Origin of the sequence: Streptomyces sp. NBC_00576 (assembly GCF_036345175.1) — a bacterium.
Taxonomy (GTDB): domain Bacteria; phylum Actinomycetota; class Actinomycetes; order Streptomycetales; family Streptomycetaceae; genus Streptomyces.
The window spans coordinates 343,766-401,436 of record NZ_CP107780.1 but is presented as its reverse complement, the minus strand read 5'-3'; the positions used below and the strand labels follow the sequence as shown (position 1 = coordinate 401,436).

Below are 57,671 nucleotides of genomic sequence, written 5' to 3'. Positions count from 1 at the left end.
TCGACCGACCGGCAGAAACCACCCAGGTCGGCGGACACATAAGGGGTACGAGTCGGGGCACTCGTGTCCTCCCGACCGACCAAGCCCGACCAGCCAAGGGAGCCGACTCGTGATCATTGCCGCGGTTGTTGGATTGTGTGTGGTCCTGGCCGTGCTGGCCTTCTTCGTCCCGCGTCTGTCCCGCCACCCCGAACGCGGCGCGCAGCGCTCGCTCGGCGTCGGCTCGCGGGCCGGCGGCAAGGCGCCGGGCGTACTGGGCAGGTGGTTCAGCAAGCCGTTCCAAACGAGTTCCCGCGCCGTGGGCCGTAGCGGCTCGGCCGGGCGTCGCGCCCGTGGCCGCATGCCCTTCTGACCATGGCGCGGTCATGCCGGCAGGCGTGCCTGTCCGGGGCTGGTGAAGGCTCCACGGCCGCGACGGATCCTGTCCTGGACGGTGGAGGCGCGTACACCGATGCTGCGGTGCGGTGCAGCCGTCCGGGGGTCTGCGAACCGATCGCGTGCTCGTGGGGCGATGCGCGACCGGTAGCTGTCCGGACGGCCGGGGCGGGGCCACGGTGTGCTGAGAGCCCGCCCCGGCCGGTGCGATCTTCCCTCTGGGGCCTCGCAGCCCGCTGCCTTCCCCTAGGGGGCTGGACTGTCCGGTCGGTCCGGTCGGTCCGGTCGGAGGGCCTCGGGCCTGTGCCCGGGCGCGACCAACTGCTCTCGGGTATCTCGTGGGGCAGGACAGCGCCAGCAGGGCCTGGGTGCGGCGGTGACGCAGTGCTCAGTTCCGGAGCAGCGCGCACACGAAGTTCTCCTCGACCTCGCGCAGTTTTTCCAGCAGCCGTGGCTTCGACGCCTCGTTCACCTGCGTGGTGAGCGAGAACGTCAGTGACCGCTCTCCGTCCGGTGTCGCGGCGATCAGCTGGGTGTAGCCGGGCGTGTTTCCGGTGTGGCCGAGCACCACTCCGCATCTCGTGGTGTAGCGGAAGATCGCTGCTCCTGCCTTGTTTCTGCCCGGGCCCGCCGGTTCAGAGGCCCCCTCGACCCAGCGGCGCTGCTCGCGCAGTGTCGCCCGCGAGATCAGCGCGCCACCCGCGTAACCACGGATGAACCTGGTCATGTCGCTCGGAGTGGAGACGATTCCGCCCGAGGCCCACACCCCCGAAGCGCCGATCAGCTCGCTGACGTCCTGTGGCGCGGGCGGCGGCTGGACGGGGACGTCGTAGCCGTGCATGTACGGCTCAGGCAGCTCGAAGCCCTGCGGGAGGCTCGTGGCGCGCAGGCCGAGCGGACGGTAGACCAACCGCCGCAGCAGCTCCTCGTAGCGCTTCCCGGTCGCGGCCTCGGCCATCAGGGCCACGGCGATGTTGTCCGAGTTCGAGTACTGGTACCGCGAACCGGGGCGGAACAGCAGTGGCTCGCCGGCCACGAAGTCGAGTAGTCGCCGGGAGTCGAACCGATGGTGCGGATCGGCCGTGATGATCTTGAGGAACTCCGGGCTGCGGCTGAAGTCCGGCAGTCCGCTGGTGTGGGTCAGGAGCTCCCGCAGTGTCACCGCGTGCCAGGCCCGGGGGAGCGCGGGCAGTCGTCGGCCGATGGTGTCGTCGAGCCCGAGCGTGCCCCGGTCGACGAGCCGCAGTGCGACGGCGCCGCTGAACGCCTTCGCCGTACTGGCGATACGCATGTGGTCGGTCTGTTCGACCGGCCGCCGGGTGTCGAGGTCGGCGACTCCGGCCCGGAGGATCTGGCGTGACTTCCCTCGTTGGAGCACGGCGATGACGCCGGGCGGGCCGCCCGGCGCGCGGACCAGCTGTTCGAGCTGGCTCTGTAGGGCGCGGTCCACGGCGGAGCCGGGCGGAGCGGCCTCGGCGGGTGCGGATACCAGGGCCGTGACACAGGCGCAGGCCAGTGCGGCGCTGACCGGCAGACGCAGATGGGGGCGACGGGGTATCGGCATGGGATCTCCTCGGGCGGGCTGGGAGGCCTGGGCCCGTCCAGCATCGGCCGTGCGGCGCGCGGCTGCCTGTGCCGCTGCTGCATACGGCCGTACGGGTCGTTCGCCTCAGGTGGGGCGGTCGGTCCCACACGGGCAGCGTCCGGGGACGTGAACGGTTCTCGAGCTGCGCTGCCCCGATGCACCTCCTCGCGCAGCCATGAGCCCCCAACAGGGCGACACATCCCACTGGTTGAGGACGAAGCGGTGAAATCGGTGCGGTTACCATGTGCTGCCGATGATCGGAAATCGTCGGCGATCCGATGGAAAGTCATGTTCCGAGACGCACTTCTTCTTCGCCCTGGAGGTCGAGTGGTTCACGCTCAGCACGGCAGAGATTCATGGAGACACCGGATACGCAGGTCCCTCACCGTGACCGCGGTCGTGATCGGACTGGTCGGTACCGGTCTGACCGCGAACTCCGCGTCAGCCGCCGCCAGTGATACGGCGGTGAACAACAGCATCCGTCGGTTCAGTGCCGAGAACGGAACCGGAAAGTCCTCGACCACCACCATCACCCCCAGGATCGTGGGCGGCTCGGAGACCACCATCGGCAAGGCTCCGTACATGGTCCAGCTCTTCTACCTGGACGGCTCGGACCAGTTGTGGTTCTGCAACGGTGCGCTGATCGCGCCCAACAAGGTGCTGACGGCTGCTCAATGCGTCTACGGCCGTAACTTCACCAACCGGGACAGGGCCGTGATCCTGGGCGGCACTACCTACCGGGGCGATCTCGACGGCAGCACCGAGATCGGGGTCAAGCGCCAGTGGGTTCACCCTTCCTACAGACCGTCGGGCGTCACGCACGACATCGCTGTGCTCACACTCAACGGCACGCTGCCGTACGCCACCATCAAACCCGCCTCCGCGAGCGACAGCGCGCTGTACGCGGCGGGGACCAACGCCACGGTCCAGGGCTGGGGCGTGACCGGCACCGCCACCGGCGGGTCGGGTGAGTCGGACGTACTGAAGACCGCGACCCTGCCCATCAAGGCGGACTCCACCTGTGACACCGCGCTGAAGACCGCGCTCGGCGGTCAGGACGCCTTCGTGGAGTCGGCGATGACCTGCGCCGGCGAGCCCGCCACCGACGACGACGTCACCACCACGACACCCTGTATGAGTGACGCAGGCGCCCCGCTGGTGGTGAGTGGCCGCATCGTGGGCGTCTTCGCCTGGGGTGTGACCAACAGCGAGAAATGGTGTGGGGTGCGGGGCACCTATCCGGTGTTCACCCAGACCAGCGCCTACGCGGGTGCGACACAGGCGCAGACATTCGACACGGACGCCTCCGGTGACGGCCGGGCCGACCTGTTCGCCAGGAGGTCGAGCGGTGGCGCCGCGTTCACGTACAACGGCTCGACGCTGACGACCCGCAGTTCGGCCGGGACCGGCTGGGGTGGTTACAACAAGGTGCTGCAGAGCGACCTGAACCGTGACGGTGTCCTCGACTACGTGGTGCGGGCCACGTCGGGGACGGTGTCCTGGCGGCACAAGGTCTCGGGCCAGTGGGTCAACACCCGTATCACCACCGGTTGGCAGAGCGTCCGGCAGATCCTGGCGCCCGGTGACGTCAGCGGTGACGCCCTGCCCGATCTGGTGATGGCGGACTCGGGCGGCACACTGTGGCGTTATCCCGGCAACGGCAAGGGTGGCTTCGGCAGCCGGACCAGGCTCGGCACGGGCTGGAACGCCTATGCCCAGCTCGTCGCCCACGGCGACTTCACCGGCGACGGGCGCCCCGACCTCGTGGGCCGTACCTCGGCCGGCGCTCTGTACATCCACCCGAGCAGCACGACGGGTACGTACACCCTCGGTAGCCGCAAACTGGTGAGCACGACGGTGTTCAAGCCGGCCACGGCCCTGGCGGCCGTTGGTGACGTCAACGGCGATGGTCGCGCCGACCTCGTCACGCGGACCGGTTCGGGCACCCTGTGGCTCTACAAGGGCAACGGCAACGGCACCTTCGCGGCAGCGGCCAAGGGCGCCACCGGCCTCAACTCCTCCAACCTCTTCGGCTGACCTCCGATCCCACCGACCAGGCACACGCAGGCGCGCCCGCCACGGACTCCGTCCCGGCGGGCGCGCCCATTCCTGGCCCTCGAGCGTTCCGGGACAGAGGCGCGGGCAATGCCCTTACCGGACGTGGCTCATCCACAGCCCACCACCGGGGCAGCATGCCGGAGAAGCTGACCCCGGCGCGGAGAAGACGGTGCGGTGCCGCCCAGCGAGCCGTCGGGGTCGACCGAGAACGCGTGGTCCAGCTCGCCGTCGGCGTACTCCGGCGCGGTGCCCGCTCGGCCCGGGCCGGCGCGGCGGCGGACACCGAGAAGCGGTGCTCCAGGCGTCGTGGGTCCCAGGTCGCCAACAGTCTCCGGCCGGCCCGGGCACCGATCGACATCGACACCGTCGGCCTGCTCCTCACCACAGTTGGCGACTGGCGCGCCCAGTGATGGTGCGCCGGTGATCAGTTCGCCTTGGGCTGCTCGTCGGACGGGGCTGTTGCGGGCGTGGTCGGTTCCGAAGCGTCGGTGGTGGTGTAGTAGACGGAGTTGCCCTGCTTGGTGCGTTGGACGCGGCTCTTGGCGACGAGTCCTTCGACTGTGGTGCGTACGACGGTGGTCTTGATGGTGCGTTCGGGGTGGGCCTGGCCGAGTGCGGTGGCGATTTCGGCGGCGGAGCGGGGTTCGTGCTGATCGACGAGGTGCTGGCGGATCAGCTCGACGAGGGTGGGCTGGGTCGCCTTTGTTGCCTTCGCCTTGGTTGCGTCCTCGGGGTTCTTGGAAGCCGACTTCGTGACCGCGTCGCCGCCTTGCGCAGCGGCGGCCTTCTTCGCCCGCACCCGCTTGCCCGCGCCGGACTGCGTGGCGGCCTTCTGCCGGGGCGCTGAGGGCGCTGAGGGCGCTGAGGGCGCTGCGGTCTCAGCGGGGGCAGGCTGGGTGGCGATGTCCGTGGCGCCGAGCGCCTTTTGCATGTTCGTCAGCACGGCGTGGTCGTGTTGCAGGGCACGCAGTTGTTCCTGCAGCGAGTCGATTTCCGCGCCGATGCGCTCCTGCTCCTTGGCGTTGCGCTCAAGGTCGCCTGCCACCTGGGTTGCGTACTGCGATGTCAGGTTGGTGGTAGCGGTGTCAGTGTCAGGCATGATGCTGGCCTTTCTTCGGGGCGGGTCGCGGACTGGGACTTGACCCGCAGAGCGGTCGCCAGGGCTGGGCAGTGATTCCGCCGGGCCGTGATGGACTCATGGGCGGGTCACACCTGTTGCAGGCTGCCCCCGCGTAGAGATAGTACGGGTGGGCAGCGTTGGTTGTTCCGCTCGGAGATGTCCTGCGCCCCGCGGCACTGTCAGCCATGTACTGAAGTCACCGCGGTCGATACTCTCCGGACTGTGGGGCCAGATGCCAGAACGCCTCGTGAGTTTCGCGGTTGTGTTCTACCGTCGGCGTCCCCAGTGGCCTGCGGAGTCAGGGTCGGCGCCAGTGCGTGATCGCACCCGATGCGCCGCCCGGGGTGAGGGCCTGTTCGGGGTCTGCCTGCTGGAGTTCGGCGAGCAACTCGCTCTGGCCAGTGATCAGTTCGGTGAGGATCCGACGGGCCGCGCGCAGCAGCTCGGCCACATCGCCGCCGGCCAGGGCGTAGCTGACGGTAGAGCCCTCCCGGATGGACACCACGATCCCCGAGCGGCGCAGTACGGCCAGTTGCTGGGAGAGGTTCGACGGTTCGATCTCGATCTCGCTGAGCAGGTCGCGCACGGGGACGGGGCCGTTCTGCAGCAGCTCCAGGACTCGGATGCGTACCGGGTGTCCGAGCATCCGGAAGAACTCGGCCTTGGCCTGGTAGAGGGGGACCTGCATGGTGAATCGCTCGCTCCCTGCCGCGTTCGACGGGCTGCCTCCGGGCCCGGTGGCCCCGTACGTGCCACCGCGGCGGTCTTGCGGATCGATCCTCGTGCATCCGGCCCCGCACGCCCATGGGATTGATCTGATCCGGATGTGCCCAGTTGAAGAAATCTTCAAGTCATGGGCGTGCGGGGCGAAGGAGGGCGCAGCCTTCTACACGTCCAGTTGGGTCTCGATACTCTTGAGCTGGTGGCGGGCCATTGCGAGGTTCGATTTCTTCCTGTCGAGCACGAGGTAGAGGAACAAACCGTTGCCGCCACGGCCCTTGAGCGGCCGGAGGATGTGGTACTGGCTGCCGAGTGTGATCAGCATGTCCTCGATCTCGCCCTTGAGCCCGAGGTGTTCCATGGTGCGGGTCTTGGCTCGGATCACGTCCGTGTTGCCCGCCGCCGCAATGGTCAGGTCGAGGTCCTTGCCGCCCCCCAGAGTGCCCAGCGCCATACCGCTGGTGTAGTCGACCAGAGCAGTTCCCAACGAGCCCTCGACCGAAGTCATGATCTCCTTGAGGCAGATCTCCACATTGCTCATACCGGCATCTCCTCCGTGTAACTGCGAGTCCCGGGCGTCGCCCTCCTCGCCGATGCCCCGGACCCTACGTAGCGCCTGCGGCAGGCGACCCTGTTGTTCCCGTACTGGCCGAGGAAGCCTCAAAAAGTCGTATGACGCGATATTCGCGACCGCTCATGCTCGGCGAATGACTACCGGCGGCAGCGCGGCGGGAGCGGAGCCGGTGCGCCCGACGTTCGCCAGGGCTCCTGTGCCCCACCCCCCGTCGCGGAGGCCACCAGCCGTGGCCGGCGGTCAGGTCTCGTCTTATCGCGTCATCTCTTGAGATCGGCGCCACTTCGCAACGGCCGTGCGGTGCAAGGGTGCTCAGTCCGCGGCGGTGGGCCGCACGTACGGCGTCGCAGCCCCCTCCGGGAGACTCGTCACGGATGGTGCCGGCGGTGCATGCAACCGACCTGCGCGCCCTGGCGGGCCCGGGCCGACGAAGGATGCCCGAGTGCCTTGTGTCGCGGGGAACGGCGTCGGGCTGCCGGGAACCGTCACGTGTTGCGCGGTTCACCCATTGGCGGAAGGCGTGAGGCGAATCGGTTCCACGCAAGCGCTTCGACGTGATGGTACGGGTGGTGGAGTGTGGGGGCAATGGCGTGCCGCGCGGCGAAGGCGGTGCCGACGAGCGGGCCGAGGCTCCGCCGCTTCGGCCGGTGCCTTCAGGACCGGTCCTCCGTCGTGCGGGTGTCGGTGGCTGCGTCCCTGTTCACAGATGTGACAGGCAGACACCTGGCGCACCCGGGCCCGGCTGTCGGACATACCCGCGCGGCCCACAGCGCCCGCACGGCGGGAGGTCACGCCACCATCCGCATGCCTCCACCCCGCAACTGTTCGAGCGTGCCGGTCGGCCCCGAACCGCAGGAATCAGCCGTCGAACCGATTCCGCGACAAGGTTCGGAGCAGAAGCCTCCGCACCCTTGACAGCCCGTCAAGCCGAGAGCACCGTCTCCCCCCGAAACCTCTCTGCAATCTCGCTGCGAATACGGCACCTCCAGGCACTTCCGGATTGTCAGCGCCACCAACACGACCCGATCGGGTTGCGCCAGGATTCCCCGCCCGCCCGAATCGCCCGATCCCCCTCGCCCCGACCCACCGGCCCCCATGCGCCACCACTGGAGGATGACGATGTCCCGAGTGAGAGTGCTCTGCGGCCTCGGGGTCGCCCCCTTGGCCCTGCTCGCCCTACTGGCCCAGAGCCTGGCCACGGCCGGGGCCGCGGGCGCCGTACCCGCCAAGGGGCAGGCGTCGGCCGTCGCCCTGTACGTGGCGCCCGGTGCGGCTCCCGGCGGGAACGGCACCGCCGAACAGCCGTTCGCGGCGATCGACCAGGCGCAGCTGCCCACGCACCGGCTCTCGGCCGATTCGGACGTCATCGTCTACCTGGCCGGTAGCACCTACCGGCTGTCCAAGCCGCTGACCTTCGGCTCCGGCGACGGCGGCCAGAACGGCCAGCGGCTCGACCAATGGCCCTGCAAGAACACCCCCGGCGGCAACCAGGACTTCACCCCCCGCTGACCGGTTCGCAGGCTCGTTCACCCCACCCACTGTCCCGCACCAGTGAGGAATGCTGATGAAGAAGAACTGGGCACCTTTAGCCGTGGCGCTGACGGCCGCGCTCGGCGTGGGCACCGCACTGCCCGCGGCGGCCGCCACCAGAACCGAGCCGCCATCCTCCGTGCGGGCCGCCGCCGCGCCCGCCGCCGTGCGGCTGATGCCGTTGGGTGACTCGATCACCTGGGGTGTCGGCAGCCCGTCCGGGAACGGCTACCGGGGTTTCCTGTGGAACCAGTTGACGGCCGAGGGGCACGCCCCGGACTTCGTCGGCTCGGGTCGGGGCGGCACCATGTCCGACCCGGACAACGAAGGTCACTCCGGCTGGCGGATCGACCAGATAACCGGTATCGCCGACTCCGTGCTGGCCCGATACCGCCCGAACGTGGTCACCCTGGAGATCGGTACCAACGACCTCAACGGCAACTACCAGATCCCGACCGCCCCCGACCGGATCCGCGCGCTCATCGACCGGATCACCCGCGACGCCCCCGACGCGACCGTCCTCGTCGGCACCGTGATCATCTCCACCAGCGGAACCGCGGAGGCCAACCGGCCCGCGTTCAACGCCAAACTCCCCGGAATCGTCCAGGCCCAGCAGGCAGCCGGCAAGCACGTACGCCTGGTGGACATGAGCGCTCTGACCGCGACGGACCTGGCCGACTCCCTGCACCCCAACGACAACGGCTACCGCAAGATGGCGGACGCCTTCAACGCCGGGGTCCAGGCCGCGGACGCGGCAGGCTGGATCAAGCCGCCGTCTTCCGCGGGTGGTGAGGTGCGCTCCGGAATCGCGGGGAAGTGCCTGGACGTCAACGGCGGCAACAGCGCCAACGGGACCGCGGCGGACATCCGGTCCTGCAACGGCTCCGACGCTCAGCTCTGGTCCGCGCGTTCCGACGGCACCCTGCGGGCGCTCGGGAAGTGCCTCGGCGCCACCGGCCGGGGTACCGCCAACGGCACGAAGACCGAGATCTGGGACTGCGACGGCGGCACCCACCAGCAATGGCAGGCGTACAACGGCGGTTACCGTAACCCGGTCTCCGGCCGTTGCCTCGACGACCCCGGCTCGTCCACCACCGACGGTACGCAACTGGTCCTGTGGGACTGCAACGGTGGCACCAACCAGCGGTGGACCACTCTGCCGGTCTCCTGAGCCTTCCCCTCACACATCGAACCAGCGCCGGCGGATCGGCACTGGACCCTCAGGTGAGGTGATCGGCGCCAAGAGTGCGCCGCTCCCCCTGGATCGCTTCGAAAGACCTCGCGCGAACACCCGCGCCCGGCACGGCGGCCGCCGCCGGACGCGGGTTTCGGCATGCCCTCATACCGTGCTGACCAGGGAAAAGATCGAATAGATCGAGTTCTGACGCGGTGCGACATGTGTATTGACAGTGTGTTCGGCGCGTGGGATCACTAGGGGACATGGGATGTCTGAGCGTTCTCTGTGGGTGCGCTCGGACACGCTGACGGGAGCGGTCGACGGTAGGAGAAGCCGCCTCCCTGCTGAATTCCTTCCGACAGGCACGGCTCTCTCTGTCCCCATCCCCCCACGTATGCGAGGAACAGAAATGCAGCCTTCATCCACTCCGACCCGGAGCCTCGCTCGTAGACCACGCTTATCGGCGGTGGCCGCCACCGTCGTGTGCGTGATGGCACTGCTGGCACTGTTGCTGGACACCGCGCCGACGTGGTCGGCATCGGCACCCGTGGCACCCCTGGTCAGCTCGGCGTCGGGGCGGTGTCTGGACGTCAAGGGCAACGTCGACACGCCGGGCACGACATTGGACGTCTGGGACTGCAACGGCCAGGTCAATCAGGCGTTCGAGTTCACGTCGGCGGGTGAGCTGAGGACGATGAGCGGCACCCGGTGCGTGGACGCCTACGACGACCGGACGGCTCCGGGAGCTTCGGCAGTCATCCGGTCGTGCGACGGGCGGGCGACCCAGGCGTGGCGGCAGAACCCCGACGGGTCCGTCACCGGTGTCCGGTCCGGCCTGTGCCTGGACATCACAGGGGCGGGCACGGCCAATGGCACCGCGGTCATCCTGTGGACCTGCAACGGCCAGAGCAACCAGAAGTGGGGCACCCCGACTACTCCGCCTCCGCCCGGCGGGTCGGGCCCCTGTGACATCTACTCCGCGGGCGGCACGCCGTGCGTGGCCGCGCACAGCACGGTGCGTGCGCTCTACGGTTCGTACAACGGCAGCCTGTACCAGGTCAGGCGCACCTCGGACAACGCGACCAGGGACATCGGGCTGCTGACGCCCGGCGGCTTCGCCGACGCGGCGGCGCAGGACTCGTTCTGCGCGGGCACCTCATGCGTGATCACGGTCGTCCGCGACCAGTCCGGGCACGGCAACGACCTGTGGTACCAGGGGTCGGCCCAGGTCCCGGGATCGACTCAGAGCAGCCCCGCGAAGGCGACCTCCGAGGCGCTGACCGCGGGGGGCACCAAGGCGTACTCGCTGTACATCAATCCCGGGAACAGCTACTGGCGGGACGGCCATCTGACGGGTGTGCCGACCGGTTCCGCACCCGAAGGGGCGTACATGGTCACCAGCGGCACCCACGTCAACAACGGCTGCTGCTTCGACTACGGCAACAGCGAGACCACAAGGAAGGCCGACGCCGCCGGGGCGATGGACGCGATCAACTTCGGTACCCAATGCTGGTTCGGCGGCTGCGCCGGCAGCGGTCCCTGGGTGCAGGCCGATCTCGAGTGGGGCCTGTACTCCGGCGGGAGCCAGTCCTGGAACACCAACCAGCGGGCATTTCCCAGCAAGTTCGTCACCGCGATGCTGAAGAACAACGGGACAGCGAGGTTCGCCCTCAAGGGTGGCAACGCGCAGTCCGGGGGCCTGACCACCCTGTGGGACGGCGGACTTCCCGGCGGATACAGCCCCATGAAGAAACAAGGCGCCATCATCCTTGGGAGCGGTGGGGACTGCTGCAAGCCCGGCGGCGGCGCCAACCTGAGCGCCGGCACCTTCTACGAAGGAGCGATGGTCGCGGGCTACCCCTCCGATGCGACCGACAACGCGGTGCAGGCCGACATCACTGCCGCGGGCTACCGCTGAGCCGAGTCCCCTTCCGCGCCTCGACCGAGCACCGCCCGGTCAGTCCGAGCCTGCCTGCGGCGGCCAGCCGGGCGCCTGCGCACCGACCACTGGCACCCTCCGGCGCGGCGCGTGGCGGCAGAGCCACAGCGGAGGTCTCCATGCTGAAACCAGCTGGTGATCGCCGACAAAGAGCGCGGCTGATCCGGTGACCGGCTGACGATCACCGACTCCCGCATCACCTCCGTCAATTCCCCTGAGAGGCACCCCCATGTCTTCCTCCTCCCTGCCGCTCAGCCGGCGCCGGCTGCTGTCGGCAGCCGGTGCGGCCACGGCCTTCGGCCTGCTGCGGTTCGCCCCCGAGGCCGCCGCGACCGACGGCCCCGGAAGCTACACCGCGAGCTGGTCCTCCGTGGACCAACACCCCCCGGCCCCGGCCTGGTTCCAGGATGCCAAGTTCGGCATCTACTACCATTGGGGCGTATTCAGCGTTCCCGCGTTCGGGAACGAGTGGTATCCGCGCAACATGTACATCGGCGGCTCGGCCGAGAACCGGCACCACATCGCCACCTACGGCAATCCCTCGGCATGGCCGTACCACAACTTCATCGACGGTGCCCGCGACAAGGCCGGCAACTACGTGCAGTTCGCCCCCAAACTGGTCTCGCAGGGCGGCAGGTGGGATCCGGACGCCTGGGCGCAGCTGTTCAAGGCCGCGGGCGCCAGGTTCGCCGGCCCCGTCGCCGAGCACCACGACGGCTTCTCCATGTGGAACAGCCGCTCCAACCCGTGGAACTCGGTCCAGCACGGCCCCGGACTCGACCTCCTGGGGCTGCACGCGCAGGCCATCCGCGGGCAGGGGCTGAAGTTCATGGCCTCGCTGCACCACGCCTACCACTTCACCGGCTTCTACGACAATGTGCCGCCCCAGTCGGACCCGGCGCTGCGCGTCCTCTACGGCCAGCAGGGCTCGGCCGCGGAGAACAAGCTCTGGTACGACAAGCTCGTCGAGGTCATCGACGGCTACCAGCCGGACCTGGTCTGGCAGGACTTCAACCTCGGCCAGGTGCAGGAGTCCTACCGGCTCCAGTTCCTCGCGCACTACTACAACCAGGCGGTCGCGTGGAACAAGGACGTGGTCGCGACCTACAAGGACGGCCTCAACAACAAGGGCGAGGTCTTCGACTTCGAGCGCGGCGGCCCGGCGGGGCTGCTCACCCCCTACTGGCTGACCGACGACAGCATCTCCTCCTCCAGCTGGTGCTACACGGTCGGCATCGGCTACTACTCGACGCAGGCAATGCTCCACTCGCTGATCGACCGGGTCAGCAAAGGCGGCAGCATGCTGCTGAACATCGCTCCGACGGCCGACGGCACCATCCCCTCCGGGCAGCAGACCATCCTGCTCGCCATGGGTGACTGGCTCGGCCGTTTCGGAGAGGCGGTCTACTCCACCCGCTCCTGGGCCAGTTACGGCGAGGGCCCCACCAAGATGGGCGGAGGCTCGTTCAGCGGACCGGTGGCCGGCAAACCCCAGGACATCCGGTTCACCCGCAGCCGGGACAACAAGGTCCTCTACGCCACCGCGCTGGGCTGGCAGGGCAGCACCATGAACATCGCGACGCTGAACTCGAACCAGATCAACCTCAGCAGCTTGGCAGGCGCGCAACTGCTGAACAACACGGCCGGCACCTACATCAACCTGCCCGCACCGACCCAGGACGCCTCCGGCCTGCACTTCACCATGCCCTCGTCCAACCCGCCGTTCAGCGCCCTCGCGTACACGGTCAAGCTCACCTTCTCCGGGGAGATCCCCGTCCTGGGTGCGCCGGGCGGCTCCACAACCTGGGTGAAGATCACCAACGTGACCAGCGGGCTGGCGCTCGACAGCGGGGGCGACGTCGGCGCCGGCTCCAACCTCAAGCAGTGGAACTACGACGGGAGTACGAACCTGCAGTGGCAGCTGATCGACCTCGGCAACGGCTACCACCGCATCATGAACCGCACCAACGGCATGGCCGCCGACAGTTATGGCAACTCCGCCAACGGCGCTCCCGTCCGCCAGCAGGCGTGGAACGGCGGCAACAACCAGCAGTGGTCGCTCAACAGTCTCGGCGGCAACCGCTACCAGATCGTCAACCGGAGCACCGGCACCGCCCTTGACGGCAGCGGCAGCACCACGGCCGGCTCGACGACGGTGATGTGGACACCGAACTCCAGCACCAACAACGAATGGACCATCGCCGGGGTATGAACGGCCACAGCGGCAGTGCGGCCCGCACTCTTCACCACAACGCCCCTGCTGCGGCGCACAGGTGAACTCACGTCAGGGTCGTTGACCGCCTCCGTCGCGATCCCACGCTCCAGCGAGCGCGATCGGTAAACCGGTTCGATCTCTCGAACGAATTCCCGAAGGTCGACGTCCCCACCGCCACCGAGGCTTCGATCCCGGGCTCTTGTCATGCGTTGTGGCGTACCGCCGCACACAGCATCCGTACCCGGGCGACCGATGCTCCCTGCCCAACTATCGACAACGGAAGAAGGCATGTATGAAACGCAAACCATTCTTAATGTCCATCGTGGCTGCGGTACTTCTCGTCCTCACAACTGCGGGCACCTCGTTCAGCAGCAGCCTTGACGCGCCCACGTCGGCCGCGGCCAACGGGGCCGTCCGGGCGACCGCCGGGTGCGGCAAGCCCCCGGCGCTCACGAGTGGTACACACACGATTCAGAGCGGCGGCCAGACCCGCAGTTACATCCTTCGGGTTCCTGCCGGCTACGACAACAACCACCCCTACCGGCTCTTCTTCGGTTTCCACTGGCGTGGCGGCACGGCCAACGACGTCGACTCGGGCGGATCGGACGGGTACAACTGGTCCTACTACGGTCTGCGGCGCCTGGCGGACAACGCGAACAACAGCACGATCTTCGTCGCCCCCCAGGGCAACGGCAACGGGTGGGCCAACCCGGGCGGCCAGGACGTGGCCTTCGTCGACGCCATGGTCAGCCAGATCGAAGCAGGTCTGTGCGTCGACACCACCCAGTTGTTCGCCGCCGGCTTCAGCTACGGCGGCGGGATGTCGTACGCCCTCGCCTGCTCCCGGGCGACGGTCTTCCGCGCGGTCGCGGCCTACTCCGGCGCGAACCTCAGCGGGTGCAACGGCGGCACTCAGCCCATCGCATACATGGGTCTGCACGGGCTGAGGGACAACGTGCTGCCCATGTCGTCAGGACGGGAACTGCGTGACACCTTCGTCCGGAACAACGGCTGCACCCGGCAGAACCCGCCCGAGCCGGCCAACGGAAGCCTGACGCACATCGTCACCACCTACTCCGGATGCAGGTCCGGATACCCCGTCACCTGGGCCGCGTTCGACGGAGGCCACGACCCCGGTCCCATAGACGGTTCCACCGGTTCCGGCTGGCGCACCTGGACGTCGGCAGCGGTGTGGCAGTTCTTCACCCAGTTCGGCTCGAATCCGCCGCCGATGACACCGCCCTCCAGCGACCAAGCGGTCGTAGGCCAGCAGTCGGGGCGCTGCCTCGACATCAACAACTCCACCACGGCCAACGGCACACAGGTCCAACTGTGGGACTGCAACGGCGGCTCCAACCAGCGGTGGACCTATACCGCCGGAAAGCAGCTGGTTGTCTACGGCAACAAGTGCCTGGGTGTCGGGCAGACAGCGGGCAACGGCACCCCGGTGGCGATCTGGGACTGCAACGGGCAGGCAGACCAGCAGTGGAACATGAATCCCGACGGCACGATCACAGCCGTGCAGTCGGGGCTCTGCCTGGACGCCGTCGGCCAGGGGACCGCCAACGGGACGAAAGTCCAGCTGTGGAGTAGCGCGGGCGGCGCCAATCAGCGCTGGCGCCTGCAGAGCTGACAGGCCGGGGCCAGGCACGCCACCGCGCGGGCCTGGCCCCGCAGACCTCGATACACGCCGAGCCGGGCCCGCGCAGGCACCCTGCCGCGCTCCTGACGCGTGCGCAGTGGCATCCGGGATGGGTGTGGCTCTCCTCCGGTCCCGCCCGCTGGTCTGCGTGTTCGGTACAGCCACTGTGACGCGGTGCGCCTGGCGGGCCAAGGCCCGGACCAGCGTGCACCCCCTCGACGCGGAACTCTCGCTGCCCGCCGGCCTGCACTCCTGCGGTCTGTGTTCTCTTGCCGTCCTCGATGTCGTCCGCAACTCCTACGACCATGCCGGAGAGGCGATTGACCGCCGCCACCGCGCTCGTCCTCCAGGTCGACGGCAAGGGCGTCGTCATGCGGCCCGAGGCCCTGCGGCGCGACGTCCTGCGGCCCGCGACGCTCACGCCGGCAAGCGGTACCCGGTGGCGTCGTAGTGCTTCGGACCGTACCCACGATGAAAGTCCACAAAAGAGAGGGACCCCAGCCGACGCACGGCTGGGGTCCCTTGAGGCGGTGAGTATCGGTCAGCAGATGGAGTTGTCCACCCTGCGAACCGCTCGTCTACGCGCCGGCAGACCGCACCAGATCGCGATCATCCTGGATCAGGCAGGTCAGCGCTGCAGAGTGAGGACACCTGGCCGCCACGGCAGTTGGTCGTAGGGGCCGCTCGCGGTGGGGGACTTGCCCTGGTAGAGGAACTGCAGGTTGCAGGGGTCGATGGTCATGGTCTGGTCGGGGTTGTTGCGGACCAGGTCACCGTGGCTGATGTCGTTGGTCCAGGTGGCACCGCTATTTGCCTTGCCTGCGAAGGGGTTGCTTTCACTGCCGGCCTGCGGGGTCCATGAACCGCTCAGACTGGTGGCTGTGAACGAGCGGAAGTAGCGCCCATTCGCGCCCATCGCCTCAACGATCATGAGGTACTGGTTCTGGTCCTGGACCTTGTAGACCTGCACCGCCTCGAACAGGTTGGCCTGCGTGTCGCTCATGATCGTCGTGTACGACGAGCCGAAACTGCCCGGGAAGTTCCCGATCGGCATGCTGGCCCGGTAGATCTTGCCGTTGTCACCGGCGAAGAACAGGTACATGTTCTGGCCGTCAGCGATCAGGGTCTGGTCGATCGGGCCGGTGCCGGAGCCGGAGATGCTGCCGGTGAACAGTGGCTGCGGCGCGGACCAGCCGTTGGGGTTGGTGGGGTCGCTGGAGGTGCGGTAGATGAAGGGCCACGAACCCCACTGGTACGCCAGCACCCAGATGTTCTTGGGCGCGAAGTAGAACAGCGTGGGCGCCACCGCGGCCTGGCTCATCCCGGCCTGGCCGGCCGACGCCATGTCCGACCAGTTCGTGAAGGGACTGAACCTCATCGAGCCGTAGGACGATCCCGCCACGTTCGACGCGTAGACCAGGTGCTTGCCGTTGTACACCACGCTGGTGAAGTCCTTCAGCGAGACCCACCCGTTCGCCGGCTGCGCCAACGCACCCGTCGACGTCCACCGGTACGTCGACGGAAGAGCACACGTACCACCCGGCGGCGTCCCGGACAGGCCGGTCCACTTCTGGTTGCTGCCGCCGTTGCACGTCCAGATCTCCACCACCGTGCCGTTGGCCGTACCGGCACCCGTAACGTCGAGGCACAGCCCGGACTCGACGCCGACGATCGTGCCGTCGGAGTTCACCCGCCACTGCTGGTTCGCGCCGCCGCTACAGGTCCAGATCTGCACCCGGGTACCGGCCGTGGTGGCATGGCCCGGAACATCCAGGCACTTGTTGCCGTACACGGTCAGCTGGTTGCTGTCCGTCGAGGTCCACTGCTGGTTGGTCCCGCCCGAGCAGTCCGAGATCTGCAGGTACGTGCCGTCGGTCTGGCCGGCGTTCGTCACATCGAGACACCGGCCGGAACCAACACCGCGCAAGGCGCCGCTGGAGGCCGCCTGAGCCGGGTTGGCGACGAGCGTCGCCGCCAACGCGACCAGGGCCACAATCACTGCGGCGAGCACCACGGACAGATGCCCGCGGCTGAAACTTCGTCTGCGCATGGGGACCTCGTAATCCTTGAGCAAGCGGTTCCGGTTGGCCCCGTCCGAGGCTGTCCGGACTGTCGATGTGGTGCGGTTCGTAGCGGTTCGTGGACACCGGGCTGACACCGGTGGCGCTCGGACTCTTCGGCCTACTGCGAAACTCACCGGCCTGAATCGGACGTTGATCGGGTACGCCGCGGCAGCCGCGGGGGCCGTGCCGGGGGCGGGAGCGGCCGCCGGGTGTGACGGCGAGAGATATCTTGATGCGTCCATGACATATGCATCGTGCTGTATGCCCCTTGCGGCTCGGCCGTTGCGGTGGGCGTGACCCTGCGGTGCCTTGCTGTCCGAGTGGAGCGGCTCTGGCGTGTTCGTTATGTCGAACGGGGAGCGAAGTGTCGAGCAATTGGATGATAGGGAACCGGTGAACGGCGTCAATGCCTCTCGCAAGATTCGCGAGCAATGCCGAAACATTCGCCAGAGCTCACCCGAAGACATGCCCCTCCCGCGCCCGCGTGTGCTTGGAAGATGCCGTTGTCGTGGATGCCGATCAGGGCGACGTCGGCGACCACGTGCAGGGCCTGCCGGCCGCGAGATCGGTCAAGCGGATCCGACGGCCAGTGTCCGGAACTGGCAGGGCGCGTCCGTGCGGCTGGTGACGTTGAGCTTGCGATGGACGCGGGTCAGGGGATGCGCCCGTCGCTGCGCCGCACTGAGCGGATCTTGCGGAAGAACGGTCGTACAGGCCGGTGCCTCCTCGCTGCTGCGGTGCGGCAGGGATCGCTGCAGCCGCCGCGCGCCGCACAGATCGCCCAGTTGCAGGGCCTGGTACAGCGCTCGCCGAGGCTGCTCGGCCTCGCCGGTCACCCTTTGCGCGGCACTCAGCGCGGCGAGCGCCCGCGGGCGAGTTCCAACCTGTCTCCGGCGAGCCGCAGGATGCTGACTGCCATACCGGGAGTCCCGCTACGCCCCGCCGGCGTTGCTGCGACACCTGGTCGAGACCGGCATGCTGGGCCGCAGGACAGGCCAGGGCTTCCATCACTGCAACCGGTGACGGTCACGGCAACTGGCGGCCGTTGTCCTTGAACTCGCCGACGGGGGCACGGCGGCCCGATCTGGCTGACCGGCCCCGCCTTCTTCGTGATTTCGCCGGCTCCGGTTGTCAGCGGTGCGGCTGCTCAAGCAGGGCACCGCGTTGCGCGCTTCAAGATCGGCCGGTATGTGTTGTTCGAGGAAACGGACGCGAGGCGGGGTGGTGGCCGACGCACCGGGCGAGGCGGTCGACGAGTACGAAACCCGGTGCCGTCGCCGCGATGAGTCTGCCGGCGCACACAGGTCTACCTCCCGACCGAGACAACCAACCCATCGGGAGTAAGTCATGGGCCTCATCCACATCGAGATGTTCGCGACCCTCGACCTCGTCGGGCAGGCGCCCGGCGGCCCCGACGAGGACCCGGTGGGGTTCCCGTTCGGCGGCTGGCAGGCGCCCCTGCTGGACGAGGTCACCGGGGCGCAGGTCGGTGCCGCGTACGAGGGCACGGACGCCCTCCTGCTCGGCCGGCGGACGTATGACATCTTCGCCGCCTACTGGCCGCACCAGAAGGGCGGCGAGGACAACGAGATCGCCACGCTCTTCAACAGCGTCCCGAAGTACGTGGCGTCCCGCGGCAAGCCCGACCTCTCCTGGGCCGGGTCCACACAACTCGGCCCGGATCTGGCCGGCGCGGTGCGCGAGATCCGTGACCGGCACGAGCACGTGAAAGTGGTCGGGAGCCTGAATCTGGTGCAGACCCTCCTGCGCGAGAAGCTTTTCGACCGTCTCGACCTCTGGGTGCACCCGATCGTGCTCGGCGTCGGGAAGAAGGTGTTCGACGCCGGCGCGGTGCCCACGAACGTCACACTCCTCGAAGCGCCGACAGCCGGTCCGAAGGGCACCGTGTACCTCCGCTACGGGCTCGCCGACGGCACCCCCGCGACGGGGGACATGAGCGCACAGGACCGCGGTGTCGGGAGCGACGACTGAAGCCCAAGGGGCGAACCTGCGGGACGCCCTGCCACAGGTGAGAGGTGACTTGCGTTCGCCAGGGTTTCCCTGGGACCAGTCTCCTTGGAGAACATGCGCGCCCAATTATTGGTCCTTTCCGATCGCTCCGATCGCTCCGATCGCTCCGGCCGCGACGGCTTCGGGGTGGTCATCGACGTACGCGTACGGCCGACTCGAAGCGGCGGAAGTAGGTTGTGCCGGTGACCGAAATCCTGCCGCCCGGTGGCGTGGTGCTCGACGCGGACGAACTGGACGCCTGTTGGGCGGACGCTTGGCGGCCGGAACAGGTCGCGGAGCGGTTGGGTGGGGTCGATGCGCCCTGGTGCATCGCGGCCGGATGGGCGCTGGATTTGTTCCGTGGGAGGCAGACGCGACCGCACGGCGATTTGGAGATCGCGGTGCCCGCTGCGGGATTCCCGGAGATTCGGGATCGCTTTCCCGAGTGCGTGTTTGACGCGGTGGGTTCCGGGCGCGTCTGGGCGGAGGCTGGAGCTGAGGCGCTGGCGGCCACGCACCAGACCTGGTTGCGGGATCCGGCAAGCGGTCAGTTCCTGTTCGACGTCTTCCGCGAGCCGCACGTGGGCGGGATGTGGATCTGCCGACGGGACGAGGGACTGCGGCTGCCGTACGAGGCGATTGTCGAGCGGACGGCGGACGGGATCCCCTACCTGGTGCCGGAGCTGGTGCTGCTGTTCAAAGCGAAGACGCCACGGCCCAAGGACCAGGCGGACTTCGACGGTGTGTTGCCGCTACTGGGCCGGGCGCGGAGGGACGCCCTCAGCGGGTGGCTGGAACGCGTGCACCCCAGGCATCCGTGGCTGGCGAAGCTGGCGGGGTAGCGGCGTCGGCCGCGCCCTGGGACGAGCCGGGCGGCCACGACTGTCGAGCCGATGCCGTCACCAACCTCAGTGCGGCGCCCCAATATGATGCGCGTCACTCTCCGGGTGCCTCGGATCGGGTATGCGCGATCATGATCGAATGGACGCTCGTTTCCTTGGCATCTCTGATCTGGTCGAAGCCCCGTCCGTGGCGGTCGTGGTCGACGTCATGCGTGCTTTCACCGTGGCTGCCTGGGCCTTTGCCCAGGGGGCGGACAAGATCGTTCTTGCTGAGTCGCTGGACGAAGCCCTGGCGCTCAAGGCCCGCCACCCGGATTGGATGGCGCTCAAGGACGGCCCGCCCGCGCCCGGGTTCGACATGGTCAACTCGCCCGGCATGCTGCGGTCTGTCGACCTTCACGGACGGACCGTTGTGCAGAAAACCACGGCAGGGACGGTCGGCGCCCTCGCGGTCAAGGAGGCGTCGCTGGTGCTGTGCGCCAGCTTTGCGGTGGCGGAGGCAACGGCACAGGTCTTGCGGACGCGCGAGAGCAGTGTCACGTTCGTGGTCACCGGCGAAGACGGGCAGGCCGATGAAGACCTGGCATGTGCTCAATACATAGCTCGGAGAGCCACCGAGGCTGGGACGGACGCTGCTGAGTTCCTCCGCCGCGCCGGCGAATCGCGCGCCGCCGCCGAGTTGGCGGAGGGCGTGCGCCAAGGAGTCCATCCTGATGATGTCGCGCTCTGTCTTGAGGTCGACCGGTTCCCCTTTGCCATGGTGGCGACCTTGGAAGGCTCGCTCATGGTCCTGCGTCCACGCGCGATGCCTACGCTGACTGAAGAGGACCCGCTCTGATCGCTGGAGAGTTCTGCTTTCAGCATGCGAAAGCGAGCGCGCTGTCGGACTTGCGGTATCAACTGCTGTCCCGATGGCGGTGGTTGGGGCGGCGCTCAGTGGTGCATGCCAGACCGACGGCGCGGCTGCGGTTCGGATCGGATTGCACCCACCATGCGGACGCGAGACTCGGGCGTATGCGCTCAAGGCGCCTGGGCGCAGAAGAGTTTCGCTCTGCGAGTTCACGGATTTCCATACTTGGCGACTACGGGCACGCCGGACTGCCCGGCTGCCGGCAGAGGGCGATCGCATCCAGCAGCTGTGCCTTCCCTCTCCACCGGCGCCCGGGAACAGTCACCACCCCGCCCCGCGTTGCCACCAGCATGACGACCAATACGCCGCGGCCCGAAGTGCTGCGATACACCGCCTTCTCCAGCGTGCCCGAGGGTGGAAACCCCGCCGGCGTCGTTCTGGACGCCAGTGGCCTGGACGACAGCGACATGCTGGCCATAGCCGCCGACCTCGGATACTCGGAGTCCGCGTTCCTGACCGCACCCCCGGAGGGTCTCGGCGGCCAGGAGGGGCAGGCGTACAGCATCCGCTACTTCAGTCCCAAGGCTGAAGTGCCGTTCTGCGGGCACGCCACTGTCGCGACCGCCATTGCGCTCGCCGAGCGAACGGGCCCCGGCGAGCTGGTGTTCGCGACGCGAGCCGGCACCGTACCGGTGGTGGTGGTCGAGGAGGGTGGGGCGCTCCGGGCCACGCTCACCAGCGTCGAGCCGCAGATCGAGGAGATCGCCGACGCCGACCTCGCGGAGGCGCTCGCCGCGCTCGGCTGGCCGGCCGTCGATCTCGACCCGGCCTTCCCGCCCCGTATCGCCTTCGCGGGCGCCCGCCATCTCGTCCTGGCGGCGGCGACTCGCGCCCGCCTGGCAGATCTCGCGTACGACTTCGCGCGCCTCGAAGCCCTGATGCACCGCTTGGATCTGACCACTGTCCAACTGGTGTGGCGGGAGTCGGCCACCACCTTCCATGCCCGTGACCCGTTCCCCGTCGGCGGCGTCGTCGAGGACCCGGCGACCGGCGCCGCGGCTGCCGCGTTCGGTGCGTACGCCCGTGAGTTCGGCCTGGTCGGCGAGGACGCCGTCCTCACTCTGCACCAGGGCGAGGACCTGGGCCGCCCCGGCGAACTCACAGTGACGCTGCGCGCGGGCGACCCGCGTGTGAGGGTCAGCGGCGCGGGAACGCGCATCAACCAGAGCGCCGGACATGCCGGCAGCGAAGGCACGATTCGCTGATCGTTGCACCGGCCACCGTGGATCACAGAGGAGTGCTGACCAAAGCCGAACTAGGCGACACTGCGGCCTACTTGACTCCGCACCTTCGGATCGCCACGCTCCGCGTGCGCCAGGGGGCGACGCGGGCATGACGCCGAAGCGGGGTGGGCAGTGGCGTGATGCCAGAAGGCGCAACCGTGGCGGACGGCTGTGGTTCAGGCCCCTGCTGCCACCGTTCCTGTCGAGGAATCGTCGGGCGGAACGGATGTCCCCGGCCTACCGAGGTATCACACGGTGATGATCTGCCACTGTTGCTGGGCTCCCCGGTTGTACGTCTCCTGCTTGATGCCGGCGCCGTTGGTGGTGGAGGCGCCGTCGACGTTGAGTGACAGTCCGCTGAGCCGGTTGGTGAGGTAGTAGTAGCCGTCACCGGTGGGCGTCACAGCCCAGTGCTGTTGGAAGACACTGTCGTCCGACCAGATGCCCACCAGGCCGCCGTCCACACGCGAGAGGCCGGCCACTTCCATGAGTTTGCCGCTGCTGACGCTCTTGATCTTGTAATAGCCGTCGCCGGTGGAGGCGAAGGTCCACTTCTGGTTGGGACTGTTCAGCCAGGGCCACTGGATGATGCTCGTGCCGTTGGCGGTCCGGTTCTCGTACACGTCGGCCACCTGGCCGCTGTTGCGGTTGACCAGGCGACAGACGGTTCCGTCACCCGGCAGGACGCGCGACACCAGGGCAGGCCTGGCGGTCCTGCCGCCTATCCTGACGGCGCCCACGTTGACGTATCCGCCGGTGCCGGCGGTGGCCTGGATCCGTACGAAGCCCACGTTCCTGGCGCTCCACTCGGCAACCTTGGTGACGCGGTCGCCGGCCCAGGAACCAGTGGCGGCCTGGGTGAAGGTCGTGCCGTCAGTGCTGGTGGAGATGGTGTACGAAGTGATGTCGCCGTCGGTGGAGTTGCTGCGGTTCCACTGCTTGGGCAGGTACTCCAGGGTGGAGACGTTGCTCCAGACCCCACCCAGGTCCATCGTGATCGAGTGGGGCAGGGACGGGGACAGTCCCCACGTCGACCAGCAGGTCTCGACGTCCTTGTCGCTCAACCCGTCGATCGCGTTCATCGGGCCCTCGCCGGTATGGAATCCGGTCGCGTAGGCGCTGACGGGTGTCACGGGGTGCTCGGCGCGTGGCATCTGCGTCGGCAGTGGTGCCCTGGAGGTGTTGGGGCTCCATGCCGCCCCGACTTCGGCGAGCCGGTTGACGACGTTGGTGTCCAGCCTGCCGTTGCGGTTGGGCGGGCAGTTGAGGATGAACGAGGTGTATTTCGGTTCCAGGTCAGCCAGGTGGGACAGGATCGACGCCTTGCTCATCAGGCCTTCGGTCGGCGTGGACGGATGCCAGAACCATCCGTTGCTGATCGTCTGCCCCTGCAGGGAGGCGTAGGTGTTTCCGGTCGGCGAGGTGATGCCCAACGGCTCCTCGAAGTAGATCGCGTCGCCGAGGAACGGTACCGACAGCCCACCGTGGTCGATCATGACGATGTCCGGCTGGAGCGATTTCACGTGCTCGCGGATCCGCTGGTAGGAGATGGCCTGTTGACCCATCTGCCACGCGTAGCCGTCGGTGATGAACATGTCGATGGTGCCGTAGTTGGTCAGCAGTTCGGTGATCTGGTTCAGCATGTAGGTGAGGTCACCGGGCTGGATCGTCTGGTCGGCGGCGACGCCGTGCCGGCTGTCGTACGCCTGCACGCTGTAGGTGCGGTCCCAGATCGAGTAGTACAGGCCCACCTTCAGGCCCTTGGCCCGGAACGCGTCGACGTACTGGGCGACGATGTCCTGCTTGTAGGAGCTGTTGGCGACGTTGTAGTTGTTGTACGCCGTCGGCCAGAGGCAGAAGCCGTCGTGGTGCTTGGTCGTCAGCACGCCGTAGCTCATCTTCGCCGCCGCGGCGGCGGCCGCCCACTGGGCACAGTCCACGGCCGTGGGGGCGAAGAGGGCGGGGTCGTGGTTCGGGGCGGCCCACTCCTCGTTGGTGTACGTGCCCATGTTGAAGTGGTTGAACATGCCGAACCGCATGTTCACCAGGTTGTTCAGGTTGGTCTGGGAGTCTGCGGCCGCCGCCTCGGACAGCAGGCCCGGGAAGGCGGGGACGACGGGCAGCACAGTCGCCGCGGCAGCGGCGCCGGCGGCCCCGAGCAGCGTACGGCGGGACAGGTTTCCTGGCGACATGCTCTCACTCTCGTTTCGTGGCTTCAGCGCCGTAGAACCGTTCCGAAGGAGCCGAATCCTTTCCGACTGCAGGGAAAGGGACAGCGCATGCCCACCGAAGTGCGCGAGCACGTCCTTGGTACGGAGGAGACACAGGTGCCGTGACACTCACGGGTCTCGGGCGCCAGGTGTTACGCATGAAGCTCGGGCATGTAACACCGGAATGTCAACGGGGTGGAGGGATGAAAAGCCGATCAGCGAGGTCTATTTGACTGCTTTGAGCCGTATATCGCCCATTCATTATTAGGTAGACATGGCATGTTTGCTCTCGCCTCCTGGTTCAACAGAGGCTCCAGGGCAACGGTTCGGCCCTGACGAGGCCGGTGTCATACGCCGTGATCACGACCTGGATGCGGTCGCGGGCCCCGACTTGGCGAGGACCCGGCCGACGTGCTTCCTCACCGTGGACCCGCTGAGGACGAGCCGTTCGGTGATCTCGGTGTTCGTCCAGCCTGGCCGATGGTAGGCGTCCAGGAGACGCCGGGTCAGGCCCGGGCCACGACGGCATCGCCGGTCACGATGAGGACGCGGGTACGGCCGCCGGGTTCGCGCCGGTGCGGATGTGCCGTCGGACAGCAGCGTGCCCGAGTCGTAGCGGTGGCCGAGTCCACACCGAGTCGGCTGCAGTCGTCGGCGTCGCTCGCGATCGCCTCAGCGACCTCTGCCCTTTTGGCATGACGGCGTCCCAGCCCCGTTCCTCGGACCGGTCGGCGCGAAGGCCGAGGAGCGGGCGGTCAGTCGTCGATCGCTCGTATCGGGTCGTCGGTCAGACTGGTGGCCAGCCACTGCTCCACAGCCGTGATGTGGACGGTCGCCGCGGAGGCGGCGAGCAGGGCGTCGCGTGACTGAAGCGCGCTGAGGATCTGCTCGTGGTCCTGGTGGGCGTTGCTGAGAGCTTGACTGGTCTGGCTGCCACGGACGATGCGGACCCGCTGGGTGCGGGTGGAGAGCACTTGCAGCAGCATCGACAGCACGGGGTTGCCGACGGCCTCGACGATCCTGAGGTGGAAGGCGGTGTCGTGGGCGACGAACTCCTCCACGGTGGTGACGGTCCGGGACCGGTCGAGGATGTTGCGCAGTTCCTGGAGGCTCTTCTCGTCCAGTAGCGCGGCGGCCAGCCCTGTCGCCTGGGGTTCGAGCAGTCGTCGTACCTGGAGCAACTGCAGAGCAGTGTGGCCCTGGGAGACGTCGGCGGCGAAGGTGAGGCTTTCCAGCAGGAGATGAGGCTCCAGGCTGGAGACGTATGTGCCGTCGCCCTGCCGGGTGATGAGGATTCGCATGGCGGTCAGCGCCCGGACGGCCTCGCGCAGCGAGTTCCGGGACAAGCCGAGCTGTCCGGCGAGGATCTCCTCCTTGGGCAGCCGGGAGCCGGGCGCGAGCTCGCCGGCGACGATCATCGCCTTGATCTTGTCGATCGCCTCGTCCGTCAGTGCCACGAGGGTGCCTCTCTGAGTGGGGGGACGTGCAGGCCGCCGGCAGCTCCGCCGGGCCTGGCTCGGGGCCGACGGAGCCGCCTGCGGTACGTGGTTACTCCTGCTTCTCGCCGGAGGCGAACCGGGAGATGATCAAGGCGACGATGATGATGGCCCCGTTGAGGAACTGGTTCCACAGCGGCGGTACGCCCGCCAGCGTCATGACGTTCACGACCAGTTGGAGCGTGAGTACGCCGGTGAGGGCACCGAACACGGAGCCCTTGCCGCCGTTGAGGCTGACCCCGCCGATCACGGTCGCGGCGAAGACCTGGAAGATCCAGCCGCTGCCCTGGGTGGCGGAGATGGAGCCGTAGTGGCCGCTGTAGAGGATGCCGGCGAACGCGGCGAGGACGCTGCCGAGGATGAGGACGATCCACACGATGCGGTCGACGCGGATGCCCGCGGTGCGGGCCGCGTCCGCGTTGCCGCCGATCGCGTACAGCGCCCGGCCGTGACGGAGCCAGGCCAGCGCGCTGCCTCCGATGGCGAAGAGCAGCGCGCACACCCAGATGGCGGCGGGTATGCCCAGCCAGGACGTCTTGCCCAGGTAGGTGAAGGAGGAGGGCAGCTCGACGATGGACTGGCCCTCGGAGAGGGCGACCTGCAGGCCGCGGAGCATGGTCAGGGCGCCGAGGGTGACGATGAATCCGTTGAGGCGCAGCTTGAGGATGAGGAAGCCGTTGACGGCACCGATCAACGCGCCGACCAGCAGACAGAGGGGGACCGCCGTCCACTCGGGAAAGAGGCCGAGCCCGTTGAACCGGCCGCCGCTGCTCGGCAGGACGAGCCACACGGCGATGACGGGAGCCACACCGATGGTGGACTCGAGCGACAGGTCCATCCGTCCGGCGATCAGGATGAAGGTCGTGGCGAGTACCAGCAGACTCAGTTCGGTGGACTGCTGGGCCACACCGATGAGGTTGTCGGCGGTCAGGAAGGCCGGCGAGACGATGAACCCGATCAGGCCGAGGACGAGAATCGCCGGGACCAGGGACAGTTCACGGAAACGCCCGAAGTCGACCCGGCGGCGCGCGGCGGCCGGCTCGGCCGTGCTCACTGCGGGCTCGGTGAGATCTGTGGTGGCGGACATGACTACCTTCCGTGCTCGTCTGCGCCGGTTGAGGCGGGTACGGCGGTTGCGGGGGACGCGGTTGTGGAGGCCGAGTCGCCGGTGACGCCCTCGATGGCGGCGACGACGATCTCGTCTTTCCAGCCACGGTCGAACTCGGCGACGACGCGTCCGTGGAACATGACGACGACCCGGTCACAGATCTTCAGGTCGTCCAGTTCGTCGGAGACGATCAGCGCGGCCTTGCCGCCGTCCGCGATCTGCCGGATACGGCCCAGGAGGAACTCCTTGGACTTGACGTCCACCCCGTTGGTGGGGCGGATGGCCACCAGGACATGCGGATCGGTGGCCAGGGCACGGGCGACGACCACTTTCTGCTGGTTGCCGCCCGAGAGGGCGGAGACCGGGGTGGCGGGTCCCGGGGTCTTGATGTCGAGGTCCCGGATCATGCGCCCGGCGAACGCCCTGGTGCGGGCGGGCAGCACCGTGCCGAAGGGACCGAGCTGGTCGGTGACGGTGAGCGTCGCGTTCTCCGCCACGCTGCGGTTGTTCACCAGCCCCTGGAGGTGGCGGTCCTCGGGGACCAGGCCGACTCCGACGGCGAGCGCGGACGGCACACTGCCGGTGCGCACGCTCTTGCCGCCGACGGTGATCCGGCCGTCCTTGGCGCGGTGCAGACCGGCGATCGTCTCACCCACCTGCACGTTGCCGCTGGCGGTGGCGCCGGCGAGCCCGACGACCTCGCCGGAACGGACCGAGAGGGAGATGTCCTCGCAGACGCCGGGCAGTGTCAGACCGTCGACGGCCAGCAGCTCCTCCGAAGGGGACGGCGAGGCCGAAGAACGCTCGACGGCGATCGTGGAGGCCGACTCGCCGGTCATGGCCTCCACCAGCGCCTGGTGGCCGAGTTCGGCGACGGGCGCGGTCAGGATGTGGGCCGCGTCGCGGTAGACGGTGACGGTGGTGCAGAGGTCGTACACCTCTTGGAGATGGTGCGAGATGAAGAGGAAGGCGACGCCCTGCCGTTGGAGGTCGCGGAGCTTGTCGAAGAGGCGGTTGATGCCGCGGGCGTCGAGCTTCGCGGTCGGCTCGTCGAGGATGATGAAGCGTGCGCCGAACGACAGGGCCCGTGCGATCTCGACGAACTGCCGCTGCTCGACGGTGAGGTTCCTGGCCCGCGCGCTCGCGTCGACGGCCACGCCGTACTCGCCGAGCAGTTCCTCGGCACGTCGGCGCAGTTGCTTCCACCGGATGGGCTGCGCCGCCCCGGCGCTCTGCCGGTTCAGGAAGAGGTTCTCGGCGACGGTCAGGTCACCGATGATGGTGGAGCGCTGGTAGACGCAGGCCACGCGGGAGCGCCAGGCGTCGATGTCGCCGACGGCGGGCGCCGGCTCGCCGGCGAAACGCAGGTTTCCGGTGTCGGGTTGCTGGAGGCCGGTGAGGATGGACACGAGCGTCGACTTGCCGGCGCCGTTGCGTCCGACCAGGGCATGCGCCTCGCCAGGGGCGACGGTGATACGGGCGTCGCGCAGCGCGACGGTCGCGCCGAATCGTTTGCTGATGCCGGTCGCCTCGGCCACAGGGGCCGCAGGGCCGGGTCCGGTCGCCGGGGCGGTCGCGGTGTCCGCCATGGTGGATACCGTCCTTCGTGTACGGAGGCTGGAGCCGAGGGGCGCGGGCGGGATGCCCGCGCCGGCGGGCGGGCGTCGGGGGACGCGGGGGCTGTGCGTCTCCCGACGCGACGGGCGGGAAGTGCGGTCATCAGCCGACGTTGTTGCCCCACAGCGTCTTGTCGTCGACGTTGTCCTTGGTGACCAGCGGGGCGGGCAGCTGGTCTTCGAGACCGTTGGCCAGCTTGATGATGGTGGAGTCGTGGTCGGTCTTTCCCGGCTCGAAGGTCTTGCCCTCGGCTGCGGCCTTGGCGTAGTACAGCGCGTACTTGGCGTACAGGTCGGCCGGCTGGGAGACGGTGGCGTCGATCTGGCCCTTGCGGATGGCGTCGAACTCCTGCGGGATGCCGTCGTTGGAGATGATCGAGATGTGCCCCTTCTGCCCGGCGGGCTTGAGCAGGCCCTTCTGCTCGAGGAGGGCCAGGGTCGGCTGCAGGAAGACACCTCCGGCCTGCATGTAGATGCCGTTCAGGTCGGGGTGCTGGGCGAGCAGGCTCTGCAGCTTGGCGGAGGCCACGTCGCCCTTCCAGTCGGTGGGCAGCTCGAACACCTGGATCTTCGGGAACTTCTCCTTCATACAGGCGGCGAAGGCCTCGGAGCGGTCCCGCCCGTTGATGGAGTCCAGGGCGCCCTGGAACTCGGCGACCTTGCCCTTGCCGCCCAGCTGCTCGCCGAGGAACTCGCAGGCCTTGGTGCCGTAAGCCTTGTTGTCGGCGCGCACCACCATGTACACGTCGCCCTTGTCGGGCCGGGTGTCGACGCTGACCACGGGGATCTTCTTCGACGCGAGGGTGTCGAGGGTGGAGGCGACGGCCCCGGTGTCCTGCGGGGCCATGACCACGGCCTTGGCCCCGGTGTTCTGGAACACCTGCACGTTGGCGACCAGCTTGGTGACGTCGTTCTGCGAGTTGCTGATCGGCAGCGCCTTGATGCCGTCGGACTTGATGTCCTTGTCGATGTACTGCGCGTAGGAGTTCCAGAAGTCGGAGTCGGAGCGCGGCAGGTCGATCCCGATGGCCGGCTTGTCACCGCCCGAGGCTGCCGAGTCGGTGCTTTCGCGGTTGCACGCGGTGGCGAGGGCCAGTACCGCGAGGACGGCGGTGGCGGCTGCGGCGGTGGATCGGGTGCGAGCGAGCTTCATGGCCTTGTTCTCTCCTTAGCCAGGGGCACGGGGCCGCAGGGCGGTGGTGGGAGGGCGTACCTGCCTGCGGGGGAGGTGGCGAGGTCGCCGGACGGGCGGTTGCCGATCCGGCGCGGAACGCGTGGATCGAGCCCTGAGGGACGGAAGTGAGGGTCAGCCGGGGACCGAGATTGCGGAGGCGGAGCGACCGCATGGATGCGAGCCGAACGGGCGCTGGATGGTGCATCCATTCCTCCGATGTATCCCGGACGTCCAGGACGTTACGACGACGTTGCTGACATTGACAAGGGTTAGCGGCGAGAGATTTGCGGGACAGCATGCCGAAGGGCGTCGATACGTCGTCCCGAGCTCGGTTCTGTGCGCTGACATGGCATGTGACCTGCGGATTTTCCGTCTTCGTGCACGACGGGCGATGTGTTGCGGCAGCTCACAATTCGACAACGGGGTCGCCTGGGGCGGTGGGAGCGGGGCAGTGACGGGCCCCCGGAGGGGCCGAATTTCCCCTCGGGCAGGCCGGTGGCATGCCTGCCGGCCTCGCTCTCACTGGAGGAGGAGGCCCTGTGACTCTCTCCGGATTCATCGGATGGTGGCTCGCGTGTCGGCCTTGTGGCTATGTATAACCAGGGCGAATCCGGCCTTCTGGGCGCTCGGCCGGCAACATCGAAAAAATACATCCGAGGAATCCATTGTCAGGCGCGATCTCCGGATCTAGGGTCACTGTGCCGCCATACACCCGATGACTGGCCATGTGGATGAGCGAAACCCGTCTGCAGGTCCGGCCCGGCGCACCGCAGGCGGCCCAGCCCTACGGCCGGCCACCACTCAGACGAAACCCGCATGGCAAAGGGAGCCCCAGTGAAACTGCTACGAGTCGGAGACCCCGGACAGGAGCGGCCCGCCGTCCGTACCGACGACGGCCGGCTGCTGGACCTGTCCTCCGTGACCCCGGACATCGACGGCGTCTTCCTCGCCTCCGGAGGAGTGGACCGGGCCCGCGCGGCCGTGACGGCGGGAGAGCTGACCGAGCTCGACCAGGACGGCCTGCGGATCGGCGCACCCGTGACGCGCCCCGGCAAGGTCATCTGTGTCGGGTTGAACTACCGTGACCACGCCGCCGAGACAGGCGCCGCGATCCCGCCCCGCCCCGTGGTCTTCATGAAGGATCCCGGCACAGTCGTCGGCCCGTACGACGAGGTGCTGATCCCGCGAGGCTCCGTGAAGACCGACTGGGAGGTCGAGCTGGCGGTCGTCATCGGACGCCGGGCCCGCTACCTCGAAGGACCCCAGGCCGCGCGGGCCGTGATCGCGGGCTATGCGATCAGCCACGACGTCTCGGAGCGCGAGTTCCAGCTGGAGTACTCCTCGCAGTGGGACCTGGGCAAGTCCTGCGAGACCTTCAACCCGCTCGGTCCGTGGCTCGTCACCGCGGACGAGGCCGGCGACCCGCAGAACCTCGGCCTGCATCTGAGCGTCAACGGCGTGAAGCGGCAGGACGGCCATACCAGCAACATGATCTTCTCGGTCGATCACATCGTGTCGTACCTGAGCCAGTACATGGTTCTGGAACCGGGAGACGTGATCAACACCGGTACGCCCGCGGGTGTGGCTCTGGGTCTTCCCGGCAACCCCTTCCTGCGCTCCGGCGACACCGTCGAGCTTTCCGTCGACGGCCTCGGCAGCCAGCGCCAGACCTTCGCCCAAGCGTGAAAGGCAGCACCGTCTTGACTACCACCTCCGCCCGGATCACCGCCGTCGACACCTACGACGTCCGCTTCCCCACCTCGCGGGAACTGGACGGCTCCGACGCGATGAACCCGGACCCCGACTACTCCGCCGCCTATGTCGTGCTGCGCACCGACGCCGGTGACGGCCACGAGGGCCACGGCTTCACCTTCACCATCGGCCGCGGCAACGATGTCCAGGTCGCCGCCATCGGCGCCCTGCGGCCCCATCTCGTGGGCCGCTCGGTGGAAGAGCTGTGCACCGACCCGGGCTCGGTCAGCCGCGACCTGATCGGGGACAGCCAGCTGCGCTGGCTCGGCCCCGAGAAGGGCGTGATGCACATGGCGATCGGCGCCGTGGTCAACGCCGTGTGGGACCTCGCCGCCAAGCGCGCCGGGCAGCCGCTGTGGCAGCTGCTCGCCCACGCCTCGCCGGAGTGGCTGGTGTCCCAGGTCGACTTCCGGTACATCGCCGACGCCCTCACCCCCGAGGAGGCCCTGGGGCTGCTGCGCGAGGGCCGGACGGGGCTCGCGGAACGTGAGGCGGCTCTGCTGGAGCGCGGCTACCCGGGTTACACCACCTCTCCGGGCTGGCTCGGCTACTCCGACGACAAGCTCACCCGGCTGGCCAAGCAGGCCGTCGCCGACGGCTTCACCCAGATCAAGCTCAAGGTCGGCGCCGACCTGCACGACGACATCCGCCGGCTGCGCACCGCCCGCGAGGCGGTCGGGGCCGGCATCCGCATCGCCATCGACGCCAACCAGCGCTGGAACGTGGACGAGGCGATCGAATGGACCAACGCGCTCGCCGAGTTCGCCCCGTACTGGATCGAGGAGCCCACCAGCCCCGACGACATCCTCGGACACGCCTCCGTGCGTCGGGCGGTCGCCCCGGTGAAGGTCGCCACCGGCGAGCACGTGCAGAACCGCATCGTCTTCAAGCAGCTCCTCCAGGCCGACGCCATCGATGTGCTCCAGATCGACGCGGCCCGGGTCGGCGGGGTCAACGAGAACCTCGCGATCCTGCTCCTCGCCGCGAAGTTCGGGGTGCCGGTGTGCCCGCACGCCGGTGGCGTGGGCCTGTGCGAACTGGTGCAGCACCTGTCGATGTTCGACTACCTGGCGCTGTCCGGCACGACCGAGAACCGCGTCATCGAGTTCGTCGACCACCTCCACGAGCACTTCATCGCCCCCGTGGTGATGCGTGACGGCCACTACACCGCGCCGCTCGCGCCAGGTTTCTCCGCCACCATGCGGGAGGAGTCCATCGCCGAATACCGTTACCCGGACGGCATGTTCTGGGTCGCCGACCGCGCCGATCAGGAGGACGTGGCATGACCGGTCTGTCAGGGCTCAGGGCCGTCGTCACCGGAGGAGCTTCCGGTATCGGGCTCGCCACGGCCCGCGCACTGGCGGCGCAGGGCGCGGCCGTGGCCGTCCTCGACCTTGATCCCGCCGGTGCGACCGAACCGCTGCTCGGCCTCAAGGCCGACGTCACGGACGACGCCTCGGTGCGCGCCGCCGTGGAACAGGCCGCCGAGCGGCTCGGGGGCCTGGACATCCTCGTGAACAACGCCGGCATCGGCGCGGTGGGCACCGTCGAGGACAACCCGGACGAGCAGTGGCACCGGGTCCTGGACGTCAACGTCCTCGGCATGGTGCGCACGACCCGTGCCGCCCTGCCCCATCTGCGGCGCTCGTCCCACGCGGCGGTCGTCAACACCTGCTCGATAGGCGCTACCGCGGGCCTGCCGCAGCGTGCCCTGTACTGCGCCAGCAAGGGCGCGGTCCTCTCACTGACCCTCGCCATGGCCGCCGACCACGTCCGCGAGGGCATCCGCGTCAACTGCGTCAACCCCGGCACCGCCGACACCCCCTGGGTCGGCCGGCTCCTCGACGCCGCTGACGACCCCGAGGCCGAGCGCGCCGCCCTCAACGCCCGCCAGCCCCTGGGGCGCCTGGTCACCGCCGACGAGGTGGCGGCCGCCATCGTCTACCTGGCGAGTCCCGCCGCGGCGTCCGTCACCGGCACCGCGCTCGCGGTGGACGGCGGGATGCAGGGGCTGCGGCTTCGCCCGGTGGAGCGGTCGTGAGAACCACCGTGCTGGGCGGCAGTGCGGTACCGGTCTCGGAACTGGCGCTGGGCTGTGCCGCCCTCGGGAACCTTTTCGACCCGGTCGCCGACGAGGTCGCCCACGCCACGGTGGAGGCGGCCTGGGACGCCGGCGTCCGCACCTTCGACACCGCGCCCCACTACGGTCTCGGCCTGTCGGAACGGCGGCTCGGCGCCGCGCTGCGCCATCGCCCGCGGGACACCTACACCCTCTCCACCAAGGTGGGCCGGCTTCTCGTGCCGGACCCGGAGGGCGGCGCAGGCGACGACCTCGCCAACGGCTTCGCCGTCCCGGCCACCCACCGCAGGGTCTGGGACTTCAGCGCCGACGGAGTACTGCGCTCCCTGGAGGCCAGCCTGGAACGCCTCGGCCTCGACCGCGTCGACGTGGCCCTGCTGCACGACCCCGACGACCACGCCGACCAGGCGTTGCGCGAGGCGTACCCGGCGCTGGAGCGGCTGCGCGCCGAAGGCGTGATCGGAGCGATCGGCGTCGGGATGAACCAGTCCGCCCTGCCCGCCCGGTTCCTGCGCGAGACGGACATCGACGTGGTGCTGCTGGCCGGCCGCTACACCCTCCTGGAGCAGGACTCGCTCGCCGAACTGCTCCCGGAGGCGGCCGCCCGCGGCCGGAGCGTGATCATCGGCGGGGTGTTCAACTCCGGGCTGCTGACGGCCCCCCGGCCCGGCGCCACGTACGACTACGCACCCGTTCCGCAGCCGGTCCTCGACCGGGCGCTGCGGCTCCTCGCGGTCTGCGAACGCCACGACGTGCCGCTGCGGGCCGCCGCGCTGCGCTTCCCGTTCGGCCATTCGGCGGTCGCGAGCGTCCTGACCGGCGCGCGCTCCCCCCAGGAGGTGCGGGACACGGTGGAGCAGCTGCGGCGCCCGATTCCGGACGCCCTGTGGGACGAGCTGCGCGCCGAGGGCCTGCTGGACCCGGACACGCCTGTTCCGTAGTCACCCTGATCGGGGAAACCATGCCGATCGGGGAAGCCATGCCGTCGAAGGAGCCGTCATGAAGGTTGCCCTGCACACCAGGGTCCGCGCGGACCGCATCGAGGAGTACGAGGCCGCACACCGGGAGGTGCCCGAGGAACTCACCGCCGCGATCCGCGCCGCGGGGGTGAGTGAGTGGACGATCTGGCGCAGCGGCACGGACCTGTTCCATGTGCTGGAGGTCGAGGACTACCAGGCGATGATCGCCGAACTCGACAAGCTGCCCGTCAACATCGCCTGGCAGGCCCGGATGGCCGACCTGCTCGATGTCGTCCACGACTACTCCGCGCAGGGCGCGGACGCCTCGCTGCCGGTGGTGTGGGAACTGTGACCGGTGCGGAGGCCGGGCCTGGCATCGTCGACGCCCACCACCATGTGTGGGACCTGTCCGTCCGCGACCAGGACTGGATCAGCGGGGACGAACTCGCGCCGCTACGACGCGACTTCACCCTCGCCGACCTGGCACCGGAGGCCCGTGCGGCCGGTGTGACCGCCACGGTGCTGGTGCAGACGATCACCGTGCCGGAGGAGACCCCGGAGTTCCTGGCCCTGGCCGCCGACAGCGACCTGGTCGCCGGGGTCGTCGGCTGGACCGACCTGACCGCCCCCGATATCTCCGACACCCTCGCGAAGCTGCGCGCGGGCCATGGAGGAGAGCACCTGGTGGGCATCCGTCACCAGGTTCAGGGCGAGCCGGACCCGCGCTGGCTCGTACGCCCCGACGTACTGCGCGGCCTCTCCGCGCTCGCCGACGCGGGACTCGTCCACGACCTCGTGGTGAAGCCCCACCAACTTGCGGCGGCGGTCGAGGCCGCGGAGCGCCTGCCGGGCCTCACCTTCGTCCTCGACCACCTGGGCAAGCCGCCCATCGCGTCCGGCGAACTCGGCCCCTGGGCACAGCAGATCCGGCGCCTCGCCGCCCTCCCCAACACCGTCTGCAAACTCTCCGGCATGGTCACCGAAGCCGACTGGGACTCGTGGACCGTCGCGGCCCTCGCGCCGTACGCAGACACCGTGCTCGACGCCTTCGGCCCAAGGCGGCTGATGTTCGGCTCCGACTGGCCGGTCTGCCGGCTCGCCGCCACGTACGCCGAAGTGATCGACGTCGCACGCGAGTTGACGTCCGGGCTAGGCCCGGACGAGCGCCACGACATCTTCACCGGCACGGCCGTGCGGACCTACGACCTGCCCGTCACCGCACGACCGGACCCGCCCCAGGCAAGCCCAAGCGCATAGCCCTCTTCCGGGTCAGGGGCGGCGGGTCCTGCCCCTGCTTCCGGACCGGCACATCTGTGTGGTCCGGGCGGACGGCACCGTGCCCTTTTTCAGTTGTGGGCACCTTCGATATACATCCCATGTCATGTTTCCTCGAACTTGAGCGACCGGGTCTTGAACAGGGATTTCACGAATTCCCTGTCGTAGCTCTGGACGCGGAGTGCGGCTGTGTCTGTTAATACATCCGATGTCCCTGGGGGCTGGTTGAGCTCCGGCGGACACGAGCCGCCGTACTCCGCCGTCGTGCGGTGTCGCGGACCAGCAGTTGCCGACACCCTGTGTCCTTCACCGTTCAGGAGCCGCACGATGTCCTCCGCTCCCCTCAGCCGGCGCGCCGTCCTCAAGGCCGCAACCCTCGCCGGCGGTACCGTGGCGTTCGGTCTGCCGCAGGCCCTGTGGCCCGCCACGGCCGAGGCCTACGACGTCTCCTCGAAGCTGGACTGGTGGTACCAGGCCCGGTTCGGGATGTTCATCCACTTCGGGTCCTACTCCTACTACAGCAAAGGAGAGTGGGAGTTCAGCCAGAACCACTGGTCCAAGGCCGACTGGCAGAACAACGTGACCAAGCAGTTCAACCCGTCCAGCTTCAATGCCGCCCAGATCGCCGAACTGGCCAAGAACGCCGGCATGAAGTACCTCGTGATCACCTCCAAGCACCACGAGGGCTACGCGATGTGGGACTCCGACGTCGCGGGCTTCACCGACACCACCGGCACCAAGCAGTACAACCTGCACGACTACAACGGCTTCCAGCCCGACCTGCTGGCCCAGTTGAAGACCGAGTGCACGAACCGGGGCGTCAAGTTCGGGCTCTACTACTCGATCATGGACTGGAACCACCCCTCGCAGACCTGTGATCCCGCCAACTGGACCTCCACCATCTCCGCGGCGGCCCGCACCGGCTACATCAACGACATGAAGGGCCAACTGCAGGAACTGCTGGACCGCTACGACCCGGCCATCCTGTGGTTCGACGGCGACTGGTGCGACTGGTGGACCAAGGCCGACGGCGAGGACCTGTACGGCTGGCTGATGCAGCGCAAGCCCGGCCTCGTCGTCAACGAACGTGTCAAGCGGGACCAGGGTCTCGGTGACTTCGTCACCCCGGAGCAGACGGTTCCCGCCGAGCCGATGGACCGGCCGTGGGAGACCTGCGCCACCATGAACGGCAACTGGGGCTACACCGACTGGGCGGAGAACCTCTACCGTCCCGTCAAGGACATCATCCGGGAGATGGTCACCGTCACCTCCCGGGACGGCAACTACCTGCTCAACATCGGCCCCAAGGGCGATGGTGCCGTGACCGCCGGATCCGTCACCATTTTGAACGGCCTGGCATCGTGGATGGCCACCCACAGCGACAGCATCCACGGCACCAGCGGCAGCCCCTTCGCCACCGAGCCGTCCTGGGGCAAGATCACCAAGAAGAACGGCAAGCTCTTCGCCCATGTCTTCAACTGGCCCACGGGCGGCACCCTGCAGATTCCGGCGGTGTACAACACGATCAACCGCGTCTATCTGATGAACAACCCCGGCACCAACCTCAACTACTCGGTCAGCGGCGGGACGATCAACGTCAGTGTGCTGGGCACAGCGCCCAACGGGAACGACTCCGTGGTCTGTGTGGAGGTGAACGGCATGCCGGCCGTCCTGGCAGGCGGCGTCTACCGGCTGGTCTGCGCCCAGAGCGGCAAGGCTCTCGACAACGGCAACACCGGCACCGACGGCGCCGCGGTCATCCAGTGGACCGCCAACGGTGGCACGCCGCAGCAGTGGACGGTTACCGACCAGGGCCACGGCTACTACAAGCTGGTCTGCGTCCGCAGCGGCAAGGCCCTCGACGACAACAACAGCACCTCCGACAGCACGGTGATGGTGCAGCGGACCGACAACGGCAGTCATCAGCAGCAGTGGGCCGTCAGCGCGCTGGGCGGCGGCGCGTTCCGGCTCGTCAACCGACACAGCGGAAAGGCGTTGGACAACGCCAACAACGGCGCGGACTGGACCCAGATGATCCAGTGGACCCCCAACGGCGGCGCCCCGCAGCAGTGGAACATGACCAAGGTCGGCTGAGCGGCCCCGGGGTGGCGCGCCCTGGGCCCGCCACCCCGGCACAGGGCACCGCGCGAGAGTCGTTCTGCCCGTCCCAGCATTACCCGCATCGAACCCGCGCTGCCCGGCCGGAAGATCGGCGGCAACCTTTTCGCTACCTGTGGCCACTGAGTAGTGCAACGCCGAACACGCTCTCCCGAACGGATGAAAATGCAAGAGACACGCCAGGCAGCGCGGCAGCGCAGGAGCAGACGCCGGCTGATGGTGGGCAGCGCCGCGGGGTTTGCCGTCACAGGTCTTCTCGTCGGCCTGGTCATGACGATGCAATCTGACGGCACGGAGAATGCCGGGTCGGCCCCGGCCACGGCCGTCGCCAACGCGCAGGAGACCGTGCCGCCGACGTCGCCGACGCCCTCCGCAGCCTCCCCGTCCGCGGCCTCGGCCTCCCCGTCCGCCGCGTCCGCGTCCCCGTCGCCCAGCGCTGCGACCCCGTCGGCCGGCGCCAAGACCCCGAAGGCTGCCGCGATCCCGTCGGTGGCGCCGTCATCGGCCTCTCCGCGGACGGCTCCGGCCACGTCGTCCCTGGCCGGACGGATTCGACCCAACGGCACGTATCAGGGAGTCGCCACGGTCTACCAGGCCGGAGTAGGGGACGGTGCCTGCTCGTACGGCCCGAGCGACGACATGATGATCGCGGCCATGAACACCACCGACTACGAGACGTCCGCTGCCTGCGGGGCGTACGTGCTCGTCCGCACGGCGAACGGCGCTTCCGTCACGGTCAAGATCACCAACGAATGCCCACTGCCCTGTGCCCCAGGACAACTCGACCTGAGCGAACAGGCCTTCGCCAAACTGGTCCCCGTCTCGACCGGTCGGATCGCGATCACCTGGAGCCTGTTGAGCTCCGACAAGGTGGGCACGATCTCGATCCGCTACAAGAACGGGTCCAGCCCCTACTGGTGCGGCATTCAGGCGATGGGCCATCGCAACCCGCTCGCTCGGCTGGAGGTCCGCAGCGGCAGCGGCTGGCGTCAGCTGGCCCGCACCGACTACAACTACTTCCTCTCTCCCGACGGCAGCGGGTGCGGCGGCGCGATAAGGATCACCGACATCTACGGAGAACGGCTGACCATCAACGGTGTGGCCCTGCGCCCGGACGTCGTGCAGTCGACAGGGGTCCAGTTCGCACGGCACTGACCCCGCCGCCCACAGCGGGCTCCTCCGAACGGAACGCCCGGCGCACCCCACTGTGGGCTCACGGCTCTGTGGGGAATGCGCCGACACGCGGCGGCGGGCACGGACGCCGGTTGGAGCCCTCCGGGGGCCGCCGGTCGCCGTGCAGGAGTCAGGCGGGCCCCGGAAGGTGAATTGTGGGTCAGACGGTGGTGCAGGCAGTGCCGTTCAGGTTGAAGGCGGTGGGCTTGGCGAAGGCGCCGCTGGAGGCGCCCTGGAACCCGAAGGTCGCCTGGCCGTCGGCCGCCATGTCTACGTTGTGGGACACGTTGCTCGCTGCGACCGCGTTCTGAGGAACCGGACAGGTTCGCGCCGCTGGCCGGACACTGGTTCGCCGCCTGGTTCGAGCAGTTGACGCGGAACGCCTACCCGCCGCTGTCGTGACCTGCTGAGGGGATGCGTGACCGCCGGGGTCGGTCCCGCTCGGCAGGGCCGAGGGACGGATCCCGGAGGATCCCGCGCGACCGCGGTCGAGTACACGCCGACGGACGGTCCGAGTGGGGCTGTCGACGCGCCCACGACATTGCCGCGCTCGCCGCTGCGGCGGGCTCTGAGCTGGTGGTGTCCGTCGGTGGCTGTTCATGGGGCCAGAGCCCAGAAGTGCCGGTCACGACAGGCGGCGCGCGTTGAACACCGGCACCGCCGAGGCTGCCTTCAACTCCTCGACTGTCGGCGTCTTTGTAGAGGGAGTGCCCGATGTACGGCGTTGTCGTGAGGTTGTTGGGGTTCCTCGAACACTCCGCTCTTCGTCCCCACGCGGGTCCGCCTGATAGCCGCCAGAAGGACGGCGACGCGGTACAGGCGGGGTGCAGACACAGGAAGAGGTTACGTGGGGCGTGACTTCGATACGCCCACTGGGCTGACCGGGCAGAGGAGACAAACGCGGGAAGGCGGAAGAGCCGCCAACCGGGCCAGGCTTTCGGGCGGGTCCGGCATGGCTGCGGGCTGACGGTGCTGTGCGCCTGGATGCTGGTGCTCGGACTAGGCAGGAGAGAGCGCGTGGTTGATCCCAGCCCGCAAGGAGCCCGGAGCACGGCATCCACCGGCGGGGGCCGTGATGCTCCCGGTCAGGCGGGGGTCATCGGCATTGGCCTCGCTGCCGTGCTGACGTTCGCGCTCACGCAGGGTTCGTGGCAGTGGTTCGCCACGTACATCGGGGCGACGCTTCTTGCGGTGATCTTCTCCTTCTACCGATTGCCGACGTGGACGTCCGGCCTCCGGTCCACGTACATGCGGAATCTGACGGCGTATTCGCTGGTCGTCGGGCTGTGCGCAGCGATTGCGGTGGCTCCCATGCTGCAGCGCTGGGCGTGGCTGTTTCCGATGCCAGGCACCCGTGACAGGTGCCCCGCGCTGGGTACCTACGAGAGCATCCGAACGGAGGCAGCGCTGGCTAACCTGGCTGGTCGTGACGCTGCAGCCTTGGCTCAGGCACAGGACATCCACAGCCATGACGCGGTTGCCGACTGCCTGTCCGCCACTACGACCCTGTGGCTGCCGGTCTACGCGGCCGGAGGGGCCGTAGTGGTGGGGCTGGGCGTGTGGTCCATCGATCGGGTCCGGGTGAGGAACGAGTCGGCCGAGGCAGGCCGAAGGCCTTCCCGGCAGGCCTGAGCTTTCGCGTTCGCAGGCGGGCTTGTCGAATAGTTCGAGCCGGGCGATCTGCTCAGCTCCTATGCCGTGATGGCCTCCCTGAACGTCATCGCCGGACACGCCGGACACGAACTCACCACAGGAGGCCGCACCCGGGACCCGCAGCACATTGGGTCGGTACCTGCGACCGCTCAGTCCGTAGGCAGCCCACCACAGGCATGAGCGCCTTGATCGGGCCAGTTGGGCAGCTGTCCCGACGGTGATCTCCGGGAACACGGCCTCTCTCTGCGTGCGTGCATCGCACGGGTCTGCCGGTAGACCTCCTAGCCTGACTCCCTGGTCTCCACCGGCGCCTCGGCGCGGCCTCGACCGGAGTCCCCCGGCCAAGGCCGACACGAACGTGTTCGCCAACAACTACAAGACCCTGAGGCGCTTGGCCTACCTGGACCAACCTGGCGCGCTCGGGTCCGGAAGCCCCCTACCTGATCAGGTACACGCCGCGTGGATCGTCGCGCGGAACACGGTTCGCAGGCCCCGTCGGTGTGATCAGTTCGTCGATCCACCAGTGTTCGCCGTCGGAGGGCCGGGGGTAGGTGATGCCGAGCGGCGCAGTGCCGGCCAGGCGGCCGCGCGCTCGGTGTCGCGCTGCACGGCCAGGTGCCGGTCGTTGTCGGCAAGACCGGAGTGTCGCGCTCCTTCTGTTCCCGCGCCTCTCCGGCGGACCGGCTACCTGCAGTACAAGCCGACGATGTCACGCACGGCCCGCCGCCCAGCAGTCAGGCCCCCACCATCCGCGTACCGCATAACACCGGCATACCGCAGGGATCACCCAACGTCACCACCCGAAGGCAACCCGAAAAGGTCAGTAACTGTTCACGGAAGGTCACTGTCATGAAGAACGAGCGGGAATTCTTTTCACCGGACGCTGTGCAGTGGTGCACCGGGCCGCAGTCTGGGACCGCCGAGAGGATTCTGAGCAGGGACGATGCTGATCCGGGGGTGCTGACCCGGCTGGTGCGCTGGGAGCCAGGGCTCGACACCTCGCTCTCCGGGGTGATCCGGCACGAGTGGGTCGAGGAGGTCTATCTGCTCGAAGGCGACCTGCATGACCTGACCCTGGATCAGACGTTCCGTGCCGGAGACTTCGCTGCCCGGCCCCCGGGCATGGAACACGGCCCGTACCGGACAACCGGAGGCTGCGTGATGTTGGAGATCCGCTACCGGCCGTAGAGCGTGTGCCGAGTCCGCGTCGCATTGCGGGCAACTCGAAGGTAACGGCCTCGTCGCTCCTGTCCTGGAGCCTTCGGCCAACACCTCTCGTATCAGGGCCAGTTGGAGTTGCGCACACCAGGCAGCATGAAGCCCCGGCTGGACGGGGGAGACCAGCCGGGGCGGTAGGTGGTGGCGTGCGGAGGGCGGTCGCCTCGCGGCGGTGGGCTCCATGGGGCTTCAGCCGGACGATCGTCCCCATGGGCTGTAGGTGAGGCCCGGGGACGCTGTCCCCTCCGCAGCCACATACAGATGAACCGTCAACCACCCCTGGATGTTCCACCGTTGGCACCACGAGCGTGTGAGCTGGGGCACCCCGAGGGGCCACGAACTCGGTCGTCGATCTTGAGGCCGCCGAGGCCCGATCTCATTGGGCGTGGTGCAGCCAGCGCTGGAGGGTGTTGTTGACGTCTGCCGGCAGGGCGCTGAGCTGGTCGATGACGGCACGGTCTCCGGGCATCGGGGGGATGCCGGCGACGGTGAGTGCCGCGTTCAGGGCGAGGCGTTGCTCGTCGTGGGGGCTGAGGACGTAGTTGAGGCGGTCGGCGGGGTTGGGCGGCGGCAGGAAGTAGTCGAGGTCATCGCAAGGCTCGGCAAAAGTTGGCCAGGCATTGTCACCGGGATGTGCGGCGTACGGGTCGACGACGGCGCACGTGCTGAGGCTCTCGTTGCTCCAGGGGGTCATTTCTGTCTCCTCGCCGGTGAATTGCGGATTACAGGTCCAGAGGTCCGCAAGGGTCGCTTCGGTTGCGGCCGCTGCCGTATGTCACGCTGACGGCGTCATCGGCTGCTGATCACCTGGTGTGACCAGCAGATGGCAGCCGGCGCCGCACTTCGGCGATATCCGGCGCGGTATCGGTGACGGAGAGTCACCCATGAGTGTGGTTGCGACCGCGGTGACGGTGCCGTCGTGAGCGGTGGTGATGCGATGGCCGGGCCGAGGCCGGAGCCGCCGGCGTCGCGGGTGCGGGCGTCGTCGAGGCGGGTGAAGCGCTCGAAGACGCGCTGGTGAAGCACCCAGCCAGGCTTGTGGGCACAGCCCCCTCGGCAAGTCTGTGAAACGATCACGTTCCGGTACCCCAGGCTGAGTCTTTGCTCAGCCGCCCTCGGAAGTACGGCGGGAGGTGGCGGGGCGCTTTGCTGGTGCCGCGTCAGGGCATAGGGGCCATCGGGCCTGTTGAGCCAGCCCCGGGCGATGAGTACACGGAGGCACGGATGATGACCACTTCTTCAGCGGGCGACAGCGAGATACCGGACCGTGAGGCCGTGGCCGGCGCGAGCAGGCCCTCGAAGCCGCGATGCGCGCGGTGCGCAGGGCGAAGGAAGCCGAGACGCAGGAGACGCGCGGGGAGAACCTGCTGAGGCGCACCCTGTTCGGGGCGGGAGACGTGGCGTTCCTGTGCGGCGACGCTGACGGCATGGCCGAGTTGCACCGCGGGCAGAAGCAGTTGCGTACCTGAGGTCGGCGGAGGCCGCCGACTGGACGACGGCGCTGACCACGATCACGGTCAGCGTCGCCCTGATCCCGTTCATCCAGGCCCTCGTGGGCCACGCCGCGCAGGACGCCCATGACGTGGCCAGAAATGTGCTGCGCAGGATGGTGCGCCGGCGTAGGCATCCTGATGCCGTCCTCGCCGAACCTGGTCAACGCATCCTCGTCGCCCGGGACTTCAGCCGCGAACTGGCACTGCACATCCCCACGGAAGCCACCGACGAGGCCCTCGAGGCACTGGCCGGGCTCGATTTCCCCGCACCCACGCCGAACATCAATACGGCCAACACCGCAAGCGAGATGGCGCGCTCTGCCACGACCACCGCCTTGCGGGCCGCCGCCCGCGAGTTGGAGCTTTACGACACGGGCGACGTCGTCGGGCGGACGAGGTGTTCGCCCCGGATCTGATCGACCGCAATGCCGCTACCGACGCCGCCTCGACGCGGCGCACTCGTTCCAGAGGGCCAGTCCGGGAAAGCCATGCCGGCGGATCCAGACCGAGCGCGCCTTGAGGCGGAGCGGAAATACGGTCCCATGCCGTTGTCCGTGCTTCGCGCTGCTGTCGGCACAACCATCCGGCGGGGCGAAGGGTCTCATAGTGAGCAAACAAGAACGGGGGGCGAACGTGCAGGACCCACGCAGCACCCCCGTAGACAACGGGGAGCAGTCATGAAGACAGGCATGTACCTCAAGATCGCGATCGTCGCGGCGCTCACGGCAGCTACGGTGACCGTCGCCCCAGCCGCAGTCTCAGCGGCGGACAGTGCGGCTCCTGCCGCGTCGGCCCCGGGTCAGGCCCCGGCCTGGCGTACCTCGCTGGCGGGGACGCTCTCGAACAACTCCGCGCTCTTCGACATCGCGTCGGTCGGTCCGGACGCCGCCTGGGCGGTCGGAGCCCAGTACGTCGATGGCGTCGGCCAGGGCGTCATCCTGCGCTGGAACGGCAGATCCTGGCAGCAGCAGTCCACCCCCGGCGTGCCGGAGACCGGCGTGTGGCACGCCGTGGACGGGGTGTCCGCGCACGACGTCTGGGCGTACGGCTGGGACCAGCAGGGCGAGACCCTGGGCCATTTCGACGGCAAGCGGTGGACGCAGACGCCGCTGCCTGAGGAGAAGGGCTACGGCTTCGCGAAGCTCGCCGCGGTCCCCGGTAAAGCCTGGCTGGTGAGCGGCACCGCGATCAACTCCTACGCCCACGGCGTCTGGCAGAGCACACCCCTCCCCAGCGGCGTCTTCATCAACGCCATCGAAGCGCGGACCGCTCACGATGCCTGGGCGGTCGGGCAGTTCGCGCATGCCGGCCAGCCGGGCCGGTCCGTGCTCCTGCACTGGGACGGCCGTTCGTGGACCGACACCGCGCCGGCCGGCAGCGATCTCGGGATCACGGCCGTGTACCAGGAGTCCGCCCGCAGCGTCTGGGTCACCGCTTTCACCCCGTACGTCGAGGACGAACCGCAGCAGACGAAGGTGCTCCACTGGAACGGCCGCACATGGCGCGACGTCACCGGGCCGGTCGGCGGGCTGTGGGCCAAGGCCATCACCGGCGACGGCAAGGGCACCGTCTGGGTCTCGGGCGACCCCTACGGCTACGAGGGCACCGCCCTCTACTGGCGCCTGCGCGACGGCAGATGGACCTCCGTCGAGGGTGACGCCGTCCCCGGCGGCCAAACCCAGGCGTACGACATCGAGGCCCTCGCGCCCACCGGCCGCACCGGACAGTTCTGGTCCGTCGGCCTCTATGGACTGATCACCGGAGAGTCCACCTCCGCCCAGTACGAGCTGATCCAGCGTTCGACTCGCTGAACCGTCCCTGCCACAGGGCGGCGGGAGTCGGCGAAGCGGCCTCGGCGGCGTCACGGGTGGCTTCGAACGAGTGTCCTTGTTCCGCGGGAATCCGCCGTTCCGAGGCGGCTTGGTCATTGCGACATCCCTGAGGACTGGTGTTGCAACGACCTATGGAACCCAAGCTATGGGGGGCGGCTCCTTCCATTCCCGGTCCCCGGGTCAGCGACCGGTGAGGACGCCGTGGGTGCCGAAGCGCCGCCCCACGATGTGGCGGGCCCCGCGGACCCGTTCCGGGGCCCGGCAGCTACGTCGCGCGTCCGGGTCTCAAGGTGAGATCGAGGACGCTCTCCAGTCGCGCACCGGACTCGCTTGACACGCGGACCTTCCGGAAGATGCGGCCGGTGAGGGCGAACAGTTCGCGCGGTCGATTCCCCTAGGGTCTGGTGGCAGGGTTCGCCGGGCACGACGGCCATACGACCTGCGCCTGCGAGCCCGAACCGACCGAGGAGAAGACGGGGTCGCCGCCCTTGGTCAGGCGATCACGCCTCCGCGATGACCCAGGCCTTCAGCCGGTCATAGTCGGCAACCGCGTCCGGCACGTGATCGAAGCAGTCCTCCCAGAAACCCGGTCGCTGCCACTCCCGGGGGCGCCAGGATCAGCTAACCCTCCTTCAGCCAGAGGACCAACAAGTCGGCATCCGATCGGACACGATCTGAACATCTCTGCGTCCCAGGTGCCCGGGACCTCCGGGCCCCAAGCCCGAGCACTGTCCGGTCGGCCGGGCTCAGTACCATCCACGGGTGTCCTGGATACGACGTCATACGCGCAAAGAGGAGCAGTCGGCGAAGCGGCTGCCCGACCTGGAGTTCCTCGCCCTGGTCAGGGCCGGGCTCGAAGAGTTCGCGCCCGGAGTGACGCAGGGCGCCCAACTCAAGGGCAACTCGTTGATCAGCCCGCATGGTTGGGCCGTGGCCGTAGCCCCGCCGCACCACGGGGGCGGCCACCACTACGACCTCGTCGCGCTGCCGGACGTCGGTCTCCAGCCGGACGTACCATGCTTCATGGACTGCGTCGTGTCGATGTCCGCTGATCCGCAGGACGCGGCGAACACGTGGGTGCAGACAGCGGGCGCCTGCCTGCTGGAACTCCTCGACCGCCGCGATCACTTCGCGGACCACGCGGGCCCCGACGACGAGCGCGGCGTGCCCGGCTGGCACGTGATCACGTCGGGTGCGGTCGGTCTCGGAAGCGACGCCGACGAGAACCGGCGGCTGCAGGGCGCGCTGCTGGAAGCGAACGTGCTGCACCAGATCGCGGGCTCGTTCACTGCGGACCTGGAATCGCCCTTCTTCAACGGCGTCAAGGTCTTCTACGGCGGTCGCCCAGGCGCAATGCAGGCCGAGATCTGCGTCAACGGTGAGCGCCACGAGGCCGCTTCGGCAGCGATGACGGCGCTCGGACTACCCGAGCCAACGACATTCACGGCAGTGCGGTTCTACGCGCTGCTGCTTCCGGTATCGGCGGGCGGCCGCGAGCCGAGCTACCCGACGGCCCGGCTCGATCTCGTTCCTGCCTCGGTGCAAGCCAACGCCCACACCCACGGCGCCGTCTGCGACTGCGGCGGCCACCTCGACCCGGAGCACCCCGGCTTCGACCTAGCCCTGCCCCACCTGGTCGCCGAGCTCTCAGAGGAGGAGCGCGGGCGCCGCGTTAAGTCTGACACGGGCGCGATCATCATCGCAGAGGGCGTCGGCAACTTCCTCAAGGTCCGCCTCCCGATCCGTCTGGACGATGGAAGCACGGTGGTCTACCTCGCCTGGGTCTACCTCCAGGCTGCCGTGATCGACGACTTCGTGGAGCGGGTCCGCAACGACAACCTGGCCGGCCACTGCTTCGAGGGCCTGCTGTGCAACGCCATCGGCCCTTGGGGCGAGGACGTCCTGCGCGCCCCCGTCGTCCTCGGCGGCCAACGGATCAACGAGGACGGCTCGGTCCGCCGCAGCGAGGTTCTGGAGTCCAGCGACCCCCTGCTCAGCAAGGTGTTGACCGAGACCTGGCCCGCTGCCTTCGTCATAGGCGACCGCTTTCCCCGCTCGCCGTCAAGCTGAGGTGCTGGCAGGGGAAGCGGGCCCGAGGGCGCGGAGCTCGACCGAGTAGGACTGGCGTTGGGCGCTTGACAGGCACGAGCAAACGCCCGCCGTGCAACCGGTCGTGTGAAGTGCAGAGAAGCGTCTTCGTCTCCTGCGGTCAGGAGGCTTTCCCTCGAAGGCCACGTCCGCGCTCTCAGAGTGCTGGGCGGTTATGTCGGTGACAACTCTTCCTCGATCGAGGAGCACTCGACCTGCCTCATGCCCTGGTCGAGTGGGGCACGATGCTCATCGTCACCCGCGAGGGTGACCGTCGCTGCAAACTCCCGCCGCACCAACATGCGCTGGTCGGCCCGGTGTACCTGCGCAAGCACGACACACTCGCCCAGATCACCGCCGGCTTCGGCATCTCGGCGGGCACTGCCCACGCCTACACCACCTCGGTGATCAGCCTGCTCGCAGAACGTGCACCCGGGCTGCTCAGGACGCTGCGCGAGACCGATTCCGACTATGTCCTGCTCGACGGCACTCTCACGGAATGCGACTGGGCCGGCGACGGACGGGCCGACTACTCCCACAAACACCGGCGCCACGGAATGAACGTGCAACGGGTGACCGATCGGGATGGCCGACTGCTGTGGATCTCACCCGCACTGCCCGGCCGTGCCCACGACTTGACCGCGGCACGCACTCACCGGATCATCCGAATCTGCGAACGCCAGGGCATCCCCATCCTCGCCGACCGCGCCTACATGGGTGCTGGCCCGTGAGTGACGACGCCCCTCAGACGCCCGCCGGGCCGTGGCCTCACGCCACCCCAACTCCGTAGGTCCCGCTGCAGCCCGAATCGAATGACGTCAATCGCCGCCGCCATCCTCACCATGCAGCGTCAGCACTGAAAAGCCTCATTGATTTCAGAGCATGATGAGCAGACGCGTCTTCGGCTTGAGTTTCCTATTCACCGAACGACTCTGTACGTACACCTCCAACTTGGGGTTGTTCCCCGCCTTCACGGATACGGTCCCCTGGACATCCGTACCGAACAAAAGGCTGCGCGCCGCGTCGCCGGTATAGGCGCGGTCGGTGTCCTTCTCTACCACTATGACTTCCTTGTTCTGCTGGACCTGAGCCCGGGCGCCCAGCTGGTAGTAACAGGAACCACGTTCGTAAGTCACGCCCGGATGAGAGTTGACGAAGGGGCGAATCTCGACCTCCTTGTCGACTTTGAGGAGCCTGTACTTGTCAGCCGGAATCGGTTCGAGGTTCGCCCGCACCTCGTCAACCGATATGTCCTGACCGACAGCGAACAGGTTCTTTGTGCCGCGCACTCCCTGCTCCCGGCCGCGGAGGAAGCTGGTGGCGGCGGCCCGCACGGTGCCGATCGCCTCCTCGACGCCCTTCTGGGAATCCGCATCCCAGATGGCGATGTTCCCGGCCGGAAAACCGTAGTTCTGGGCGGTGCGCTTGGCCAGCGAGTTCGGAACGAGGATCGCGGAAGTCCAGTGGCCCGGAAGCCCGCCCATCTTCGTCGCGATCTTGTCGAGCCAGGGGCCAAGGATGGCCATGTCGCCGTCGTGCCGCCTGTCGCCTCCGGAGGCGTTCTCCTCACCGTCCGTCACGACGATCTGGAGGAAGCTGTGCTCGCCGTACTCCTCCCAAATGTGGCCCAGGTCATCCAGGGACTTCAGAGAAGCCTCGATGAGGGCCGTAGCGCCATTGTTGACCTGGTACAGCCCCCGCATGGACGGCAGATGTTTCACGTCCATGTCCCAGACCAGGTTCTCCACCCTGTGGTCGAAGGAGTAGAGACTGATCCGTGTCTCATGGCCGAGGCTGTCAGACTCGGCCTTCAACCCCGCCACGAACTCGTCCACAACTCGAATGAGTTGACTCTGGTGCGGACGCATTGAACCCGAACAGTCCACTACCAGCGCGACGTGATTCACCTTGTGCTGGATCTTGTTTGCGGGCACGTTTGTGCTCCCCCTCCGAGGTTCCCCGAGTGATGTCTTCACCTTATGGGGAGGCACTGACAACGGCGTTTGACGCTCAATCACATGCCTGCATCCAGTGCTATGTCCGGCATCCAGGAGACGCCCGACGATCGTCCATGGCGGCTCGCCGGTCGCCGACCGTCGTGCGGCTTCCCTACCGTCAGGCCCGAGCGTCCGGAAGGCGGCACCGCCCCCGGCACGGCTCGAACCGCGCGCCGGCGACAGCAGAGATCAGGGTTTGGAGCCTCCGTTGAGTGGTGGACACGCTGATATTGGATCTGCTTGATCCGGAGGAGCCTTGAGAGCTGCCACCGCCTCATCGATGACCGCAAGAAGGTCCATGACTCCTCCGAGAGATCACAACGCGTAGCCCAGTACAGGAGCCCACCCGACCGGGAAACCGAGGCCCGGCCCTCGTCGAGCAGGTGGCGGCGAGGAGCGTACCTCCGGTTCGTCTTGTCAGCCTGTCGTCTTCTCCTGGAAGCCGCTCGCGCCGAAGAGAGCCGCGACATTGACGGGTGGCTCGCCCACGCCTTGGCCGCGCGCCCCGGACGCCGGCGTCGACCAGTTGGTGTTCGAGGCCCGGCTCGCCCCCGTGGCCCCGAGGCCGCTACCGACCTCGCCGCGTTCCTCGCCCGCGCCACCGAGGCGTCCGGTGCCGCGGGGGGCTCGGGATGAGTGAGCGCCAGGAGCACGAGGTCGTCGTCGCGGTCTGGGCATAGCACATCGACATCGGGCATTACTGCGAAGAGCTGTTCGCCGACGGGAGGGCCATCGCCTGGACCGAGCCCCCGTTCGGCGAGACGGTGCACCCCGGCGAGTGAGACCCTGACCGGCAAATGAGGGTTGGGCGTGTGCCATCGAAGTAATTGTCGGGGCCGCTGCCTGGAGGCACGCACGCCTTCGAGCGCGCTTGCTGAACCTGGAGCTGGTCGAGCTGGGCGGCGCCGGACGCAAGGATCGTGGCGTCCATGCCGGGCCGGGCGAGGGCTAGCTCGTCCAGCTGTGGGCCACGTCGACCACGACCCGGTCGTCCAACTGGATCACGCGGAACGGCAGTCGGGCGCGCACACCGAGAGCGACCTGCGTCTGGCCCTCGAAGGTGCCGCCGAAGCGGGTGTCGCGGAAAGTGCTGTACCCGCTGATGTTCACGCCAGGCAGGGGCTCGCCCACCTCGCCCGGATAGGTCGGCACGCCGGCCTCCAGGTCGTAGCTCCACGCGCCGACGCGGATGTCGAGGATCGCCCCGCCGGCGACCGGTATGTACTCGTTCGAGGGGTCGGCGTAGAACCGGTTCACGTACTGGACGTGGTAGCCGATCTGGGCGCCGCCGGGCACGTCGAACACGATGCGGTCGTAGCACTCATGCTGTCCGGTCCTGATGTCCTCCAGGTGATCGGCCCCCATGGCGGCACCACCCTTGGCGCCGCTGCCCCAGCCTGTCGGGCAGGCCGCTGCCACGCGCGAGCCCTCTGCCGGGGCCGCGCTCGCAGCGCTCGCCGCCGTCCCCAGCATTGCGCCCGCGGCCACGAGCGCCGCCACTGCCACTCTGATACCTCTACCTCGCATCGTGTCCCCCTGGTTGCGTAACTCTGACGCCCAGTGAGACGGCCCGCAGGACCGGAAGGTTGTACACCAGACGGGGCAAATGGGGAATCTTGCCGTCCGCCCAGGGCTTTGGCCGCAGCACGGGCGGCGAATTCCGGCCCGGGCTTGTCCCTCAGCGCATGTGGGACGGCAAGCCTTTGACGGGCCGTACCCGGGTAGCTTCGATCTTCCCTGAGGCCTGCTCGGCGGTGCCGAAGGGGAGGCCCAGGACGGTGCCGGCCCTGTCGAGCGAAACCGCGCAGTTGCACCGATTCGACCTCCTGCCGCGGCCTGTTCGCCGCGGCGTCCGCCGCCGTCACGGACAGCGCCGGGCCGGTACGGAAGCCGAGTCCGGCCATGGTGCGGCCGCACATCCTGGTCAGGGACCGGCGGTACACGCCACGGGGACAATCGACCTCAGCACTCTCCCGGGCCGCCACTATCGGGGCGAGACACCCGAGGGGTTCGCTGTCTCCTCCCATCGTGGCGGCTTACGTATGGCTTTTTGCTGAGTGCGTGACGTGACGGCTGCTCAGGAACCAGGGGGGCGGCGTGACAGAGGCTGCGAGCAGCGCAACGGCGAACCGCGCGCCCCGGCGTCGGGCACTTGTCCCGTCGTAAATGGTCTGGTTCGAAGCCGGCGCTAAAGACGCCTTCAAGAACCGGTGCGCCAACGCAGCGGTCGCGAAGGGGCGCAAGGTCCACGGCTTTGTCGTCGACGTCTTCCTGGTCCACCTCCTGAAGCTGCCGCCCCGGGGCTCGGCGAAGTTGCTGGCATGGTCGGTCGATTCGCCGGGTTGTCCGAGCTCGAGTGGTTCAGGATCGTCGGTTCGGTCGGGGTTGGCGTCGTCGTTTCGATGGTGACCGTGACACGGCAATGAGTGATACCGAGGCCGCTGTAGGCCAGATCCGCTGATACATCGTGCGAATCGGACCGGAAGACTTGAGACCGAGATGTCCGCTGTCATCCAGTCGAGGCGTTTGACAACGAATCCCGTCGCTTGGGCTTCCTTGCCGGCGAAGCCAGGCGTGCCCCACGACCTCGGCGTCCTCGACAGTTGGAGCCTCGCTTTCTGATCCCTCTTCGCCTCATCCGTCCGTCCCGCCACTGACGCCGCCGCGCCGGGAAGCCACCCTGGCGCGGCGACACTGCTCCACGCCGACACAGCGAACAACTGCGCGGGCGGGCGTGCGGTATCGCGGCATTCGCGGCATTTGCTGCGCTCGAGCAGACCCCCGAGTGATGCAGCGACAGAGAGTGGGGGAGTATCTGTTCAGCCACCGCCTGCCCGTGAGGGGTTGTCATGCGCTCTACCCACCGTGCTGCTTCGTCCGTCCTGCTCGCCGCCCTGTTCGTGGCGGGTTGCTCGCCCGACTCGCTCGGCGGCTTGTCCGAGTCTGCGAGCGGGACTCCGGCAGCGGGCCCATCGGGGACGGCCCCCGCCACTGGGGCAGTTGGGCGGGCGATAGCCGTTGGGGCCGGTCCGCAGAAGACGTACACGGTGCAGCAGCAGCCGGCCGCGGACTCCTGCCACTACCGGTACCTGAAGGGGGAACCGCTGGAGGACCCGAAGTGCACGCCCGGCGCCATCTCGCCGGCGGTCACGCAGGCGAACCTGGCGTCGACCATCTGCCGCAAGGGCGGCTACACCTCCGGTATCCGCCCGTCGACCTCCGTGACCGGCAAAGAGAAGAAACTGAATGCCGCCTCCTACGGTTTCACCGGCCGCATGGAGGACGCCGAGTACGACCATTTGATCAGCCTGCAGCTGGGCGGAGACCCCAACGACTACCGCAACTTGTGGGTCGAACCCGCCGACCCCGGCCATAGCAAGGGCTCCGGGGTCAACAACAAGAAGGACCCCGTGGAGACGAAGCTGCACACTGCGGTCTGCAAGGGCCAGGTCACCCTCGCAGCCGCGCAGCAGGCCATCGTCACCGACTGGACCACGGCCCTGACCACCCTCCACCTCGCCTGAAGGGGTGGATGGTTGTTGAACTGTCGCGTTGGTCGCCCTGGTCCACGATGAGAGGCCAATATTTTTCGGGCGCCGCCTCGGGCACCCGCTCCTCGGCTACCGCACCCTGAGAGCGGTCATGAGCAGGGAGGAGCTGTCCGGCGTAGACCTGGCCCGGCTGGCGCTGCGGACTGTGTTGGAGACGGCGCAGAAAATGCCCTTGGGTCTGTGATTCCTCCGGATGCGGGACGCCAATATCGCCGACTCCCGGCGCCCGACTCCCGGCGGCGCCGACGCAATGACCTTCTTCAGTGTTGCCGCTCCAGGGTGAGCATGACTTTGGCGATTGACGTCAGGCGGATGGCTTGTTGAGCAGGACCATCCGCGCCGGCTGCGTACGCTAAACTTGATCTTGAGCTGGTCGCCGCAACTCGGGGTGGCTGGTGGTGCGTTGGTGGTCCAAGGAAAGACGCCCCGCTTCCTGCGGGGAAATGCAGGTGCAAGGCCTGCCCGGCGCTCGATCACGGGGCCCGTCCGTACACCGGACGGGCCCTGTTCAGCAGTCGGCGTTCCCCACGCCGTCGCCAGCAGAGACAGCAACCGTGCGAGCAGTGAAGATGCCTTGCTCGCGGTGCCAGCGGAAGCCGATCATTCGCGCGGATGCCTCCATGAGGCTTCAGCCGGACGATCGTCCCCATGGGCGCTGTTGGTGAGGCCCGGGGACGCCGCCCCTCCGCAGCCACATGCAGATGAACCGTCAACTATCTCTGGATGTCCGGCCGTTGGCGCAGTGCGACGGGTGAACTGGGGCACCCGAGGCACCGGGAACGCGGTCAATTGAGAGAGTGTCTTTAAGCAACTCTTTGGGCTCCACTGCACCGAGTTCTTTTGGCTTCATGGGCAGGCTGGAGGGGGCGTGCGGGGAGGGGGTTCACGCCCCTGTAGCAAGGTGATTTGGCCCCACTTCGATCGGGTGGTTCCGCTGGCCGGGACGGGGGGGTGCCTCTATGTCCTTCGTCAAGGCCACGCCGTCGTTTTGAGGGCATTGATCGCGTTCATGCTGCGAGGGTGACGGCGGGGGTTCGGGGTTCGTAGAAGGTGCCGTCGCGGAGCATCGCGAACAGGACGCTGATGCGTTGGCGGGCGAGGCGGAGGAGGGCTTGGGTGTGGGTCTTTCCGCGGGCGCGTTGCTTGTCGTAGTAGGCGCGGGAGGCGGCATCGGCGTTCATGCAGGCGAAGGCGGAGAGGAACATGGCGCGTTTGAGCTGGCGGTTGCCGCCTCTGGGTGCGTGTTCGCCGTGGATCGAGGTGCCCGACGACTTGGTGGTGGGGGCGAGGCCGGCGTAGGAGGCGAGGTGGGCGGCGGTGGGGAAGCTGGTGCCGTCGCCGACGGTGACCAGCAGGACAGCGGCGGTCCTGACGCCGACGCCGGGCATCGACGTCAGGACCGGGGAAAGAGGGTGGGCCTCCAGCAGGGCGTTGATCTGGGCTTCCAGGGCCCGGCGCTGTTCGTGGACGGCGGCGAGCGAGCGGGCCAGGGAGGGCACGACGATGTCGAGGGTGCCGGTCCCCGGGACCACGACGGTCTGCTCGTCCAACGCCTCGAAGACGTCGTCGATCAGCCGCTGGGCCATGCGCGGGGCCTTGGGCCGGATGAGCTCGACGAGCCTGCGGCGGCCGGCTTTGCGCAGCGCGGCGGGGGAGCCGTAGCGCTCCAGCAGCCAGGTGACGGCCTGGTGGTCGAGGCGGGGGCCCAGGACGCGCTCCAGGCTGGGGTGGAACTGGGTGAGCAGGCCGCGTATCCGGTTGGAGGTGCGGGTGGCCTCGGCCGCGAGGTCCTGGTCAAAGCCCACCAGGACGGTCAGTTCGGCCGTGATCTCGTCGGTGAGTTCCAGCGAGCGCAGGGTGTGCGGCAGGGTGCGGGCCGCGTCTGCGATCACCGCCGCGTCGCGCGCGTCGGTCTTCGCCTCGCCCGGATACAGGTCGGCGATCCGGCGCATCGCCAGGCCGGGCAGGTAGGCGACCTGGCAGCCCGCGTCCCGGGCCACGGCCAGCGGGAGGGCGCCGATGGAGGCAGGCTGGTCCACGATCACCAGGACGGTGCCGAACTTCGCGGTCAGCTTGTCGAAGACGGCCCGCAGTCTCGGCTCGCTGTTGGGCAGCTGCTTGTCGAGGACCTTCTTCCCCGCCGGCGTGAGCCCGTGGCCGTGATGAGCACTCTTGCCGACGTCCAGGCCGAGGAACACGCCCACGTCTTCGGTGTCGAACATCGCGCCCCTCCAGGCGGGTTGAACGTGCCGGCCCCGGCGGTGGTGTCGTACGCGCGCATCCACGTTATGCAGACCTGCCGCCCGCGAGCTGTCCGGCATTGCGCCGGACCGGGCGGCGGCCGGACCTCTCATCAGCGTCTCCGACGGCACCTCCCGGGCCCGGTGACACCACCCCCCAGGTCATGCCTTCGACAGGGGGACACAGTCATGCCGGACCCGGAGGCCAGCGGCCCTCTTGCAGGACCGCGGAAAACATAACGGGGGGGGTCGGAGCAGCGCATTTAACTCCAACGAGGGCACGTCGCAGCAGGTGTTCGCCAATTGGTAGCGGCCAGTCGGGATTCCCCGCTGGCGGCCAGTTGGCGGGAGTTGCCTGGCCGCCACTGATCACTCCATGTGAGCGGGCCCGCGTCGGCTTGCCACGGTGGAGCCCTGGCCTCACCGGGCCGCGATGTGCGCCGCCCCGAACAGGCGCTTGGCCATGCCGAGGCGTTCATACGTGGTGATGGCCGGCGCGTTACCGGTGAGCACCATGAGCGCGGCGCGGCCGTGCTGCTTGACGAGGGCGTCCACGACGAAGCCGCACACGGCCCGCGCAAGACCGCGTCCGCGGGCGGCGGGGTGGGTGACCACCCCGCCCATGAACCCGCACCCGGCCGCGGACCATGCGTCCGCCGCCACCGCTAGCGGCTTCGTCCCGACGCTGCTGTCCACCTCGCCGACGACCCCGGCCCAGCGGCGCATGCCCGCGCGTCCCGGTTGCGCGTAGGAGTCAGGGAAGAAGCGGTCGAACAGTGAGGTCGTCTCCTTCTCCTCGCGGGCGTTCAGCCACCGCACGCCTGTGGCGGCTGCACCGGATGGGGACGTGGCCTCCATCCAGAAGAGGTTGTGGACCGGCGCCAGGTTGGGCAGCTGCCGCACCAGCGCATCGATCAAGGCAGCTTCCCCCAAGACTCGGTAGGACGGGCCGATCTCCTCCAGGATCCGCCGCACCAACACGGCCACGTCGGCGCCGTCGCCCTTGACCGCAAGCCGGTCCTGTTGAGGGTTCGGGCTCGCCACCGCCAGTGCCGCGCCGTGGCACCAGGCCCGTACCCCCGGCCCCAGGCCGTCACCGCCTTGTCCCTGGGCGGCCCAGACCGGATGTCCGTCGCCGGCCGCGGCCTGCTCGATATCGCTGAGCCGTGCAAGTTCCTCCATACGCCGTGCTTACCAGGCGTTCTTGGAGGCCCGCTGTGACCCAGCCCTCATCGATCACCGACTGTGATCACGTATCTGGCCGTATCTGGGGAATGTGAAGTGGCCGCCGACAGCCAAGTGGAGCCAGATCAACTTCTTACTCCGCGGCGCCACTTCAACCCCGTGCACTGGAGCCCAGACAAGTGCTTACAAACAGGCGGTCAGGACCCGGACTGCCTCGGTGATGTAGCGGTAGGGGGTGGTGGTGCCGATGCCGAACCCGACCGCGAGTTGGGCGTAGGGGTGACCCTTGCGCAGATGGGCCAGGGGGAGCAGAGCTTACCGACCGACGCTCAGGCGCCGCCATCGGGTGCCGATCTCCTGGCGGCGTCCGCACCCGCCGAAAAGAAGTCGATCGGGTTAAAGAAGTGGGTTAAATGTAAGGATAAACACTGGTAGTGTTCGGGGTGGGAGGTAGACAGACATGGCATCCGAGGAAGAGCTGTTTGCGAACATCGACGCTCTGCTGGAGGAGGAGCCGCAGCTTCCGCCTCCGGCGGAGCGCGCCCGTCTGCGTGAGGCCGCCGGCATCACGCAGGCCCGCCTCGCGACCGCGTTGAAGACGACGACGCAGACGGTCAAGAACTACGAGAACGGTCGTACGGAACCGAAGTCGCCGCGGCTGGAGGCGTACCAGCGGCTGCTGAACGGATGGGCGGCGAAGTACCCGGCCCACGCAACTCCCGCCGTCGCGCCCGCCCCGGCCCCTGCTCCCCTGTCGGAATCGGAGCCGGTTACTGAGGCGTTCACCGGCCCGGCCGCGCCCGAGACGCCCGCTGTGGTGGAGGCGGCTCCGGTCCAGGCGCCCGCCACCCCGGCTGCACCGGAGCGTCCCGCGCGCCCGGCGGCATCGCGCCGTCCGGCCGTGAGGAAGGCCGCCAGGCCTGTGGCCGATTCGCGGTTCCCGCACGGCCCGCTCGCGGTGCTGGACGGTGACGGTTCCGCGTACGGCACGGGCGGCATCGTGCTGGACTGCCCGGCGACCACGGTGGTGGAGCTGGTGGAGTGGACGCTGCGCGAGGCGGGCCTCGGTGCCGCGAAGCTCAACCGCTACGGCAAGGACTCCGACCCGCTGATCGTGCTCACCGCCGCGGCCGCCGTGAAGCTGGGGCTGCCGGAGCGCCTGGAGGGCCACGAGCAGCGCCGCTCCCTGCGCCTGCCCGGGGACCACCCGGTGGTCAAGCAGGTGGCGAAGGCGAAGTGGCAGCTGACGCAGCGCGGGTTCGGCCCGTGGGCGCGGATCTACCGCAAGGCGCAGGGGCGCGAGCGGCAGTGCGTGCAGCTCGCCATCCTGTCGTGGGACGCCCTCGATGAGCGGTCCTGGCCCGGCGTGATGGAGATGGAGCCGGCCGACATCGCCCGCGTCCTCGGTATGTACGCGACCCGGGTCATCACCCCGCGCGGGTCGACGGCCGTGTCCGGGCTGGAACTAAT

General features: G+C 68.4%; 45 protein-coding genes and 4 pseudogenes (1 of these 49 cut by a window edge). 29 read left to right on the top strand and 20 right to left on the bottom strand.

The annotated features are described in order from the left end of the window. The first annotated feature begins 109 nt into the window (after window positions 1–109). On the top strand, window positions 110–352 hold the full coding sequence (locus OG734_RS01715; RefSeq protein ID WP_330285665.1) for a DUF6411 family protein: 243 nt from the start codon (window positions 110–112) through the stop codon (window positions 350–352). Window positions 353–763: 411 nt separating this feature from the next. On the opposite strand, the gene OG734_RS01710 is transcribed toward OG734_RS01715, so the two are convergent. After that, window positions 764–1,939: a serine hydrolase domain-containing protein gene (locus OG734_RS01710; protein WP_330285664.1), complete on the bottom strand. Its 1,176-nt coding sequence runs from the start codon at window positions 1,937–1,939 to the stop codon at window positions 764–766. Window positions 1,940–2,347: 408 nt separating this feature from the next. On the opposite strand from OG734_RS01710, the gene OG734_RS01705 reads away from it, so the two are divergent. After that, complete coding sequence (locus OG734_RS01705) at window positions 2,348–3,997, top strand: trypsin-like serine protease (protein ID WP_330285663.1); 1,650 nt, start codon at window positions 2,348–2,350, stop codon at window positions 3,995–3,997. A 155-nt stretch (window positions 3,998–4,152) separates the two neighbouring features. Further along, entirely contained in the window at window positions 4,153–4,428 is a 276-nt protein-coding gene (locus OG734_RS01700; RefSeq protein ID WP_330285662.1) for a hypothetical protein, read from the top strand. A 14-nt stretch (window positions 4,429–4,442) separates the two neighbouring features. On the opposite strand, the gene OG734_RS01695 is transcribed toward OG734_RS01700, so the two are convergent. From OG734_RS01695 to OG734_RS01685, 3 genes are all read right to left on the bottom strand, one after another. Next, window positions 4,443–5,117: a hypothetical protein gene (locus OG734_RS01695; RefSeq protein ID WP_330285661.1), complete on the bottom strand. Its 675-nt coding sequence runs from the start codon at window positions 5,115–5,117 to the stop codon at window positions 4,443–4,445. Window positions 5,118–5,436: 319 nt separating this feature from the next. Then, window positions 5,437–5,826 (bottom strand): ArsR/SmtB family transcription factor, encoded by a 390-nt coding sequence (locus OG734_RS01690; RefSeq protein ID WP_330285660.1) that lies wholly within the window; start codon window positions 5,824–5,826, stop codon window positions 5,437–5,439. Window positions 5,827–6,024: 198 nt separating this feature from the next. After that, window positions 6,025–6,399: a hypothetical protein gene (locus OG734_RS01685; protein WP_330285659.1), complete on the bottom strand. Its 375-nt coding sequence runs from the start codon at window positions 6,397–6,399 to the stop codon at window positions 6,025–6,027. A gap of 1,152 nt (window positions 6,400–7,551) precedes the next feature. Here OG734_RS01685 and OG734_RS01680 point away from each other — a divergent pair. From OG734_RS01680 to OG734_RS01660, 5 genes are all read left to right on the top strand, one after another. Beyond that, complete coding sequence (locus OG734_RS01680; RefSeq protein ID WP_330285658.1) at window positions 7,552–7,941, top strand: hypothetical protein; 390 nt, start codon at window positions 7,552–7,554, stop codon at window positions 7,939–7,941. Window positions 7,942–7,996: 55 nt separating this feature from the next. Next, window positions 7,997–9,133, top strand: coding sequence for a ricin-type beta-trefoil lectin domain protein (locus tag OG734_RS01675; RefSeq protein WP_330285657.1), 1,137 nt, complete (start codon window positions 7,997–7,999; stop codon window positions 9,131–9,133). Between the two features lie 496 nt (window positions 9,134–9,629). Further along, entirely contained in the window at window positions 9,630–11,057 is a 1,428-nt protein-coding gene (locus OG734_RS01670) for an arabinofuranosidase catalytic domain-containing protein (protein WP_330293529.1), read from the top strand. Between the two features lie 250 nt (window positions 11,058–11,307). Further along, on the top strand, window positions 11,308–13,290 hold the full coding sequence (locus tag OG734_RS01665; RefSeq protein WP_330285656.1) for an alpha-L-fucosidase: 1,983 nt from the start codon (window positions 11,308–11,310) through the stop codon (window positions 13,288–13,290). A 316-nt stretch (window positions 13,291–13,606) separates the two neighbouring features. Next, window positions 13,607–14,926 (top strand): ricin-type beta-trefoil lectin domain protein, encoded by a 1,320-nt coding sequence (locus tag OG734_RS01660; RefSeq protein ID WP_330285655.1) that lies wholly within the window; start codon window positions 13,607–13,609, stop codon window positions 14,924–14,926. A 637-nt stretch (window positions 14,927–15,563) separates the two neighbouring features. On the opposite strand, the gene OG734_RS01655 is transcribed toward OG734_RS01660, so the two are convergent. Then, a complete protein-coding gene (locus OG734_RS01655) occupies window positions 15,564–16,985 on the bottom strand; it encodes a non-reducing end alpha-L-arabinofuranosidase family hydrolase (RefSeq protein ID WP_330285654.1) in 1,422 nt (473 codons plus the stop codon). Window positions 16,986–17,567: 582 nt separating this feature from the next. Next, window positions 17,568–17,834: a hypothetical protein gene (locus OG734_RS01650; protein ID WP_330285653.1), complete on the bottom strand. Its 267-nt coding sequence runs from the start codon at window positions 17,832–17,834 to the stop codon at window positions 17,568–17,570. A 511-nt stretch (window positions 17,835–18,345) separates the two neighbouring features. Here OG734_RS01650 and OG734_RS01645 point away from each other — a divergent pair. From OG734_RS01645 to OG734_RS01630, 4 genes are all read left to right on the top strand, one after another. Continuing rightward, complete coding sequence (locus OG734_RS01645; RefSeq protein WP_330285652.1) at window positions 18,346–18,990, top strand: dihydrofolate reductase family protein; 645 nt, start codon at window positions 18,346–18,348, stop codon at window positions 18,988–18,990. 221 nt (window positions 18,991–19,211) lie between these two features. Beyond that, window positions 19,212–19,850, top strand: coding sequence for a nucleotidyltransferase domain-containing protein (locus OG734_RS01640; protein WP_330285651.1), 639 nt, complete (start codon window positions 19,212–19,214; stop codon window positions 19,848–19,850). A gap of 139 nt (window positions 19,851–19,989) precedes the next feature. Then, window positions 19,990–20,688: a 2-phosphosulfolactate phosphatase gene (locus OG734_RS01635; protein WP_330285650.1), complete on the top strand. Its 699-nt coding sequence runs from the start codon at window positions 19,990–19,992 to the stop codon at window positions 20,686–20,688. Between the two features lie 362 nt (window positions 20,689–21,050). Beyond that, window positions 21,051–21,965: a PhzF family phenazine biosynthesis protein gene (locus OG734_RS01630; RefSeq protein ID WP_330285649.1), complete on the top strand. Its 915-nt coding sequence runs from the start codon at window positions 21,051–21,053 to the stop codon at window positions 21,963–21,965. 266 nt (window positions 21,966–22,231) lie between these two features. On the opposite strand, the gene OG734_RS01625 is transcribed toward OG734_RS01630, so the two are convergent. The 6 genes and pseudogenes from OG734_RS01625 to OG734_RS01600 all read right to left on the bottom strand — a co-directional run bounded on the left by OG734_RS01625 (window position 22,232) and on the right by OG734_RS01600 (window position 29,566). After that, a complete protein-coding gene (locus OG734_RS01625) occupies window positions 22,232–24,175 on the bottom strand; it encodes an alpha-L-fucosidase (RefSeq protein WP_330285648.1) in 1,944 nt (647 codons plus the stop codon). Window positions 24,176–24,494: 319 nt separating this feature from the next. Continuing rightward, window positions 24,495–24,667, bottom strand: a pseudogene (locus OG734_RS01620) (response regulator transcription factor); the annotation flags it as partial. A 281-nt stretch (window positions 24,668–24,948) separates the two neighbouring features. Further along, a complete protein-coding gene (locus OG734_RS01615; RefSeq protein WP_330285647.1) occupies window positions 24,949–25,650 on the bottom strand; it encodes a FadR/GntR family transcriptional regulator in 702 nt (233 codons plus the stop codon). A 91-nt stretch (window positions 25,651–25,741) separates the two neighbouring features. Further along, the gene (locus OG734_RS01610) at window positions 25,742–26,776 is read right to left on the bottom strand and encodes an ABC transporter permease (protein WP_330285646.1); all 1,035 of its coding nucleotides are present in this window, start codon (window positions 26,774–26,776) and stop codon (window positions 25,742–25,744) included. Window positions 26,777–26,778: 2 nt separating this feature from the next. Further along, window positions 26,779–28,386, bottom strand: coding sequence for a sugar ABC transporter ATP-binding protein (locus OG734_RS01605; protein ID WP_330285645.1), 1,608 nt, complete (start codon window positions 28,384–28,386; stop codon window positions 26,779–26,781). 130 nt (window positions 28,387–28,516) lie between these two features. Further along, window positions 28,517–29,566 (bottom strand): sugar ABC transporter substrate-binding protein, encoded by a 1,050-nt coding sequence (locus tag OG734_RS01600; RefSeq protein ID WP_330285644.1) that lies wholly within the window; start codon window positions 29,564–29,566, stop codon window positions 28,517–28,519. Window positions 29,567–30,421: 855 nt separating this feature from the next. Here OG734_RS01600 and OG734_RS01595 point away from each other — a divergent pair. From OG734_RS01595 to OG734_RS01560, 8 genes are all read left to right on the top strand, one after another. Further along, window positions 30,422–31,273 (top strand): fumarylacetoacetate hydrolase family protein, encoded by an 852-nt coding sequence (locus tag OG734_RS01595; protein WP_330285643.1) that lies wholly within the window; start codon window positions 30,422–30,424, stop codon window positions 31,271–31,273. A 14-nt stretch (window positions 31,274–31,287) separates the two neighbouring features. Beyond that, window positions 31,288–32,625, top strand: coding sequence for an L-fuconate dehydratase (locus OG734_RS01590; protein WP_330285642.1), 1,338 nt, complete (start codon window positions 31,288–31,290; stop codon window positions 32,623–32,625). Continuing rightward, a complete protein-coding gene (locus tag OG734_RS01585) occupies window positions 32,622–33,380 on the top strand; it encodes an SDR family NAD(P)-dependent oxidoreductase (RefSeq protein ID WP_330285641.1) in 759 nt (252 codons plus the stop codon). Before OG734_RS01590 ends, OG734_RS01585 begins: the two co-directional genes overlap by 4 nt. Beyond that, entirely contained in the window at window positions 33,377–34,360 is a 984-nt protein-coding gene (locus tag OG734_RS01580) for an aldo/keto reductase (RefSeq protein ID WP_330285640.1), read from the top strand. Before OG734_RS01585 ends, OG734_RS01580 begins: the two co-directional genes overlap by 4 nt. Window positions 34,361–34,418: 58 nt before the next feature. Further along, entirely contained in the window at window positions 34,419–34,730 is a 312-nt protein-coding gene (locus OG734_RS01575; protein WP_330285639.1) for an L-rhamnose mutarotase, read from the top strand. Further along, the gene (locus OG734_RS01570) at window positions 34,727–35,635 is read left to right on the top strand and encodes an amidohydrolase family protein (protein ID WP_330285638.1); all 909 of its coding nucleotides are present in this window, start codon (window positions 34,727–34,729) and stop codon (window positions 35,633–35,635) included. The genes OG734_RS01575 and OG734_RS01570 overlap by 4 nt, the downstream gene beginning before the upstream one ends. A gap of 345 nt (window positions 35,636–35,980) precedes the next feature. Further along, window positions 35,981–37,747, top strand: coding sequence for an alpha-L-fucosidase (locus OG734_RS01565; RefSeq protein ID WP_330285637.1), 1,767 nt, complete (start codon window positions 35,981–35,983; stop codon window positions 37,745–37,747). Window positions 37,748–38,041: 294 nt separating this feature from the next. Next, window positions 38,042–38,926, top strand: coding sequence for an expansin EXLX1 family cellulose-binding protein (locus OG734_RS01560; RefSeq protein ID WP_330285636.1), 885 nt, complete (start codon window positions 38,042–38,044; stop codon window positions 38,924–38,926). A gap of 178 nt (window positions 38,927–39,104) precedes the next feature. Here the strand turns inward: OG734_RS01560 and OG734_RS01555 are convergent, their stop codons facing one another. Continuing rightward, window positions 39,105–39,230, bottom strand: a complete 126-nt coding sequence (locus tag OG734_RS01555; RefSeq protein WP_330285635.1) for a cellulose binding domain-containing protein — start codon at window positions 39,228–39,230, stop codon at window positions 39,105–39,107. A 731-nt stretch (window positions 39,231–39,961) separates the two neighbouring features. Here OG734_RS01555 and OG734_RS01550 point away from each other — a divergent pair. Next, on the top strand, window positions 39,962–40,576 hold the full coding sequence (locus OG734_RS01550) for a hypothetical protein (protein ID WP_330285634.1): 615 nt from the start codon (window positions 39,962–39,964) through the stop codon (window positions 40,574–40,576). 870 nt (window positions 40,577–41,446) lie between these two features. After that, the gene (locus OG734_RS01545; protein WP_330285633.1) at window positions 41,447–41,785 is read left to right on the top strand and encodes a cupin domain-containing protein; all 339 of its coding nucleotides are present in this window, start codon (window positions 41,447–41,449) and stop codon (window positions 41,783–41,785) included. A 406-nt stretch (window positions 41,786–42,191) separates the two neighbouring features. Here the strand turns inward: OG734_RS01545 and OG734_RS01540 are convergent, their stop codons facing one another. Next, entirely contained in the window at window positions 42,192–42,509 is a 318-nt protein-coding gene (locus OG734_RS01540) for a hypothetical protein (RefSeq protein ID WP_330285632.1), read from the bottom strand. A gap of 95 nt (window positions 42,510–42,604) precedes the next feature. Beyond that, window positions 42,605–42,832, bottom strand: a pseudogene (locus tag OG734_RS47835) (hypothetical protein); the annotation flags it as partial. Window positions 42,833–43,122: 290 nt separating this feature from the next. On the opposite strand from OG734_RS47835, the gene OG734_RS01535 reads away from it, so the two are divergent. From OG734_RS01535 to OG734_RS01515, 5 genes and pseudogenes are all read left to right on the top strand, one after another. After that, on the top strand, window positions 43,123–43,284 hold the full coding sequence (locus tag OG734_RS01535; protein ID WP_330285631.1) for a hypothetical protein: 162 nt from the start codon (window positions 43,123–43,125) through the stop codon (window positions 43,282–43,284). An 83-nt stretch (window positions 43,285–43,367) separates the two neighbouring features. Continuing rightward, complete coding sequence (locus OG734_RS01530) at window positions 43,368–43,724, top strand: hypothetical protein (protein ID WP_330285630.1); 357 nt, start codon at window positions 43,368–43,370, stop codon at window positions 43,722–43,724. A gap of 261 nt (window positions 43,725–43,985) precedes the next feature. Then, complete coding sequence (locus OG734_RS01525) at window positions 43,986–45,119, top strand: hypothetical protein (protein ID WP_330285629.1); 1,134 nt, start codon at window positions 43,986–43,988, stop codon at window positions 45,117–45,119. Window positions 45,120–45,902: 783 nt separating this feature from the next. Next, on the top strand, window positions 45,903–47,210 hold the full coding sequence (locus OG734_RS01520; RefSeq protein WP_330285628.1) for a DUF6348 family protein: 1,308 nt from the start codon (window positions 45,903–45,905) through the stop codon (window positions 47,208–47,210). A 263-nt stretch (window positions 47,211–47,473) separates the two neighbouring features. Further along, window positions 47,474–48,088, top strand: a pseudogene (locus OG734_RS01515) (transposase family protein). A gap of 15 nt (window positions 48,089–48,103) precedes the next feature. Here OG734_RS01515 and OG734_RS01510 read toward each other — a convergent pair. Together OG734_RS01510 and OG734_RS01505 are read right to left on the bottom strand one after the other, a co-directional pair. After that, window positions 48,104–49,162 carry a vWA domain-containing protein gene (locus tag OG734_RS01510; protein WP_330285627.1) on the bottom strand — a complete coding sequence of 353 codons (1,059 nt, stop codon included), beginning with the start codon at window positions 49,160–49,162 and terminating at the stop codon, window positions 48,104–48,106. Window positions 49,163–50,173: 1,011 nt separating this feature from the next. Beyond that, window positions 50,174–50,752 (bottom strand): AMIN-like domain-containing (lipo)protein, encoded by a 579-nt coding sequence (locus OG734_RS01505; RefSeq protein ID WP_330285626.1) that lies wholly within the window; start codon window positions 50,750–50,752, stop codon window positions 50,174–50,176. A 1,322-nt stretch (window positions 50,753–52,074) separates the two neighbouring features. Between OG734_RS01505 and OG734_RS01500 the strand changes: the two genes are divergently transcribed. Then, window positions 52,075–52,749, top strand: a complete 675-nt coding sequence (locus tag OG734_RS01500; RefSeq protein WP_330285625.1) for a hypothetical protein — start codon at window positions 52,075–52,077, stop codon at window positions 52,747–52,749. A 1,034-nt stretch (window positions 52,750–53,783) separates the two neighbouring features. On the opposite strand, the gene OG734_RS01495 is transcribed toward OG734_RS01500, so the two are convergent. From OG734_RS01495 to OG734_RS01485, 3 genes and pseudogenes are all read right to left on the bottom strand, one after another. Next, window positions 53,784–54,998, bottom strand: coding sequence for an IS110 family transposase (locus tag OG734_RS01495; protein ID WP_330285624.1), 1,215 nt, complete (start codon window positions 54,996–54,998; stop codon window positions 53,784–53,786). A gap of 438 nt (window positions 54,999–55,436) precedes the next feature. Then, complete coding sequence (locus OG734_RS01490; RefSeq protein ID WP_330285623.1) at window positions 55,437–56,198, bottom strand: GNAT family N-acetyltransferase; 762 nt, start codon at window positions 56,196–56,198, stop codon at window positions 55,437–55,439. Between the two features lie 195 nt (window positions 56,199–56,393). Then, window positions 56,394–56,567: pseudogene (locus OG734_RS01485) on the bottom strand (transposase family protein); the annotation flags it as partial. Between the two features lie 94 nt (window positions 56,568–56,661). On the opposite strand from OG734_RS01485, the gene tap reads away from it, so the two are divergent. After that, window positions 56,662–57,671, top strand: the start of a protein-coding gene (gene tap / locus OG734_RS01480) for a telomere-associated protein Tap (protein WP_330285622.1). It continues 1,123 nt past the right edge of the window; 1,010 of the gene's 2,133 nt are visible here — the first part of the coding sequence; it begins with the start codon at window positions 56,662–56,664; the stop codon falls past the right edge of the window.

What these genes read in the sequence shown, in the direction of transcription:
- OG734_RS01710 (WP_330285664.1), bottom strand. Translation starts at nt 1,939, where the DNA reads ATGCCGATACCCCGTCGCCCCCATCTGCGTCTGCCGGTCAGCGCCGCA.
- OG734_RS01700 (WP_330285662.1), top strand. Translation starts at nt 4,153, where the DNA reads ATGCCGGAGAAGCTGACCCCGGCGCGGAGAAGACGGTGCGGTGCCGCC.
- OG734_RS01695 (WP_330285661.1), bottom strand. Translation starts at nt 5,117, where the DNA reads ATGCCTGACACTGACACCGCTACCACCAACCTGACATCGCAGTACGCA.
- OG734_RS01690 (WP_330285660.1), bottom strand. Translation starts at nt 5,826, where the DNA reads ATGCAGGTCCCCCTCTACCAGGCCAAGGCCGAGTTCTTCCGGATGCTC.
- OG734_RS01685 (WP_330285659.1), bottom strand. Translation starts at nt 6,399, where the DNA reads ATGAGCAATGTGGAGATCTGCCTCAAGGAGATCATGACTTCGGTCGAG.
- OG734_RS01680 (WP_330285658.1), top strand. Translation starts at nt 7,552, where the DNA reads ATGTCCCGAGTGAGAGTGCTCTGCGGCCTCGGGGTCGCCCCCTTGGCC.
- OG734_RS01675 (WP_330285657.1), top strand. Translation starts at nt 7,997, where the DNA reads ATGAAGAAGAACTGGGCACCTTTAGCCGTGGCGCTGACGGCCGCGCTC.
- OG734_RS01670 (WP_330293529.1), top strand. Translation starts at nt 9,630, where the DNA reads ATGGCACTGCTGGCACTGTTGCTGGACACCGCGCCGACGTGGTCGGCA.
- OG734_RS01665 (WP_330285656.1), top strand. Translation starts at nt 11,308, where the DNA reads ATGTCTTCCTCCTCCCTGCCGCTCAGCCGGCGCCGGCTGCTGTCGGCA.
- OG734_RS01660 (WP_330285655.1), top strand. Translation starts at nt 13,607, where the DNA reads ATGTCCATCGTGGCTGCGGTACTTCTCGTCCTCACAACTGCGGGCACC.
- OG734_RS01655 (WP_330285654.1), bottom strand. Translation starts at nt 16,985, where the DNA reads ATGCGCAGACGAAGTTTCAGCCGCGGGCATCTGTCCGTGGTGCTCGCC.
- OG734_RS01645 (WP_330285652.1), top strand. Translation starts at nt 18,346, where the DNA reads ATGGGCCTCATCCACATCGAGATGTTCGCGACCCTCGACCTCGTCGGG.
- OG734_RS01635 (WP_330285650.1), top strand. Translation starts at nt 19,990, where the DNA reads ATGGACGCTCGTTTCCTTGGCATCTCTGATCTGGTCGAAGCCCCGTCC.
- OG734_RS01630 (WP_330285649.1), top strand. Translation starts at nt 21,051, where the DNA reads ATGACGACCAATACGCCGCGGCCCGAAGTGCTGCGATACACCGCCTTC.
- OG734_RS01625 (WP_330285648.1), bottom strand. Translation starts at nt 24,175, where the DNA reads ATGTCGCCAGGAAACCTGTCCCGCCGTACGCTGCTCGGGGCCGCCGGC.
- OG734_RS01610 (WP_330285646.1), bottom strand. Translation starts at nt 26,776, where the DNA reads ATGTCCGCCACCACAGATCTCACCGAGCCCGCAGTGAGCACGGCCGAG.
- OG734_RS01605 (WP_330285645.1), bottom strand. Translation starts at nt 28,386, where the DNA reads ATGGCGGACACCGCGACCGCCCCGGCGACCGGACCCGGCCCTGCGGCC.
- OG734_RS01600 (WP_330285644.1), bottom strand. Translation starts at nt 29,566, where the DNA reads ATGAAGCTCGCTCGCACCCGATCCACCGCCGCAGCCGCCACCGCCGTC.
- OG734_RS01585 (WP_330285641.1), top strand. Translation starts at nt 32,622, where the DNA reads ATGACCGGTCTGTCAGGGCTCAGGGCCGTCGTCACCGGAGGAGCTTCC.
- OG734_RS01575 (WP_330285639.1), top strand. Translation starts at nt 34,419, where the DNA reads ATGAAGGTTGCCCTGCACACCAGGGTCCGCGCGGACCGCATCGAGGAG.
- OG734_RS01565 (WP_330285637.1), top strand. Translation starts at nt 35,981, where the DNA reads ATGTCCTCCGCTCCCCTCAGCCGGCGCGCCGTCCTCAAGGCCGCAACC.
- OG734_RS01560 (WP_330285636.1), top strand. Translation starts at nt 38,042, where the DNA reads ATGACGATGCAATCTGACGGCACGGAGAATGCCGGGTCGGCCCCGGCC.
- OG734_RS01545 (WP_330285633.1), top strand. Translation starts at nt 41,447, where the DNA reads ATGAAGAACGAGCGGGAATTCTTTTCACCGGACGCTGTGCAGTGGTGC.
- OG734_RS01540 (WP_330285632.1), bottom strand. Translation starts at nt 42,509, where the DNA reads ATGACCCCCTGGAGCAACGAGAGCCTCAGCACGTGCGCCGTCGTCGAC.
- OG734_RS01535 (WP_330285631.1), top strand. Translation starts at nt 43,123, where the DNA reads ATGCGCGCGGTGCGCAGGGCGAAGGAAGCCGAGACGCAGGAGACGCGC.
- OG734_RS01525 (WP_330285629.1), top strand. Translation starts at nt 43,986, where the DNA reads ATGAAGACAGGCATGTACCTCAAGATCGCGATCGTCGCGGCGCTCACG.
- OG734_RS01505 (WP_330285626.1), bottom strand. Translation starts at nt 50,752, where the DNA reads ATGCGAGGTAGAGGTATCAGAGTGGCAGTGGCGGCGCTCGTGGCCGCG.
- OG734_RS01500 (WP_330285625.1), top strand. Translation starts at nt 52,075, where the DNA reads ATGCGCTCTACCCACCGTGCTGCTTCGTCCGTCCTGCTCGCCGCCCTG.
- OG734_RS01495 (WP_330285624.1), bottom strand. Translation starts at nt 54,998, where the DNA reads ATGTTCGACACCGAAGACGTGGGCGTGTTCCTCGGCCTGGACGTCGGC.
- OG734_RS01490 (WP_330285623.1), bottom strand. Translation starts at nt 56,198, where the DNA reads ATGGAGGAACTTGCACGGCTCAGCGATATCGAGCAGGCCGCGGCCGGC.